At 72.1% G+C, this 55,537-nt stretch carries 56 protein-coding genes and 1 pseudogene (2 of these 57 running past the window's edge); 43 read left to right on the forward strand and 14 right to left on the reverse strand.

The features are described 5' to 3' along the window. From ACIOHG_RS24185 to ACIOHG_RS24325, 29 genes are all read left to right on the forward strand, one after another. Positions 1–800, forward strand: partial view of a hypothetical protein gene (locus tag ACIOHG_RS24185; RefSeq protein WP_400953671.1) — the end only. The gene continues 1,366 nt to the left of window position 1, outside the view; only the last 800 of its 2,166 coding nucleotides appear in the window; its start codon lies beyond the left edge, outside the window; its stop codon occupies positions 798–800. Between the two features lie 418 nt (positions 801–1,218). After that, complete coding sequence (locus ACIOHG_RS24190) at positions 1,219–2,013, forward strand: phage distal tail protein (RefSeq protein WP_400953672.1); 795 nt, start codon at positions 1,219–1,221, stop codon at positions 2,011–2,013. A gap of 11 nt (positions 2,014–2,024) precedes the next feature. Next, the gene (locus tag ACIOHG_RS24195; protein ID WP_400953673.1) at positions 2,025–3,188 is read left to right on the forward strand and encodes a hypothetical protein; all 1,164 of its coding nucleotides are present in this window, start codon (positions 2,025–2,027) and stop codon (positions 3,186–3,188) included. Further along, positions 3,188–4,363, forward strand: coding sequence for a hypothetical protein (locus ACIOHG_RS24200; RefSeq protein WP_400953674.1), 1,176 nt, complete (start codon positions 3,188–3,190; stop codon positions 4,361–4,363). The genes ACIOHG_RS24195 and ACIOHG_RS24200 overlap by 1 nt, the downstream gene beginning before the upstream one ends. Continuing rightward, the gene (locus tag ACIOHG_RS24205; protein ID WP_400953675.1) at positions 4,360–4,881 is read left to right on the forward strand and encodes a hypothetical protein; all 522 of its coding nucleotides are present in this window, start codon (positions 4,360–4,362) and stop codon (positions 4,879–4,881) included. The genes ACIOHG_RS24200 and ACIOHG_RS24205 overlap by 4 nt, the downstream gene beginning before the upstream one ends. A gap of 89 nt (positions 4,882–4,970) precedes the next feature. After that, positions 4,971–6,815: a LysM peptidoglycan-binding domain-containing protein gene (locus tag ACIOHG_RS24210; RefSeq protein WP_400953676.1), complete on the forward strand. Its 1,845-nt coding sequence runs from the start codon at positions 4,971–4,973 to the stop codon at positions 6,813–6,815. Continuing rightward, the gene (locus ACIOHG_RS24215; protein ID WP_380340841.1) at positions 6,815–7,057 is read left to right on the forward strand and encodes a hypothetical protein; all 243 of its coding nucleotides are present in this window, start codon (positions 6,815–6,817) and stop codon (positions 7,055–7,057) included. The genes ACIOHG_RS24210 and ACIOHG_RS24215 overlap by 1 nt, the downstream gene beginning before the upstream one ends. 41 nt (positions 7,058–7,098) lie before the next feature. Beyond that, a complete protein-coding gene (locus ACIOHG_RS24220; RefSeq protein WP_400953677.1) occupies positions 7,099–7,383 on the forward strand; it encodes a hypothetical protein in 285 nt (94 codons plus the stop codon). A 125-nt stretch (positions 7,384–7,508) separates the two neighbouring features. Further along, positions 7,509–8,195, forward strand: coding sequence for a hypothetical protein (locus tag ACIOHG_RS24225; RefSeq protein ID WP_400953678.1), 687 nt, complete (start codon positions 7,509–7,511; stop codon positions 8,193–8,195). Positions 8,196–8,314: 119 nt separating this feature from the next. Further along, positions 8,315–8,866 carry a hypothetical protein gene (locus tag ACIOHG_RS24230; protein ID WP_400953679.1) on the forward strand — a complete coding sequence of 184 codons (552 nt, stop codon included), beginning with the start codon at positions 8,315–8,317 and terminating at the stop codon, positions 8,864–8,866. Continuing rightward, positions 8,863–9,060, forward strand: a complete 198-nt coding sequence (locus tag ACIOHG_RS24235) for a hypothetical protein (RefSeq protein ID WP_400953680.1) — start codon at positions 8,863–8,865, stop codon at positions 9,058–9,060. The genes ACIOHG_RS24230 and ACIOHG_RS24235 overlap by 4 nt, the downstream gene beginning before the upstream one ends. 73 nt (positions 9,061–9,133) lie before the next feature. Further along, positions 9,134–9,931, forward strand: a complete 798-nt coding sequence (locus ACIOHG_RS24240; protein WP_400953681.1) for a hypothetical protein — start codon at positions 9,134–9,136, stop codon at positions 9,929–9,931. A 113-nt stretch (positions 9,932–10,044) separates the two neighbouring features. Continuing rightward, the gene (locus ACIOHG_RS24245) at positions 10,045–10,797 is read left to right on the forward strand and encodes a hypothetical protein (protein ID WP_158516529.1); all 753 of its coding nucleotides are present in this window, start codon (positions 10,045–10,047) and stop codon (positions 10,795–10,797) included. 88 nt (positions 10,798–10,885) lie between these two features. Continuing rightward, entirely contained in the window at positions 10,886–11,182 is a 297-nt protein-coding gene (locus tag ACIOHG_RS24250; RefSeq protein WP_400953682.1) for a hypothetical protein, read from the forward strand. A gap of 3 nt (positions 11,183–11,185) precedes the next feature. After that, positions 11,186–11,362: a hypothetical protein gene (locus tag ACIOHG_RS24255; protein WP_158516528.1), complete on the forward strand. Its 177-nt coding sequence runs from the start codon at positions 11,186–11,188 to the stop codon at positions 11,360–11,362. Continuing rightward, the gene (locus ACIOHG_RS24260) at positions 11,359–11,538 is read left to right on the forward strand and encodes a hypothetical protein (protein ID WP_043477119.1); all 180 of its coding nucleotides are present in this window, start codon (positions 11,359–11,361) and stop codon (positions 11,536–11,538) included. The genes ACIOHG_RS24255 and ACIOHG_RS24260 overlap by 4 nt, the downstream gene beginning before the upstream one ends. Continuing rightward, entirely contained in the window at positions 11,538–11,942 is a 405-nt protein-coding gene (locus tag ACIOHG_RS24265; protein WP_400953683.1) for a hypothetical protein, read from the forward strand. Before ACIOHG_RS24260 ends, ACIOHG_RS24265 begins: the two co-directional genes overlap by 1 nt. 21 nt (positions 11,943–11,963) lie before the next feature. Next, positions 11,964–12,698 (forward strand): hypothetical protein, encoded by a 735-nt coding sequence (locus tag ACIOHG_RS24270; RefSeq protein WP_400953684.1) that lies wholly within the window; start codon positions 11,964–11,966, stop codon positions 12,696–12,698. A 16-nt stretch (positions 12,699–12,714) separates the two neighbouring features. Next, complete coding sequence (locus tag ACIOHG_RS24275; protein ID WP_400953685.1) at positions 12,715–13,617, forward strand: toprim domain-containing protein; 903 nt, start codon at positions 12,715–12,717, stop codon at positions 13,615–13,617. Continuing rightward, positions 13,599–15,152, forward strand: a complete 1,554-nt coding sequence (locus ACIOHG_RS24280) for a phage/plasmid primase, P4 family (RefSeq protein ID WP_400953686.1) — start codon at positions 13,599–13,601, stop codon at positions 15,150–15,152. Before ACIOHG_RS24275 ends, ACIOHG_RS24280 begins: the two co-directional genes overlap by 19 nt. An 11-nt stretch (positions 15,153–15,163) precedes the next feature. Continuing rightward, positions 15,164–17,023, forward strand: coding sequence for a DNA polymerase (locus ACIOHG_RS24285; protein WP_400953687.1), 1,860 nt, complete (start codon positions 15,164–15,166; stop codon positions 17,021–17,023). Beyond that, positions 17,013–17,459, forward strand: a complete 447-nt coding sequence (locus ACIOHG_RS24290) for an endonuclease domain-containing protein (RefSeq protein WP_400953688.1) — start codon at positions 17,013–17,015, stop codon at positions 17,457–17,459. Before ACIOHG_RS24285 ends, ACIOHG_RS24290 begins: the two co-directional genes overlap by 11 nt. 205 nt (positions 17,460–17,664) lie before the next feature. Next, entirely contained in the window at positions 17,665–18,015 is a 351-nt protein-coding gene (locus tag ACIOHG_RS24295; RefSeq protein WP_043477113.1) for a hypothetical protein, read from the forward strand. Positions 18,016–18,231: 216 nt separating this feature from the next. Beyond that, on the forward strand, positions 18,232–19,287 hold the full coding sequence (locus ACIOHG_RS24300; protein ID WP_400953689.1) for a hypothetical protein: 1,056 nt from the start codon (positions 18,232–18,234) through the stop codon (positions 19,285–19,287). A gap of 58 nt (positions 19,288–19,345) precedes the next feature. Next, the gene (locus ACIOHG_RS24305) at positions 19,346–19,516 is read left to right on the forward strand and encodes a hypothetical protein (RefSeq protein WP_158516527.1); all 171 of its coding nucleotides are present in this window, start codon (positions 19,346–19,348) and stop codon (positions 19,514–19,516) included. A gap of 20 nt (positions 19,517–19,536) precedes the next feature. After that, positions 19,537–19,842, forward strand: coding sequence for a hypothetical protein (locus ACIOHG_RS24310; RefSeq protein WP_043477107.1), 306 nt, complete (start codon positions 19,537–19,539; stop codon positions 19,840–19,842). Then, a complete protein-coding gene (locus tag ACIOHG_RS24315) occupies positions 19,839–20,009 on the forward strand; it encodes a hypothetical protein (protein WP_158516526.1) in 171 nt (56 codons plus the stop codon). The genes ACIOHG_RS24310 and ACIOHG_RS24315 overlap by 4 nt, the downstream gene beginning before the upstream one ends. Further along, positions 19,993–20,580, forward strand: coding sequence for a hypothetical protein (locus ACIOHG_RS24320; RefSeq protein WP_043477105.1), 588 nt, complete (start codon positions 19,993–19,995; stop codon positions 20,578–20,580). The genes ACIOHG_RS24315 and ACIOHG_RS24320 overlap by 17 nt, the downstream gene beginning before the upstream one ends. After that, positions 20,577–20,771, forward strand: coding sequence for a hypothetical protein (locus ACIOHG_RS24325; protein ID WP_043477103.1), 195 nt, complete (start codon positions 20,577–20,579; stop codon positions 20,769–20,771). Before ACIOHG_RS24320 ends, ACIOHG_RS24325 begins: the two co-directional genes overlap by 4 nt. A gap of 74 nt (positions 20,772–20,845) precedes the next feature. On the opposite strand, the gene ACIOHG_RS24330 is transcribed toward ACIOHG_RS24325, so the two are convergent. Continuing rightward, positions 20,846–22,447: a recombinase family protein gene (locus tag ACIOHG_RS24330; RefSeq protein WP_400953690.1), complete on the reverse strand. Its 1,602-nt coding sequence runs from the start codon at positions 22,445–22,447 to the stop codon at positions 20,846–20,848. Between ACIOHG_RS24330 and ACIOHG_RS24335 the strand changes: the two genes are divergently transcribed. Beyond that, complete coding sequence (locus ACIOHG_RS24335; RefSeq protein WP_400953691.1) at positions 22,446–22,853, forward strand: hypothetical protein; 408 nt, start codon at positions 22,446–22,448, stop codon at positions 22,851–22,853. The genes ACIOHG_RS24330 and ACIOHG_RS24335 overlap by 2 nt on opposite strands. Positions 22,854–22,886: 33 nt before the next feature. Here the strand turns inward: ACIOHG_RS24335 and ACIOHG_RS24340 are convergent, their stop codons facing one another. Continuing rightward, a complete protein-coding gene (locus ACIOHG_RS24340) occupies positions 22,887–23,675 on the reverse strand; it encodes a CPBP family intramembrane glutamic endopeptidase (protein WP_400953692.1) in 789 nt (262 codons plus the stop codon). A gap of 101 nt (positions 23,676–23,776) precedes the next feature. Further along, positions 23,777–25,276: a glutamate--cysteine ligase gene (locus ACIOHG_RS24345; RefSeq protein WP_400953693.1), complete on the reverse strand. Its 1,500-nt coding sequence runs from the start codon at positions 25,274–25,276 to the stop codon at positions 23,777–23,779. A gap of 370 nt (positions 25,277–25,646) precedes the next feature. Between ACIOHG_RS24345 and ACIOHG_RS24350 the strand changes: the two genes are divergently transcribed. Next, the gene (locus ACIOHG_RS24350; RefSeq protein ID WP_400953694.1) at positions 25,647–26,333 is read left to right on the forward strand and encodes a hypothetical protein; all 687 of its coding nucleotides are present in this window, start codon (positions 25,647–25,649) and stop codon (positions 26,331–26,333) included. 334 nt (positions 26,334–26,667) lie between these two features. Beyond that, complete coding sequence (locus ACIOHG_RS24355; protein WP_400953695.1) at positions 26,668–26,859, forward strand: DUF5999 family protein; 192 nt, start codon at positions 26,668–26,670, stop codon at positions 26,857–26,859. A gap of 146 nt (positions 26,860–27,005) precedes the next feature. Here the strand turns inward: ACIOHG_RS24355 and ACIOHG_RS24360 are convergent, their stop codons facing one another. Continuing rightward, complete coding sequence (locus tag ACIOHG_RS24360) at positions 27,006–27,728, reverse strand: GNAT family N-acetyltransferase (protein ID WP_400953696.1); 723 nt, start codon at positions 27,726–27,728, stop codon at positions 27,006–27,008. Between the two features lie 532 nt (positions 27,729–28,260). Between ACIOHG_RS24360 and ACIOHG_RS24365 the strand changes: the two genes are divergently transcribed. The 3 genes from ACIOHG_RS24365 (at position 28,261) to ACIOHG_RS24375 (ending at position 32,663) form a co-directional block, all read left to right on the forward strand. Continuing rightward, positions 28,261–29,970: an amidohydrolase family protein gene (locus tag ACIOHG_RS24365; protein ID WP_400953697.1), complete on the forward strand. Its 1,710-nt coding sequence runs from the start codon at positions 28,261–28,263 to the stop codon at positions 29,968–29,970. Between the two features lie 288 nt (positions 29,971–30,258). Continuing rightward, positions 30,259–31,278 carry a hypothetical protein gene (locus ACIOHG_RS24370; protein ID WP_400953698.1) on the forward strand — a complete coding sequence of 340 codons (1,020 nt, stop codon included), beginning with the start codon at positions 30,259–30,261 and terminating at the stop codon, positions 31,276–31,278. A 29-nt stretch (positions 31,279–31,307) separates the two neighbouring features. After that, positions 31,308–32,663 carry an NAD(P)/FAD-dependent oxidoreductase gene (locus ACIOHG_RS24375; protein ID WP_400953699.1) on the forward strand — a complete coding sequence of 452 codons (1,356 nt, stop codon included), beginning with the start codon at positions 31,308–31,310 and terminating at the stop codon, positions 32,661–32,663. A gap of 290 nt (positions 32,664–32,953) precedes the next feature. Here the strand turns inward: ACIOHG_RS24375 and ACIOHG_RS24380 are convergent, their stop codons facing one another. After that, on the reverse strand, positions 32,954–33,883 hold the full coding sequence (locus ACIOHG_RS24380; RefSeq protein ID WP_400953700.1) for a LysR family transcriptional regulator: 930 nt from the start codon (positions 33,881–33,883) through the stop codon (positions 32,954–32,956). Between the two features lie 112 nt (positions 33,884–33,995). Between ACIOHG_RS24380 and ACIOHG_RS24385 the strand changes: the two genes are divergently transcribed. Continuing rightward, positions 33,996–35,273: an MFS transporter gene (locus tag ACIOHG_RS24385; protein ID WP_400953701.1), complete on the forward strand. Its 1,278-nt coding sequence runs from the start codon at positions 33,996–33,998 to the stop codon at positions 35,271–35,273. Here the strand turns inward: ACIOHG_RS24385 and ACIOHG_RS24390 are convergent. Both ACIOHG_RS24390 and ACIOHG_RS24395 read right to left on the reverse strand, forming a co-directional pair. After that, positions 35,221–35,643, reverse strand: a complete 423-nt coding sequence (locus ACIOHG_RS24390) for a cupin domain-containing protein (protein WP_400953702.1) — start codon at positions 35,641–35,643, stop codon at positions 35,221–35,223. The genes ACIOHG_RS24385 and ACIOHG_RS24390 overlap by 53 nt on opposite strands. 26 nt (positions 35,644–35,669) lie before the next feature. Then, positions 35,670–36,685 (reverse strand): annotated as a pseudogene (locus ACIOHG_RS24395) (zinc-dependent alcohol dehydrogenase family protein). 278 nt (positions 36,686–36,963) lie between these two features. On the opposite strand from ACIOHG_RS24395, the gene ACIOHG_RS24400 reads away from it, so the two are divergent. After that, on the forward strand, positions 36,964–37,998 hold the full coding sequence (locus tag ACIOHG_RS24400; RefSeq protein ID WP_400953722.1) for a helix-turn-helix domain-containing protein: 1,035 nt from the start codon (positions 36,964–36,966) through the stop codon (positions 37,996–37,998). On the opposite strand, the gene ACIOHG_RS24405 is transcribed toward ACIOHG_RS24400, so the two are convergent. Next, positions 37,988–38,722, reverse strand: a complete 735-nt coding sequence (locus ACIOHG_RS24405) for an SseB family protein (RefSeq protein ID WP_400953703.1) — start codon at positions 38,720–38,722, stop codon at positions 37,988–37,990. The two genes, ACIOHG_RS24400 and ACIOHG_RS24405, sit on opposite strands and share 11 nt — an antisense overlap. A 159-nt stretch (positions 38,723–38,881) precedes the next feature. Here ACIOHG_RS24405 and ACIOHG_RS24410 point away from each other — a divergent pair, with 159 nt between their 5' ends. Further along, the gene (locus ACIOHG_RS24410) at positions 38,882–40,102 is read left to right on the forward strand and encodes an alanine racemase (protein ID WP_400953704.1); all 1,221 of its coding nucleotides are present in this window, start codon (positions 38,882–38,884) and stop codon (positions 40,100–40,102) included. A gap of 7 nt (positions 40,103–40,109) precedes the next feature. Here the strand turns inward: ACIOHG_RS24410 and ACIOHG_RS24415 are convergent, their stop codons facing one another. Continuing rightward, entirely contained in the window at positions 40,110–40,886 is a 777-nt protein-coding gene (locus ACIOHG_RS24415; RefSeq protein ID WP_400953705.1) for a hypothetical protein, read from the reverse strand. A 235-nt stretch (positions 40,887–41,121) separates the two neighbouring features. Here ACIOHG_RS24415 and ACIOHG_RS24420 point away from each other — a divergent pair, with 235 nt between their 5' ends. Together ACIOHG_RS24420 and ACIOHG_RS24425 are read left to right on the forward strand one after the other, a co-directional pair. After that, the gene (locus ACIOHG_RS24420) at positions 41,122–41,529 is read left to right on the forward strand and encodes a YciI family protein (protein ID WP_400953706.1); all 408 of its coding nucleotides are present in this window, start codon (positions 41,122–41,124) and stop codon (positions 41,527–41,529) included. Positions 41,530–41,534: 5 nt separating this feature from the next. Further along, a complete protein-coding gene (locus ACIOHG_RS24425) occupies positions 41,535–42,704 on the forward strand; it encodes an RNA polymerase sigma factor (protein ID WP_400953723.1) in 1,170 nt (389 codons plus the stop codon). A gap of 66 nt (positions 42,705–42,770) precedes the next feature. Here the strand turns inward: ACIOHG_RS24425 and ACIOHG_RS24430 are convergent, their stop codons facing one another. Then, entirely contained in the window at positions 42,771–43,991 is a 1,221-nt protein-coding gene (locus ACIOHG_RS24430) for a DUF2510 domain-containing protein (RefSeq protein WP_400953707.1), read from the reverse strand. Positions 43,992–44,209: 218 nt separating this feature from the next. On the opposite strand from ACIOHG_RS24430, the gene ACIOHG_RS24435 reads away from it, so the two are divergent. Beyond that, on the forward strand, positions 44,210–44,974 hold the full coding sequence (locus tag ACIOHG_RS24435; protein WP_400953708.1) for a gamma-glutamyl-gamma-aminobutyrate hydrolase family protein: 765 nt from the start codon (positions 44,210–44,212) through the stop codon (positions 44,972–44,974). A 136-nt stretch (positions 44,975–45,110) separates the two neighbouring features. On the opposite strand, the gene ACIOHG_RS24440 is transcribed toward ACIOHG_RS24435, so the two are convergent. Next, positions 45,111–46,400 carry a chromate transporter gene (locus tag ACIOHG_RS24440; RefSeq protein ID WP_400953709.1) on the reverse strand — a complete coding sequence of 430 codons (1,290 nt, stop codon included), beginning with the start codon at positions 46,398–46,400 and terminating at the stop codon, positions 45,111–45,113. Positions 46,401–46,628: 228 nt separating this feature from the next. Here ACIOHG_RS24440 and ACIOHG_RS24445 point away from each other — a divergent pair, with 228 nt between their 5' ends. After that, complete coding sequence (locus ACIOHG_RS24445; RefSeq protein ID WP_400953710.1) at positions 46,629–47,720, forward strand: cation diffusion facilitator family transporter; 1,092 nt, start codon at positions 46,629–46,631, stop codon at positions 47,718–47,720. Positions 47,721–47,847: 127 nt separating this feature from the next. Further along, the gene (locus tag ACIOHG_RS24450; RefSeq protein ID WP_400953724.1) at positions 47,848–48,750 is read left to right on the forward strand and encodes a 5'-3' exonuclease H3TH domain-containing protein; all 903 of its coding nucleotides are present in this window, start codon (positions 47,848–47,850) and stop codon (positions 48,748–48,750) included. 153 nt (positions 48,751–48,903) lie between these two features. Here ACIOHG_RS24450 and ACIOHG_RS24455 read toward each other — a convergent pair whose 3' ends face one another. The 3 genes from ACIOHG_RS24455 to ACIOHG_RS24465 form a co-directional block, all read right to left on the reverse strand. Then, positions 48,904–51,585: a pPIWI_RE module domain-containing protein gene (locus tag ACIOHG_RS24455; RefSeq protein WP_400953711.1), complete on the reverse strand. Its 2,682-nt coding sequence runs from the start codon at positions 51,583–51,585 to the stop codon at positions 48,904–48,906. 63 nt (positions 51,586–51,648) lie between these two features. Continuing rightward, the gene (locus ACIOHG_RS24460; protein WP_400953712.1) at positions 51,649–55,167 is read right to left on the reverse strand and encodes a hypothetical protein; all 3,519 of its coding nucleotides are present in this window, start codon (positions 55,165–55,167) and stop codon (positions 51,649–51,651) included. Beyond that, positions 55,127–55,537, reverse strand: the 3' end of a protein-coding gene (locus ACIOHG_RS24465; RefSeq protein WP_400953713.1) for a hypothetical protein. It continues 696 nt past the right edge of the window; 411 of the gene's 1,107 nt are visible here — the last part of the coding sequence; the start codon falls outside the window, past its right edge; the stop codon is at positions 55,127–55,129. The genes ACIOHG_RS24460 and ACIOHG_RS24465 overlap by 41 nt, the downstream gene beginning before the upstream one ends.

Consider the following 55,537-nt stretch of genomic DNA (forward strand, 5'->3'; position numbering starts at 1 on the left):
CCTCCACCTGGGCGTCCGTGACGTCCTGGGTCTCCGGCGCGGCGTCGTCCGCCAGCTCTGCTGTCGCGTCCGCCTGGGGGTCCGTGACCTCATGGACCTCGTCCACCTGGGCGTCCGTGACCTCGTGGACCGCCTCGTCCTGGGCGTCGGTGACCTCCACCGTGTCGTCGTCGGCCTCGTCGGTCGGCTCGGCCGTCTCGGCAGCCTGGCGGAACGTGACCTCGTGGACCTCGTCCGCCTGGGAGTCCTGCGTCGGCTTCGTCTCGTCGGCCTGGTCCAAAATCGCCGACGGAGTCTCGTCCGGGATAGGCACGGTGGTCGGCTACGTCTCCAGCCTGCCGGGCAAGATCCTCGGTGCGATCGGCGATCTGGGCTCGCTGCTGTACGACAAGGGCAAGTCCGCGATCCAGGGCCTGGTCAACGGCATGAAGTCGATCAGCGTCGGCGGCATCGTCTCCGGCATCGTGGACAGCCTCAACCCGTTCCGCTCGGCCCCCGCCTCCGCCCCGGTGGCCGCGCCGCGCTCGCTGATAGCCGCGCCGATGGCGTTCGCCGCGATGCCGGCCGCCGCTTACGCGAGCCCGCTGGAGCAAGCCCTTCGCCCGGTTACCTCGGGGCTGCGCTCGCTCGACTCCTACGGCTACGGCCAGCGCGCCGCAGCCAGCCTGCGCCCGCCCGACCCCAAGGCCGCAGGCCGGGAGCGCTACGGCCCGAACATCACCGTCAACGCCACCACCAACGCCAACCCCCACGAGATCGGCAAGCAGATCGCGTGGGAGCTGAAGACCTCCGGGAGGTAGCAAGATCGGGGCTCTCTCCCCACCCTTCATCGGCGACGTCACCGCCCACACCGCCCGCGTCTTCTACACGAAGACGCCGGGCGCGTGGACGGACGTCGAGACCACCAACGCCAAGACCGGCAAGGCACATTACGACGCCGAGGACCCCACCTGGCCGGGCACCGCCCTGGTCGGCGACGGCGGCCCGCTGGGCGACGACCCGCAGCTGGAGCCGGACACCGAGTACCGGGTCCGCTACCACAGCACCGGCACCGGTCTGGACTCCTGGTCGGACCCGGTCACCTTCCGGACCCTGCCGGACCTGCCGCCACCCAAGCGCCCGGACATCGGCCGCCAGCCCAGCGCCCGCAACCCCTACACCGCAGCGCCGTGGACGGCGACGTGGGGTGGGCTGCTGCTCGGTGAGGACTCCTCCGTCGTGCTGGAGGAGGTGGGCGGCCTCCTGGACGCCCCCGAGGTGCGGACCTCGGACGCCGAGCTGCTTCAGCGCGACGGCCTGACCCCGGGCACCGACTACATGGGTGCGCGCACGGTCACCCTGACCATGCTGGCCCTGGACGACCACGAGGTCCCGGACCTGCTGGCCGCGTTCGCCCCGGGCGGGCCGGAGAAGCCGTTCGAGTTCGCGTTCCCCGGGGTGGCCGGCGGGCGGTCCAGGCTCATGGCCCGGGTCCGCAAGCGGGCCGTCACCGTGGACAAGGAGTTCCACGCGGGCCGCCGCCGAGTCACCGTCGAACTCCTCGCCACCGACCCTCGGTTGTACTCGGCCGACCAGGCGCGGGCGACCGTGGCGGTGGCCGTCCCCCGTGGCGGGCGGCCGATCTTCCCGCTGACGTTCCCCTTCGACATGGGCAACGGCCCCGCCACCCGCTCCGCCCCGGACATCGCCAACACCGGCTCGGTCGACACCTGGCCCGTCGTGCGGATCACCCCGGCCACCGGCGAGATCCGCGACCCGTCGCTGACCCTCGTCCACGACGGCGAGCGCAAGCGCTTCGCTACCCGGGGCCTGCGAGTCGGCCGGGGCGACGCTCTGGTCATCGACATGGGGCGTCGCCGCATCACCCTCAACGGCGCTTCCCGCTTCGGGCAGGTCGATCCGACCTCCCTCTGGTTCTCCGTCCCGCCCGGCGGCAGCACCCTCCAACTCGACGTACTGGAAGGCCCCGATGGGGTCACGGCGGACGTCTCATGGCGCTCCGCCTGGATGTAAGGACCCCTCTCTTGGCTGTTGAACTCCGCGCCCCGCTCTTCGTCCAGCAGGGCCGCTATGACGCGCTCGACCTGCGGACGATGATCGGCGGCACCCGGGGCGCACACGTCGGCGTCGCCGGACCCACCGCCCTGCTGGTCGAGAAGATCGACAACCCCACCCCCAGGGTCTCCGTCGCCGCCGGTTCCGTGTGGCTGCCCGACGACGTGGCCGTGTCCCACAAGGGCGCGGTGCACTTCGCCAACCTGGACGCCAGCATTCAGCTCCAGTGCTCCACCCCCAAGCCGGGCGAGGCCGCCCGCGCCGACCTGGTCGTGGCGTTCGCCGACCCCGACAGCGCCCCGGCCGGCCCGCTGCTGATGGACATGAAGACCACCGCGGACCGCTACATGCAGCCCGTCACCTACGCCGCCGACGGCACCCCCTACGCCGCCCCGGCCGCCGTCGCTGCGGCCTCCGGCACGCAGCTGACCAAGGAGGGCGCGAAGGGCTGGTCCGTCGCGGTGCTCGCCGAGTCCAGCCCCGGCGCGAAGGACTGGCCGGTGCCCTCCAACTGCATCCGCCTCGCGGTGGTGAACATCGCCCAGACCGGCATCACCGGGATCGAGGACCAGCGCTTCGTCGTCGCCGGGCAGCTCGACACCACTCCGCTGCGCCAGCTCCGTACCGCCGGGGCCCAGGGCATCGCCCAGGCCGCCGTCGGTGCTCCGGCCGGCAGTCTGGTCTACGACTCGGTCAGCACCGCCCTGCACAAGGTCACCGGGCCCGGCACCACTGCCCCGGTCCTGCCGGGCGCGGTCCGCCAGGACGCCTCCTACCAGGCTCCCGAGAACGCGTGGGGCGCCGAGGGCTGGCACACCTTCACGGCTCCGGCCGCTCCGTACCCGCGCCTGGTGACCATCAGGTTCGAGTGCACCTATCAGGGCGACTTCGGCGAAGGCTGGATCACTCCCGTGGTCTTCGGGCACGGGGAGAGCCGCCGCGCGGGACGGCCGCAGTACGTTCGAGTGGGCGATGCCCGGGACGCGCGCGGATCGGGCACCATCAAGGTCCCCGCCGGTACACCGATGAGCGTCAGCACCACGTGCCGCCCCGACAACACCGCGACCAACAACGTGAAGTTCAAAGCGGCGTGGACCTCGTACGCCGAGGCCGTCATCGTCCAGGCGGCCTGATGAGCGAGGACAACGGCTACCGCGTGATCCTGTCCGAGTTCAAGGGCGGCCGGCTGCTGGCCGAGCTGCCCGTCTCGGGCCTGTCCTTCCGCTCCATCCTCAACGCCCCCGGCTCCGCGAACTTCAGCGTGCCGCTGGCCGCCGAACCCCTCGCCGGCCTGGACTGGTCGCTCATCTCGCCCTGGCGGATCATCGCCCACGTCCAGCGCGGCAGCCGCGTCCTGTGGGGCGGCCCCCTGCTCACCTGGTCGGTCGACCTGGCCGCCGAGGGGATGACGCTCGACTGCGTGGGCCTGTGGGAGTACTACCGCCGCAACATGATCAACCTCGGGTACTCCACCGGCACCACGCCGCGCGAGCAGACCACCATCGCCCGCGAGCTGATCCAGACCTTCGCCGACAACCCCTCACCCGTCGCCCCCGGCCAGCCCGGCTACTGGGGCAGCAACGGCCCCGGCGCGCTCACCTTCGACCCCGACCTGGACACGATGAAGCGCGAGCGCACCTACCCCTGGTTCGAGTGGAAGTCGGTGGGCGAAGCCGTCGAACAGCTCGGCGCGGTGATCAAGGGCTTCGACTTCCGCATCGACCACGACTGGGACGTGGACGCCCGCGTGATCCGCAACCGCTTCCGCTTCCTCCACCCGGCTGGCGGCGTGGACACCGGCATCGTCCTGGAGCACGGCACCAACTGCACCGTCACCACCGTCACCTCCGACGGCGACAAGATGTGCACCGAGACCGGCGTCAACGGCGCTGGCGAAGGCTGGAGTCAGCTCAAATCCTGGTGGTACAACGGCCAGTTGGAGACCGAGGAAGGCCGCCGCATCCCGCGCCTGTCCGCCGTCGAGACCAACAACTCGGTCGTCCGCGTCGAGACACTGACCGCGCAGGCCGAGCGCATGACCGCCGTCGGCGCGTTCCCCCTCGTCGTCCCCGAGGTCACCCTGCACCCGGGCGGCGAGTACACCGCCGCCGAGCTGCGCGTCGGCCACAAGATCCGCGTCCGCGCCCGCACCGCTCGCTGGCCCGGCATCGACGCCGAGTACGTCATCCAGGAGATCGCCACCAAGGTCACCAGCAGCGGCGAGGAAACGAGCCTCAGCCTGGTCCCCGTCACGATCTTCGCGCGCGTGGACGACTGGGTCCAGGGGCAGCTGGGGGCCGCCGCATGACCGTCTACGGCCGCCCCACCCTCGCCGACGAGTTCCAGGGCATCGACACCCGTCTGTCCGCGATGGAGCGCACCGCGAGCGCGCTCGGCGCTGTCCTCCCGATGACCCCGTACCGGCCGGGCCTGGACGTCGCCACCGCCTGGCGCGCCGCCGCCACCATCCCCACCGCCGGCATCGCCCACCCCATCCTGCGGCTGGACTGCCGCGTCTCCGCCAAGCAGGGCGCCAATGTCTGGCTGCGCCTGTTCGACGTGGACAGGGCCCGCGCGGTCACCGCGGAGTGGCAGTACACCGGGGGCGCGCTCAACAACGGCTGGGTCCGCCTGGACTGGGTGCTGCCGATGGGTGGCGGCCAGCCGGGCGAGTGGCAGCGCCTCCTCCTCCAGACCAAGACCGACGTCACCGGGGGCGGCACCGTCGATCCCGGCGTGGCCATGGCCCTGCCCTTCAACCAGGCCCCCGCCGCGACCGAGGCCGGCACCTGGACCCCCGTGCCGATCCCGCCCGGCTACGCCTGACCTCCAGCTGTAACCCGCGCAGCGGCCCCGTCCGAACTCCCGGGCGGGGCTTCCCTGTTGAAAGGACCTGTTTCATCTCCCGCGAAGCAATGATCACCGAGGCCCTGAAGTGGGCTGACCAGAACTACCGAGGTGGCCTCTCCCCGAACGGCCGCTACTACGACACCCCGTTCGGGAAGTGGTACGCCCCCGGCTTCAACCACGAGCCGTACTGCGACATGTTCGTCTCCTGGTGCGCCGACAAGGGCGGCGAGGCCGCAGCGGTCGGCCGGTACGCGTACTGTCCCTCCCACGTCCAGGCGTTCCGCAACAAGGGCCAGTGGTTCGGCCGCGACGCCGCGTTCAAGCGCGGTGACGTCATCTTCTTCAGCTGGGACGGCGGCCCCACCGCCGACCACGTCGGCATCGTCCTGGAGGACTCCGCTCCTGGCCAGCAGGTCAAGACCGTCGAGGGCAACACCGCCCGTGGCGACGGCGCGGGCCAGGGCTCCGGCGGCTACGTCGCCCGCAAGACCCGCCCGCGCTCCGTCGTGCTCGGCGTCGGCCGCCCCGCCTACACCTCCGGCAGCAGCAGCAACAACGGCGGCACCACCACCCCGAGCGGCCAGGCCGTCACCATCAACGGCCTCGCGTACGGCCCGGGAGCACGCGGCGAGCACATCACCGCCATGGGCCGAGCCCTCGTCCGGGCAGGCTGCTCCCGCTACACCGAGGGCCCCGGCCCCGTTTGGGGCGGCGCGGACACCGAGTCGATGCGCGCCTACCAGATCAAGATCGGCGACACCGACAGCGCCGACGGCATCCCCGGCCCCAAGCAGCTCACCCGTCTGCTCGCCGAGTATGGCGACGCCCCCGCGCCGCAGCCGCCGGCCACCCGGACCTTCACCGTCCGCCGGGGCATGACCCTGGGCGGCATCGCCGTGGCACTCGGCACCACCGTGGCCGGTCTGCTCTCCCTGAACCCCCAGATCGACAACCCGGACCGGATCACCGAGGGCCAGCAGATCACCGTCCCCGCCGCGTCACCGGCCACCCCGGCATCCCCGGCCCCACAGCCGAGCGAGAGCCCGGCCCCGGCCGAGACCCCGGCGACGGAGGCACCGCGGCCTGCCCCAAATCCGGACCCGCTGCCCAGTCCGGCCCCGGGCGCGGCCACCCACACCGTCGCCGCAGGCGACACCCTGACGGCCATCGCCGCCCGCTACGGCGTCGGTCTGGACGCCGTGGTCAACGCCAACCCGCAGCTCGCCGACCCGGACCGGATCGAGGTCGGCCAGGTCATCAGCCTGCCGACCGCCACCGCCGGAGCCGCCGCGCCGCCGGTCCACGCCGTCGTGCCCAGCGACACCCTGTGGGACATCGCCGCCAGCCGCCGCGTCACGCTGGAGGCCCTGGTCGCCGCCAACACAGCCACCGTGGCGAACCCGGACCTGATCTACCCGGGCCAGGCGATCGTGATCCCGGACGGCTCCGCCCCTGTCCCGAAGCCCGCCAGCCCGAAGCCCGCGGAGCTGACGAGCGGTCAGGAAAACTCGAGCGAGCCGACCGCCCCGGCCCTGGCCCCGGAGGTCGAGGAGGTGCCGGCCGCCCCGAGCACCAGCTATTCGGCGGACCTCGCGGGGTGGATCGAGGAGGCCCGGGACATCCTGCGTGCGAACGGCGACCTGGTCCCCAGCGCGGCGGCGATCGAGCACCGCGCGATGGTCGAGTCCGGCGGCAACCCGCTCGCCGAGAACCACTGGGACAGCAACGAAGCGCTCTACGGCGGGACGTACGGCCTGCTCCAGACCATCCGGCCGACGTTCGACGCCTACGCGTTGCCCGGCCACCGCAACATCCTCAACCCGGTGGACTCGATCATCGCCGGAGTCCGCTATGCGAATGCGACCTACGGCAGCTTCGAAAGCATCGCCTGGAACGAAGGGGGCTACTGATGGCCCGAGACGAACAGCTTGGCGGCGTCGTGATCGGCCCGCGCGAGATCTACGACGAGCTGGTGGGCGTCCGAGAGGACGTCCGCTCGCTCGCCCAGAGCCGCGACACCGTGGACGCGGTCCTGGAAGACCACGAAGACCGCGTCCGCGCGCTGGAGCGCTGGCGCTACGGCGTCGTCGCCTCCGGACTCGCCGGAGGCACCGCACTGATCACTGATGTGGTCGCACGACTGAAGGGCTGACCGCCATCGACAACCTGAAGACCTGGCTCACCGACAACCCGGTGAAGGCGCGCGCGGCCGTCGTCGCGCTGCTGACCGTGCTCGGCACCGTCGTGCCCAAGCTCGCCGGGATCGAGACCAACGAAGCCGTCATCGGCCTGCTGCTCGCCCTCGCCGCGATGGCCGGCGGGCACTCCGCGGGTAAGCGGGTCGTCACGCACGCGACCGACACCGCGAACTCCGAGGCCGCCCGCGCCGCAGCACTCACCGAGTGCTGCGCGTGCCCGCACGAAGCGCCCGGCCCGGCTGTCGCGTACGGCAGTGACGGCATGAAGATCAAGCGATGAACCGGGCCCCGGCCTGCCTTCGGGCAGGTCGGGACTTTTCTCGTTGCAGTGCGGGGCGTGGTGGAATGAAGGTCGGGCGGGCATTGTTTGAACGGAATTCCGCCCGACAGACGTGAGAGGATTCCATGGCCGCGAGGAAGCCGACCAAGGCGAGCTGGCAGGTTGTCCCCGGAGCCCAAGAGGTGATGGACAGGGCGCTGCCGCTGGCCCGGTCCGCCCAGGCCCGAGGGTATGGACCCCTCGCTGCCGTGGTCTTCGAGACGGCGTTCCTGTTCGTGAATTCCGATGGTCTGCCGGACCTGCGGAGGGACAGCCATCAGGCCAAGAGATGGATGTCCGATCTTCTTGACTCTGCGGGTCTCAAGCCGGTGCCGGGAGACTCCACCGACCACCGCAAGGAACTGAAGAAGAACCGCGAGACGACTTTGCAGGGCATCCGCGCGGCGATGTCTCAGGTACGGGTCGACTACGTCCGCAGCCTGGACCAGGACCCCGTCCAGCGAGAGAAGCTGTTCCCGGGGCTGACGTCCTCGGACGAGATCTTCGCGTACTACCGGATCGTGCCGCAGGCCCAGAAGGAGATCGTTTCCGCGAACCGCCAGGCCCTCCAGGTCGCCAGCAGAATCGCCTTCGCTGAGGATGACGGCCTGGCGGTTCCTCCGGCCCGCAGCCCCCAGGTGGTCCGCAGCTTCCGGCTCGCACTAGCCACGCTGGACCCGCAAGCCTTGGACGCCGCGACCCGTTCCCAGCTCCGTCAGGAACTCAGCGAGACCCGTGCGGCGCTGCTCGCGCTGGAGGACGCGCTGAGCTGATCTCCGACCCCAGGCCCCGCCTTCCCCACCTCGGGGAGGGTGGGGCCTTTTCGCATTCCGGGCCTGTTCGGGAGCTTGTTAACCGGTGCGGCTTAACGAGTACGAAGGAGCGTGCCGACTTGAAGAACATCGCACTGATCGGCCGGGCGAGATCCGGCAAGGACACGACGGCCGGGGTCCTGGCCGAGTACGGGTACGTGCGGCTCGCGCTGGCGGACCCGCTCAAGCAGATGGCCTACGACATCGACCCGATGGTGGGCACCGAGCTGCTGGGGGTGAACGCCCCGGTCCCGGTGCGCCTGGCCGACGCGGTGGACCGCTACGGCTGGGAGACGGTGAAGGACAGGTTCCCGGAGGCCCGCAGGCTCTTGCAGCGGCTCGGCACCGAGGGCATCCGCCGCCACGTGGACCCGGACTTCTGGATCGACCAGTGCCTCCGGTCCGCCGCCGCCGCGCAGAGTCCGGTCGTGGTCACCGACGTGCGCTTCGACAACGAGGTTGCCGCCCTGCGGAAGGCGGGGTTCACGGTCTGGTTCATCGACCGGGGCGGGGCCGACGGCGACCACCCCAGCGAACAGCTCGGCCCCGAGCACGCCGACGTCACCGTGGCGAACACCGGCACCCTGGCCGCCTTCCACACCCGAATCCGCGAAGCCCTGGAGGCCCAATGACCCTGCGCGAGCGCTTCGATGCGATCGACCGCACCGCCACCGCGATCGAGAACATCGTCTTCATCTACACCCCCGTCCCGGACCCACTGACCCCGGACGAGCGGGAGGCCGACGAACAGGCGGCGAATGCCCGCGTCGAGGCGGAGGTGCCCGGCTTCGCGGACACGCTGCCCTCGCTCACCACCGCGGCCTGACCACCCGCCACTTCCAGGCCCGTCCCCTCCCGGGGCGGGCCTTTCCCATGCCCCGAAGCAGAGAAGAGAGCCCATGTCCGAAGGCGTCCGCACGATCCACCAGAAGGGCTCGCGCTACTACGTCCACCCCGAGAGCGGCGACCTCGCCCCCTCGGTGACGTCGGTGTTGAACATGGAGGCGAAGCCGTTCCTCCAGAACTGGTCGGCCGGCATGGCGGCCGAGGCCGCCGTCACCGACCTTGAGGTCGTCCAGCGCATCGCCTCCCGCGACCGCCAGGCCGCCGTCGACTTCCTGAAGTTCGCGGCGAAGAGGTACACCAAGCTGCGCGCCGACGTCGGCAGCCTGGTCCACGACTTCTTCGAGCTGCGCCTGCGCGGTGAAGAGGTCCCGTACCCGCACCACGACGTCGAGCCGTACGTGCCGCACATCGAAGCGTGGCTGGACCGCTACCAGCCCGAGCTGCTGCACGCGGAAGACGTCGCCTGGTCGCGCGAGCACGAGTACGCGGGCAGCTTCGACTTCCTCGTCAAGATCAACGGCAAGGTCGTCCTGGGCGACCTGAAGACCTCCAAGAGCGTGTACCTGTCGGTGGCCACTCAGCTCGCCGCGTACGCCCACGCGGACGACCTGATCACGGTGGACCGCAAGATCGTGCCATTTCCGAAGGTCGACGCAGGGGCGGTGCTGCACGTCACCCCGCAGCGGGCCGAGTTCCGGCCGGTGAAGATCGACCGCGAGATCTTCGACCGGTTCCTCACCCTGCGCAAGCGCTTCGCGGAGGACCGGGCCTCGGACGCCGGGATCATCGGCCGCGTCGCGTGGAAGAACGACGCTGGCCACCAGACCGGCACCGCCCGCCGTGCCTCCTGAGCTGCCTGTTAACCGCCCCGGCTCAATCCCCACGGGCCGGTGTTAACCGCCCCGGCTCAACCTCCACGGGGCCGACCGACCGGCGGCCCCGCCCCCGAATGAACGGACTGCACTTGAGCGACGCACTCGACAACATCTTCGCCTCCGACCCGGAGCTGGCCGAGCGCGCGGAGCGCGCCGAAGCCAACGCCCGGCCGGACCTGGCCGGCGTCTTCCGCAACTACGAGGCGGCCCCCGACGGCGGCTTCCCGATCGCCCAGCACGAGTGGATGGTGACCACCGCGCTGCCGTCCACCGCCGAGGCCGTGGCCGAGCTGCTGGGCGGCACCCCGTACGAGCGGGAGACCGAGGCCGAGGACGCCATGGCGGTCAAGACCGACGTCGACCGGGTCGAGGTCGTCATCGACGGCCCCGAGGCCGTGAGGCTGGACTTCAAGCAGTGGGTGAACGGCAAGCTCGCGCACCACTGCGACACCCGGTCCTTCCTCAGCCCGCCGGAGGACGTCGGCGTTCCGTGCCGCTGCCCCGGCACCATCGCCGAGCTGAAGGACCGCGCGAAGGCGGAACGGGGCCCCAAGCCCGCCATCGAGATCGACTTCACGCTGCCTCACGCCCTGGAGCTGGGCCGCTTCCGCTTCAAGACCTCGGGCTGGTCGCTGATCGCCGAACTGCCCGCACTGAAGGGCGCGCTGGCCCGCTCCGGCGGCCCCTCGCTCGCCCACCTCATCAACGAGCGGGTGCAGTACACGAGCAAGGCCGGCCGAGACGTCGACTACCAGAAGGCCGCAGTGAAGGTCATCAAGCCGTACGAGCAGGCCATCACCGACAGCCCGTCGGCCGCGATCGAGGAGGAGCCGCCGTTCTAACCGGCGCTCCACCCCAGCAGCACCACACCAGCGGGACCGGCTTCTTCGGAGGCCGGTCCCGCTCTCGTTTCCCTGGAGAGAGAGCCCCGTGCACACCCCGACCATCGCCGAGCCGATCCCGGCCCGGCTGCTCAACCCCCTGTCCCGCACCGACCGGGCGCAGGAGATCATGCGCTCCGCCTTCCGCGAATCGCCACGCCCGCCGTCGGCCGGCACCCGCAACTCGCAGGCCAAGCTGACCGAGCGCAAGGTCTACGCGATCCGCCGCTCCGCCGACCTGGGCGCCAGCCTGTCCGCTCTCGCGGAGGCGTTCAACATCTCCGAGCGCGCGTGCCGCCACATCGCCCGCCGGACCTCCTGGGCCCATCTGCCGGAGAGGGGCTGAGCGTTGACCGACCACTCCACCCCGCTGTGGAAGGTCCCGCCCGAGCAGCGCCGGACCTTCCTGCACGCCCGAGCACGGGCGCTCGCCGCCGAAGGTGTGCGGCCCTCGCGGCTGCTGCGGGCGTCCGACGCCGCCCACGTCGCGGACTTCCGCGAGCCCCGGCCGCCGGAGGAGACATGACCTTCCGCATCGGGGCGGGCATCGCCCCCGCGCTCGGCGACCTTCGTACCGCAGGCCCCGGGGACCTGGTCCTCTTCCTCCACGACGCCCGCGAGCGGGCCGACTTCGCCCGCTACTGGGAGGCCGCCGCGACGGCTGTCTTCCGGGGAGCCGGGCTCACGGTGGTGACCGCCTAGTGGCCAACCGCAACAAGGCGAAAGGCACCGGCTGGGAGACCTCGGTGGCCGACTACCTGAACGAACAGCTCGGCCAATACCGGGAGTTCTGGAAGGACAGCGACCGCGCAGTCCGCTGGAAGGACCCCACCGACGGGGACAACGTCCGCCGCAACGTCCAGGAGGGCGCGGCCGACATCGGCGATCTCGGAGTGCGCCCCTTCACCGGAGAGTGCAAGGCCGAGAAGTCGTACGACCTCGCCTCCTACGTCCGCCAGGCCGAGGCCGAGGCGAAGAACGCCGGCCAACTGTTCGGGGTCGCGTACGTGAAGCGGCCCCGAGCGAAGACCGAGGACGGGTACGCCGTCACGTCGATCCGCACGCACGCGGCGATCGTCAAGGCTCTTCGGGCCGCTGGTTACTGAGTTTCACAAGGAGAGAGAAACATGATCAACGAGATGGTTCTGACCGAGTCCCCTGCCGCCCGTGCCGGGCTTGTCGAGAAGACCGATGTCCTGGACAAGGTCGGAGCGCTGGCCACCCTGCCGGACGGCATCCACGTGGACCGGGCTGGCGTCGCCGCGTTCTACGGGGTGGACCCGAACACCGTGAACGCGATGGTGAAGCGGCACAGGGCGGAGTTTGAGGAGACCGGTCTGCGTACGCTTCAGGGGGCCGAGGAATTTCGGGCACATGGTGTACCCGTAATTGGCCGTGGCCGTCCGAACCTCCAGGTGTTCACCCGTCGCGCTGTCCTGCTGGTGGGCATGCTGCTGCGTGACTCGCCGGTGGCGCGGCAGGTTCGCGGCTACCTGCTGAACTTGGAGGAGCAGGCGGAGGCACCGGCCCGTGACGCGGCGGTGCTCGCGCTGGCCGAGCAGATGAAGGTGCTGGCCGACCGGGTGGAGGAGATCACTCCGGCGTTCAAGGCCCAGCGGGCTGCGAGCGAGAACGCGGGCGGCTACCTGCTGCACGACGTGGCGAAGGCTCTCGGAGTGACGCATCACCTGCTGCGTCCGGCCCTGGTGGCGGATGGCTACCTGGCGGTGGAGCACACGCCGGGCGGGCGGGCGATGTACCGGCCGACGCGGGAGGCCGAGGGCATGTTCGTCGCGGACGGCCACCGGACCGTCCATGCCACTCCGGCCGGGCAGGCGCTGTGCGAGCGGCTGTACGGCTGAGGAGCGGGCTGTGCGCATGTCAGAGATCCTGGACCGGCTGGAGGAGTGGCGGGACTACCAGCCCGGCGAGTGGGTCGCCCGCTGCCCTGCCCATGACGACGGGAAGCCGTCGCTGTGGATCAACCTGAAGAGCGGCGGCATGGTGGGCATGGCCTGCCGGGCCGGGTGCCGCTTCGAGGACATCGTCGCCGGGATGGACCTCCTGCCGAGGCACCTGTTCAACGTTGACCCGGAGGGCTTGGCGGTCGTCGCCGAGGCGCGCCCGGAGCCGGTCTCCCCGTTCCTGACGGCGGCGTTGCGGGTGTGGCTGGACTCTTTGCCGGCCGGTGACGACGCTGCCCCGGCCGCAGGCTACACGCAGAAACGTTTCGGCCTGCCCCGGGCCGAGCAGGACCGGCTGGGCCTGCGCTGGTGGCCCGGCCCGCAGCCGTGCCCCGCGTGGGTTCCGACCTCGTTCGTCCGGTATCCCCGCCTCGTCGTGCCGATGGCCGACTTCGCGGGAGTGGCCCGGGGCGCGCAGGGCCGGGACCTGTCGGGGCGCTGCCCGGTGCGGTGGATTTCGCTTGCCAACCCCGACGGGTTCGAGTGGCAGCGGTACGGGGTGTTCCCCGGCCCGGACCCCGGCGCGCCGTGGGTCGTCGCCGAGGGTCTGTCCGATCCGCTGGCGATCGTCGCCGACGGCTACAACGCGATCGGGGTGCGCGGTGCCGCGCTGCTGAACAACGACCCCGCCACGCTCGACGCGCTGGCCGCCGGCCTTTCGGGGCGCGACGTGCGGGTGTGCGGTGACAACGACCGCTCCGGCCGGGAGTTCACCCGGACCATTCTGGCCGCCCTCCACGAACGGGAGGTGCACGCCCGGCAGTTGATCCTGCCCGAGGGCTTCAAGGACTACGCAGTATGGAGAGAGAACCGATGACGGCGTACGCCATCGACAGTCTGACCACCCCCTTCGAACCAGACCGGCCGTCGTTGACGCTGCCCCCGGAGCAGGCGGTGGCCGCCTACCGAGAGGCGGCGTCCCGGTACGGGGCCTCGGACATCGTGAACGCCCACGCCCTGGTGCAGTTCATGAAGGGCGGCATCAAGTACGCCGACGGCGTGGGCTTCCACGTCTGGTCGGGGACGCACTGGGTTCGCAACGAGGTGCTGGTGCGCCAGGCCGCCCACGACCTCGGGGCCGCGATGGTGGAGACCCTGGCCCGCGAGAAGGCGATCATCCGCGAGGCCCTGGCGCTGAAGCTGGCCGGGGACGCGCTGGACGCCGAGTACGAGAAGCAGGTCGCCGCGCTGCCGCTCGCCAAGGCGTCGAAGGGCTTCACCATGGCCCGACGCATTGACGACCTCATGCGCGAGCTGGCGTCGGTGCGCGGTGTGCACTGCGAAGTGGACGCCTTCGACAACCGGCCGCACCTGCTGTCGTTCGCCGACTGCACGGTGGACCTTCGTACCGGCGCGGCCCAGCCGCACGATCCGGCGGACATGCTGACCAAGTCCCTGCCGTGGAGGTACAACCCCAAGGCGCAGGCCCCGCGTTGGCTGCGGTTCCTAGACGAGGTGTTCCCCGCCGAGCCGCTGATGCCCGCCTACATCCACCGCCTGTGCGGGTACGGCATCACCGGCTCGACGGCCGAGCAGGCGTTCGCGGTGTTGGTCGGGATCGGGGCGAACGGCAAGAGCGTGTTCCTGGACACCCTCAGCCACGTGTTCGGCGCGCTGTCCGAGACGACGCGCTTCGAGACGTTCGAGGACCGGGGCAGCTCGATCCCCGCCGACCTGGCCGCGCTGCGCGGGGCCCGGATGGTGATGGCCTCGGAGGGCGAGGCGGGGAAGCCGATGAGCGAGTCCGTGCTGAAGCGCGCGACCGGCAGCGACAAGCTGACCGCCCGCTTCATGCGCGAGAACTTCTTCACCTACCAGCCGACCTTCCTGCTGTGGCTGGCCTCCAACCACACCCCGGCCTTCCGATCGCAGGACGCCGGCCTGTGGCGTCGGGTGAAGCTGATCAAGTTCGACCGCTTCTTCAAGCCGGAGGAGCGGGACCACGGCATCTTCGCCGACCTGCGTGAGGAGGCCGAAGGGATCGCCGCCTGGGCGGTCGCCGGGGCCGTGGAGTGGTACGCCGAGGGCCTGAAGGAGCCCGACTCCATCAAGACCGCCACCTCCAACTTCAAGGAGAACAGCGACGCCCTGGCGGAGTTCCTGACGGACGTCCTGGTGAAGACCGGCGACGACAAGAGCCACGTCCCCGCCCAGGACGCCTACAACGCCTACCGCGACTGGTCCGAGGCCCAGGGCGAGAAGGCATGGACCCGCCGCGGATTCATCTCCGCGCTGGACGAGCGCGGCATCCGCCAGCACCGCATGACGAAGGGCCGTGTGCTGCTCGGTGTGCGCTTCGCCGCCGAGGCGTCGCCGTCCGGCCCGGGGATCTTCGACACCACCAACGACTAGGAAGAGAGCACATGCGGGTACACCCGTACCGACTGGCCCAAGAGCCGGTCGTCATCAAGGTCCCCGAACGAGCGGAGGATCTGCGGGAGTTCCGCACCTGGTGGACCACCCACGCGGCGGCCGGCACCCTGATCGGCTTCGACACCGAGACCACGGGCCTTGCCTGGACCGACCGAATACGCCTCGTCCAGTTCGGCGACACCCACACGGCGTGGGTGATCCCCGTCGAACTCGGCCGGCCGTTCCGCGAGGCCGCGATCGAGGCCCTGGCCGTGCTGCCCAACCTGGTGGCGCACAACCTGGCGTTCGACGCGCTGAAGGTCGACACCGAGTTCGGTATCCGGCTCGAAGAGCTCTACCCGCGCGCCCGGGACTCCCGGGTGGCCGCCCATCTCCTGGACAGCCGCCACGACTACGAGGGCGGGGTGGGCCTGTCCCTCAAACCGCTCTCCGCTTGGTACGTCGACCCCACCGCGCCCGACACCCAGGGCGACCTGACCCGCGTGTTCAACGGGCTGGGCTTCACCAAGGCGACCGGGTGGGCGGGCATCAGCCTCTCGCACCCCGTCTACGAGTTGTACGCCGGGCTCGACGCCCTACTCGTGGCCCGGCTGCTGCCCAAGCTGCTGGACCGCTACAAGGCCGAGGGGCTGCGTTCGGCGCTGCTGCCCTACGAACACCGGCTCGCGCTGGTGTGCGCGAAGCTCCAGCGCACCGGGATGCTGATCGACCCCGAGTACACCGAGGGTCTGATCGGGCGGCTCGGACGGCAGAAGGAGAAGTTCGCGGCCGTGGCCGCGCGCTTCGGTGTCGACTCGGTGAACTCGCCCGACCAGGTGGCTGGCGCGCTGGCCGGGATGGGCGAACGGCTCACCGAGAAGACGGACAGCGGGGCGCTGTCGGTCGCCAAGGCGGTGCTGCTGCCGATGGCCGACCTTGACCAGGACTGGCAGCGGCTCGGGATGCGCGAGCCCAACGTCCTCGCGGACGCCGTACTGCGGGCGAAGCGCGCGGGCAAGTGGTCCGTGTCCTACGCCGAGGCGATGCTGAACAACCGCGACGCCTTCGACCGCATCCACCCGAAGATCAACCCGCTGGGCGCCCAGACCGGCCGCGCCTCGCACTCCGATCCGGCGATGGCGCAGCTCCCCTCCCACGGGTGGGAGATCCGTCGCGCCGTGGTCGCGGAGCGGGGGCACGCCTACTTCTCGGTGGACCAGCAAGCGGTCGAGCTTCGGGTGCTGGCCGCGCTCTCCCAGGAGCCCAGGATGATCCGGGCCATCGCCTCCGGCGCGGACCTGCACGGGTTCGCGGCCACGATGATGTTCGGCGAGGACTACACCAAGGCCCAGCGCACCCTGGCCAAGATCGCCGGATTGGGGACCGCGTACCAGGGCGGGGCCGCGACGCTGGCCAAGCAGACCGGCCAGGGCATCGACGTTATGCGCGACACCCTCCAGCGCTACAGCCGGGCGTTCCCCGGCATCAAGAGGTGGGCCCGCAAGATGCAGCGCCTCGCGCTGGCGGAGCGGTGCACCATGACCACGGTCACCGGCCGCAGGCTTCACCTGGACCGGGACAAGCTCTACAAGTCCGTCGCCTACGCCTGCCAGTCCACCGCCCGCGACACCATGGGGCAGGCGTTGATCCGGATGGACGACCAGGGCCTGACCCCCTACCTCACCATGTGGGTGCACGACGAGGTCGTGGGCACCGCTCCGAAGGAGGAGGCCGCAGACGTCGCCCGCGCGTGCGCCGAGGCCATGAAGATGGACCTGCTGGGCGTGCCGCTGGACACGGACCCCGAGGTGTACGGGCCGAGCTGGGCGGACGGCTACAAGCTGCCGAAGGAGTGGGCCTATGCGGCGTGAGCCGGAGAGCGCGCACACCCAGTTCTGCGAGGTGTGCGACGACGAGAAGCCGCTCGGCCAGTTCGGCAAGCGCAAGCGTTCGCCGAACGGCCGGGCGAACGTCTGCCGGCCATGCGTGAAGGCCGCGAACAACAAGGCCAACCGCGACCCGCAGGTGGTCCGCAAGCGCCGGGACACCCGGCTGCGCAGGGTCTACGGCATCACGCTGAGTGACTACGAGGCCATGGGCCGCCGCCAGCGGTGGCGGTGCGCGATCTGCGGGCAGAAGGCTGTGGCCGGGGACCGCCTGGTCGTGGACCACGACCACGACAGACCCCACGGACAGGCCGTCAGAAGGCTGCTGTGCAGAGGGGAGAACGCCGCCCTCGGTCACTTCGGGGACTCCTCCGCCCGGCTCGACCAAGGGGCGACATACCTACGTGAACACGGCAAGTGAGGCACAAGTCACATTACCTGCACTTTACCTACAAAAGACCAGGTAGCGACCTTGATCGGGACGAAAGACCCTTTTTGGGGTAATCCTGTCGTTTGAGCACCTATAAGACTCTGTTTAGTCTCATTTCACACGCTGCACCAAGGGACGTGCGGCCGGTGACCAGGAGTAATAGATGCGGCGGGGAGGATGGTCCCGGGCTGCTGGCATGCAGTGGCACCTCCGCCGCATCGGCCGCATTCGACGGGAGGTCGCAGAGACCATCACCCCGGCCGAGGCGCTGGCCGTCCGCCGCGCCATGGGCGTCACCAACGGGAGCCGCCTCAGCCTGGAGGCACTGCCCCCGAGGAAGGCCAAACGCGCCCGCGCCAGGAAGGTGCGGGCGATCTTAGCGGGGCTCAACACCCGCCGGATCAGCCTTCCCCCGTCGCGCAGGACCCATTCCCTGCGCGCCATGATTGCGCGCCTGGCCCGCTGCATGGCGCTGTTCTCCCGACGCCTCACCCTCTCCGGGGTACCGGCAGCCTGCCGATACTGCTGGGGACCTTCCGCGGCCTGACCTGACGTCACACCGCTGCCCGCCCCTGCCGTTCGGCTGACCCGAACCGGCAGGGGCTTCTTCATGCCCCGACGCGGCCGCCGAGCCCGCCGGGGCTTCTTCATGCCCTGACGCGGCCGACTCGCCGGCCGCTGGCTTCGCCATGCCCTTTTGCGGCCCGCCGCGCGCCGATGCCGCACGCCCATCCATATGACCTGTACATGCCAAGGAACTTTCATGCCTTCCCCCTGCATCACGCCCGCCCTGATCACCCTCGCCCAGACCCCCAAGCCCCTGAGCGCCCTGACCGGTGTGGGCAAGCTCGACCGGGGCCGCGTCGCCACCGAGGAGATCCTGAACGGGCTCGAAGGCATCGCCCTGTCCGTCTCGCGCAAGCGCGCCCAGCAGATGGAGGGCGACAGTCACCAGGCCGCCCAGGACATCGCCCAGGAGATGCGGCTGAGCTTCTGGCGCGCGATCCACGCATGGGACGTCGACGCCGACAACCGCGCCGAGTTCACCTCTTACGCGTTCCAGCGGGCCAAGCTGGACGGCCTCGCAGCCGCCACCCGCGAGATCGCCCCCGACGCGTCCCGCGACGCCGCAGGCGCGTTCATGGGTGCTCTCATGCGCTCCAAGGGCGACTTCGAGGCGGCGAAGGAGGAACTGGTCAGCCACCCGGTCACCAAGCGCCGGTTCTCCGCCGAGCAGGCCGACCTCGCCGCCGCGTCCTTCACCCGGCCCCTGCCGCTGGACAGCGTCCCGGAGAACACGCTCGACGCCTCCACCGCGCAGGACCCTGACCGCCTGGTCGAGTACACCCCGCTCGGCACCGCCCCCCGCACCCGCCGCGTCCACACCGAGGTCCGAGGCGGCCGGGAAGAGGTGGCCTGGACCACCACCGCGGGCTGGTGCACCGACCTCCAGCCCTCCCTGGCCCTCAACCCGATCGCCATCAGCCGAGACGCCGTGCGCTGCAAGGGCGTCCGGGTCACCGGCACCAAGCGCGGCAAGCACGCCACCGGGGCGATCATCGACCGCGACGCCGAGGCCGAGACGTCCGCCCGCTTCGCCACAGCCGCCCAGGTCAAGGCGGGCGAGCTGCTGGCCACCATGTCCCCGACCGAGGCCGCCATCGCCAGAGCCGCGTTCGGCTTCGACGGCGAGCCCCCGATGCTCACCGACGACGGCCGACTCGACGCCACCGCGATAGCCGAAGCACTCGGCAAGACTCCCGGCACCGTCAAGGCCACCTGGTCCAGGGCCGTGAAGAAGCTGCGGGACGCCTCGTGAGGACCGCTGTTAACCGCCCCGGCTCAACCCTTCCAAACCCCCACGGAAGGAACCTGCGATGAACAACCCGGTCGGCATCTTCCCCCTGCGCGGCGGCGCGACCCTGCACGTCACCCCCGACGGCGGCGATGGCTACCGGCTGGAGATCACTGGCGACGGCGAAACCGTCCGCTACGACGGCGGGCACTCCGCCCGCGAAGTCCAGGCGTTCCTGAACCTGGCCACCTGACCGAGGAAAGAGAGAGCACCGTGATCGAGACCACCGAGCACAAGGCCACCCTGACCGTCCGCCACGGCTCCGTTGTCGGCGTGCGCAACGAACGGATGAGCGGCGTACTCGCCCTGTCCGTCGGCGCGCAGACCGGCCGCCCCGCCCGACTCGACGCCGACCAGTGCCGCGAACTGTCCGCCTACCTCGCCCGCCAGGCCAGCGTCCTGGAACGCGAGGCCAAGGTCGAACGCGTCTCCGCCCCCAAGCAGGCGGCCGGCGGGCTCTATGACCGCCCCGCGCCGCCGCCCCTGTTCGGGATCGACTCCCACTGGGAGAAGCCATGACCCGCACCGAGGCCCTGGCCCTCGCCCAGCAGACCGTCACCCAGATGGCCACCAACCAGCGCGGCTACCAAGACCAGCCGCTCGACGCCCGGGTGAGCGCCGTCCTGCGCATCGCCAACTACCTGACCCCGCCCACCGGAGAGAACACCGATGACGACCACCCCTGAGCAGCACACCGTCCACCTGGACGAGCAGCGGTTCCCCTGCAAGTACGACGGGCCCCGCGACTACGCCCGCACCCACGTGGACGGCGAAGGCGACATCGGTCTCCTGGTCAACTCCGGCCAGACCATGGTGTCCATCTACCTGAACCCCGAAGTCGCTGACTCCCTGAGCGACACCCTGGCCCAAGCCGCAGCCCAGTCCCGCGCTACCGCGCTGGAGATCGAGCGCGTACGCCAGGAGGAGGCCGAAGCCGCCCGACGCCTCGGAGAGATGGAGGCCGCCCGCCAGGCCGAGCAGGCCCGCCAGGACGGACACCCCTACCTGGTGGCCGGCGGCTCGACCTCGCCCGTCGCCTTCCCGCAGCCGGTCCTGGCCGACCAGCTCACCGCCCCCCAGCCCGTCTTCGCCGAGCCCCAGCAGCCGGTCACCTTCGCGAACGCGATGCTCCCGCAGAACGACACCACCGCGCAGCGCGAGCGCGCGTTCCTGCGCGCCTCCGAACTCCTCGGTCCGGACTCCGGCGTCGCCTCCAAGATCGCCATGGCGAACTACCTGCTGAAGGGGACGGCATGAGCCTCACCGTGACCCACGCCGTCGTCCACCAGGCCGCCCGCGCCTACGAAGCCCGCACCCCCGGAGGCGAGCGTGTGATCGTCATCGAGACCGAGCACCGCACCCCCGGCCAGATCACCCGAACGGTCGTCCCCCTCCCGGAGCACATCGCACTCGACCTCGCCACCAGCATCGAATCCGTCGGCTGGTGACACCCGTCCCACCCACGCCAAGGCCCCCGGCCGGCACTGTTCGCACAGTGCTGACCGGGGGCCCATTTTGCGTTTCAGGACTCGCCCGCTCTGGGCTTCTCCTCCCACTCCTCCTTCGGCGGCTTCCACCCGCGCGGCTTCTTCCACACGATGCCCAGCCGGTCCGCCTTCAAGCGCGCCCCCGAGTACGGGGCCTTCTTCAAGTACACCCGCTCGATCGCCAGCCGAAGCAACTGCCCACGGAAGTGCTCGTCCGACGTCTCCCACAGCTTCAGACAGCGCTCCGGGTCGATCAGCACCGAGATGTCACCCATCGGCTTGGCGACCGCCTCCCAGTCCTTCCGGGCGCTCTCCACGTCCTCCACCGCCGCCTGGCGCAGCGCGATGAACGTGGCTTCGCCGTCGCGGCCCGGGTAGGCCCCGGCGGCGTTGAGCCGGTCGAGTCGGGCCACGGCCTCCTCCGCCAGCTTGATCTGCCCCCGTGCGTCGCTCTCCTTCTCGCTCTCCTCCGGCTGGGACAGCGCCACCCATCCCTCCGCGACAGCCAGCATGACCGGGTCCGAGGGGCTGGTGGTGGTCACCTTCTTGCGCCACTCTTCGGCAAGGACACGCTCCACCGAGGTCCGCATCCCCGACACCGGATCGGGGCAGGTCTTCAGGCCGAGGTTGAGCGGGCCGCACCGGAACGACTGACCGTGGATCGTGGCCGTGTGTCCCTTCTTCGGGTCACGGCCGCCGCCGTCGCACCACATCAGGCCCGACGCGGGCGAGCGCTCGGGGGTCTTCTGCTGCTCTTCCACGGTCGGCAGGTTCTTGCGTCGCTCGAAGCCGGCCGCGATCCGACGGTGCTTGTCGAAGGTCTCCTGCGGGATGGTCTCCGCCCCCTTGGCGAACACCCGCACCGGCTTCCCCTTGCCGTTCAGGTAGAGGTGGTGGTGCCCCTTCACCGTGAAGACCTGCCATCCGAGGTACACCGGGTTGCGAAGGATCTTGCCGACCGTGTTCGACCGGAACGGCCCGCCCTTCGAGGACCGGTACCCGTCGGCGGTCAGCCCCAGCGCGATCTTCCGGTTCGAGGAGCCTTCGGCAGCCTCGTTGTGGATGCGCACGATCACCTCCCAGAACTTGCCGGGCTTGAGCTTGCGCTTCTTCGTGACCTTCGTCCCGTACGGCGCGCCCGCCAGCCACTTGCCCTCCTCGCGCTGCTGGGCCTTCGTGTCGCGGACCTTCTCCGACAGCACCCGGGAGTACTCGCGGGCGTCCTCCGCCTTACCGACGATGCGGGAGCGGTCGGCGGGGATGTCGGTGTCCAGCCGGTCCAGGTCGAACACGAGGCGCTTGCCCGGCACGTCCAGGATCTTGAGGACGTCGCCCGCACCCTGCCGGGAGTACCGCGAGGAGTCGTACACCCACAGGCAGTCCGAATCACCGTCGAGCAGCGCGTGCACCGCCGCGTCGAACTCCGGACGCGCCACACCCTTCTTGTACGCGGACAGGTTCTCGCGGAAGATACGGCGGATCTCGTACCGGTTGTCCTTCGCCCACGCCCGGCCCTTCACCTCCTGTGCCTTCAGCGACAGGATGTCTCGGGTAGCCGTACCCCGCACCACCTGAGACTTGCGAAGCAGCAGGTCAACGTACCGGGTCGGCTCCGCAACCGATACCTTGCGTGCCATGGTTCCACTCTCCAGTCAGCAGCGCGTGCCCGCACCCCGGAGGTGCAAGGGCGACCCCGCGCTCTGGGAGGACCAGGCCAACGCGCACATCGCGCCGCTGCTCGGCCTGCCGGAGCTGCCCGTGGTGGTGTTCAGCGGGTACGTCCCGCAGCCCGGCGACCCCAAGGTGCCGCTGATGGAGCTGTTCTCGGCGCACAAGTGGGCGCCGATCCTGCGGCACGCCCAGGGCCGCCCGTTCGCCTGGATCGACGACTGCATCCCGCCCCGCCTGGTGCGCCGCAGCGTGCTGCGCGCGGACCGGCTGCTGCTGCCGGTCGACCCCGCCCAGGGCCTGCAGCGCGAGCACGTGGACCGGCTGCTGCGCCGCCCGCCGTCCCGGGCCTGGCCGAACCCGTGGGCCTGCTGACGGGTCGGCCGGGCGGCGGCGCGTGACGGTGCGTCAGGAGGGCAGCCAGCTCACGTGGCCCGCCAGCAGGGCGTAGCCGACGAAGGCGGTGGTGTCGATCAGGGCGTGCGCGGCGACCAGCGGGCCGACCCGCTGCCAGCGGCGGTAGAGCAGGCAGAAGACCACGCCCATCACCATGTTGCCGACCAGGCCGCCGACGCCCTGGTAGAGGTGGTAGGAGCCGCGCAGCACCGAGCCGGCGGCCACCGCGGCGGGCCAGCCCCAGCCGAGTTGGCGCAGGCGGCGCAGCAGGTAGCCGACCACGACCACCTCCTCCAGGATCGCGTTCTGCCAGGCGGAGGCGACCAGCACGGGGATCCGCCACCACACGTCGGGCAGGCCGGAGGGGGCGACGGTGAGGTTGAAGCCGACGGCCTGCGCGCCCAGGTAGAGGGCGAGGCCGGAGCCGCCGATGCAGGCCGCGACCAGGGCGCCGCGGCCGAGGTCGGAGAGCTTGTGCCGCAGGTCGAACCCGAGGGTGCGCAGTGCGGCGCCCTCGCGGACCAGCAGGTAGCCGACCAGGGCGACGGGCATCAGGCCGCGGGCGACGTAGTAGAGCTGCCAGGCGAGGTCGAGCCAGGGGCGGCCGGGCGCCCGGGAGGCGTTCAGGGTGGCGACCTGCTTGCCGAGCGCGACGGGTTCGGTGAGCGAGCCGGCGAAGCTGATCAGCGCGCCGACGCCGCTGGCGCCGAGCGAGAGCCCGAGGACGATCAGCAGTTCGACGGCGAGCAGCCGGCGGGAGAGCGGCTTGACGTCGGTGGGCTCGGCCGAGGCGGTGGTCACTGGTCTCCCCGAGGGCGGTGGTTCGGCCCGGGGCCGGTTGCCGCCCCGGGCCGATCATCCTTCCACAGCGGGACGCGGCGTTCCCGGACCACCGGCGGGGCTCAGTCCACCGGCCAGGTGTGCACCGGCTCGCCGGAGCGCATGTGCTCGATGTAGCGGCGCGTCATGGCGGCGATCGCGGCGTTCGGGTCGAGGTTGTGGTGCTCGCGCAGCCGGTGCACGGTGGCGGCCTGCCAGGCGGCGCCGTTGGTGCGGCGCAGGCAGCGCTGCTCGATGATGCCGAGGTAGCGGTCCCGGTCGCGGGCCTCGATGCCCCACGCGTCCAGGCCCTGGTGGGCCAGCGGCAGGAGTTCGTTCAGCACCAGGTCGGTGGCCGGGAGTTCGGCCGGGCCGCGGTTGCCGCGGCCGCCGCGCGGCCACCACTGGACGGCGTCGATGCCGTGCCGGGCGCCCTGCTGGAAGTTCCGGTCGGCCAGGTCGAAGGGCAGCCTGCTCCAGACCGGGCGGGGCTGTTCGGCCAGCGTCCGGACCAGGCCGTAGTAGAAGGCGGCGTTGGCGAGGGTGTCGGCGACCGTGGGGCCGGCCGGCAGGCAGCGGTTCTCCACCCGCAGGTGGGCGACGCCGTCGGCGACGTCGTAGACCGGGCGGTTCCAGCGGTAGACGGTGCCGTTGTGCAGCCGCATCTCGCCGAGCCGCGGGACGCCGCCGGAGGACAGCACCTTGACCGGGTCCTCGTCGTCGCAGATCGGCAGCAGGGCCGGGAAGTAGCGCAGGTTCTCGGCGAACAGGTCGAACGCGGAGTCGATCCAGCGCTCGCCGAACCAGGTGATCGGGCGCACGCCCTGGGCCTTGAGCTCGGCCGAGCGGGTGTCGCAGGCCTGCTGGAACAGCACCGGGCGGGTCTCGCGCCACAGCTCGCGGCCGAACAGGAAGGGCGAGTTGGCGCCGAGCGCGAGCTGGACGCCGCAGATCGCCTGGGCGGCGTTCCACACCGAGGCGAACCGGGCCGGGGTGACCTGGAGGTGCAGTTGCAGCGAGGTGGCGGCGGCCTCGGCGACCATCGACACCGAGTCGATGGCGAGCCGTTCGACGCCGTCGATGTCGAGCGCGATGTCCTCGCCGCGGGCGGCCCGGATCTGGTCGCTGAGCAGGGTGTAGCGGTCGTTGCGGCTCATCGCCTCCAGCCCGGCGTGCTCCAGGTCGAGGGTCGGCAGGATGCCGACCATCACCAGCCGGGCGCCCGCGGCGGCGGCCCGCCGGTCCGCGTAGCGCAGGCAGGTGTCGAGTTCCTCGCGCAGGTCCTCGAAGACGTGTCCGCCGAGCCGGCGGGCGGCGACGTTGACCTCGATGTTGAACCGGCCCAGCTCGGTCTGGAAGTCGGCGGAGGAGATGGCGTCCAGCACCTGCTCGTTGCCGAGCATCGGCAGGCCCTGCTCGTCGGCCAGGTTGAGCTCGATCTCCAGCCCCATCATCGCCCGGGGCCGGTCGAACCTCCCCTCCGCGAGCATCCGCTCCAGCACGTCCAGACAGGACTGCAGCTTGCGGCGGTACAGCTGCCGGTCGGACAGCTCCGCCCGGGTCGCCACGACCTTCTCGCCCACGGTGCCTTCCCTCCCCTCGGTCGACAGTGCCTGTGCATCATGCCCAGACCGAAGATCGGTAGTCCGCGATACGAACACCCGGACGAGACAGGGTTTCTGACGGAACATCAGTTCTCCCGCGACTTGCGCCGCAGCACGGAACGTGATATGAAGGTCACCCTGTGCACCTGTTCGAGTAAATTCGCACGCCGCTCAGGCCCGGACAAGGCCGTCCGAGACACCCCTTCCTCATTCCCCGGGTGGGCTCGTCGACGACCCGCCCACCCCCTCGGCGCCCCTGCCCAACCGGACCCGGCCAGGCCCCTCGTGTCGACGCCGTGCCGGTATGTCGCAGTAGTCCGCCGATCACGCACGGAGAGGCGACTCAGCCATGACCTTGCACCTGCCCCAGCCCCCGGCCGGCGCACAGCACGCCGTGCTCGCCGCGCTCGTCCCCGAGGGCGGACTGCCGCCGTCCGCGGCCGCCGTGCTGCGCCTCGGCGCCGGGCGGCCCCGGCCGCTGCTCGCGCTGCCCGTCCACGTCCTGCGCGGCCCCGGGGCCCGGCCGACCGCCGCCGAGCGGACCGGCTGGCGGTTCCTGCTGCGCCGCGACGAACCGGCGGTGCCCCCGGCGGCTGCGGAGGCGTCGGAGGCGGACACTCCGGCGGGCCGGACGGGCGCGGTGGACGTGGTCGAACTCGCCGACGGGGCGGGCGGGTTCGACCCGGCGGGGCTGGACGAGGTGGTGGCCGCCGCCGAGGTGGTCGAGGGCCCCGGCGGCCCCGCCTTCTCGCACGTCACCGCCGGGCCGTACCTGGACTCCACCGTGCGGGCGCTGCGCCAGGCCTGGCAGTTGTCGCACGGCGCGGCGGGGCGGTTCGAGCCGCGGCTGCTCTCGCTGCCCGAGCACTACGCCTCGGCGCTCTGGCTGCACAGCGCGCGCCCCGGGGAGGACCTGATGATCCCGCTGGCGCCCGCGCCGCTCGGGGTGGCGGGCCACCAGGTGCTGCCCGCCGCCGAGTTGCTGGCCCGGCTGGAGCGTTCGCCGGCCGCGCGCCCCACCGCGCTGATCGGCTGACCGCCGCTCGGGCCGGTCGTACCCCACCTGAACGGGCCATGCCGGGCTGATCCGATCGGATCAGCCCGGCATGGCCCGTTCGTGCGCGGAATCGATCGCCGACCGCCCGGTCGGGTGATCTCGGCCACCGATCTGTGGCGCATGTCACCAAATGGCTGCGCGAGCGCCCGCGGAGTCGGACACTGGTGTCGGTCGAGTCGAGGACCAATCGTCCTACCCGGCTGACGCCGTTTCACACCAGATCCGGTGCACTATTTTTCTGCCCGTCGGCAGGACGGCGCCCACCGGGGCGGCCGTACGGCGGTCGGGAACCCGAGCGAAGCGAGGTACAAGGATGTGCCAGCACCGAACCGAGTGCCCGAGCGCGGAGTCGGCGGACCGTGAGGCGGCCGTGCCGGTCGCCCGCCACCCGGAGCAGGGCTGGAGCCTGCTCTGCAACGGGGTGCTGATGTTCGACGACACCGGCGAACTGCTGCCCGACGGCCGGGTCATCGCCCCGCGCCGCTCCCTGCTGATCGCCGCCTGAGCCTTCGCCGGCCTTCGCGGTTCCCCCCGTTTTCCCCGTTTTCCCCGAGCCCGCCGGGAGTTGCGCCCCCCGGCGGGCTCCGGCGTTCCTGGCGTTCGCGGCATTCCCGGACTCCCCGGCGTTCCCGGGCTTCTTCCGGCGGTGCGTCAGGAGCCTTGCCCGGGGCGGTCGGTGGGGGTCGCGGGGTCGTACCAGAGGCTGGCCATCGGGGCGCGGAGGGTCCAGCCGAGGTGGCGGTAGAGGGCGTGGCCCTCGGTGGTGCCGACCAGCAGGGCGGCGCGGGCGCCCGCGGCGTGCGCCTCGTGCTGGAGGGTGCGCATCAGCAGGGAGCCGAGGCCGCGGCGGCGGTGCGCGGGGGCGGTCTCGATCTGGTCGGCGACGGCGAGGGGCGCGGTGCCGGTGCGGCCCGCGAGCGGCGTCGCGGGGCCGAGCCCGATCTGGCCGCGGGCGGCGAACTCCCCGTCCGCGGTGCGGACCAGGGCGCGGACCACGCCGCCGCGGCTCCAGGTGGTGATCCGGTAGCCGGCCGGGACGGCGGGGTGCTCGGGGCGCAGCGCGAGCGTCATCAGGTGGCCGGGGACGTCCTGGTGCCAGCCGGGGCCGGTGATCCAGGGCAGGACGCGGTCCTCGGCGTCGAAGAGCTTGAGCCACGTCCAGGGGACGGTGGTGCTCCCGGTGACCTCCCGGACGTCCCGCTCGGTGGGGGCGGGCAGGACGTGCCGCCAGGGGTGGCGGGGCTGGCCGACGTCGATCGTCCAGCCCCAGGGCCGGAGTCGGGGGTCGGCGGCGCCGCGGGAGACCGTCCAGCCGCTGATCCAGGCCCGGACGAGTTCGGGGACGGTGGCGTCGTCTGGCGCGTCGTCGCGCATGGGGCACTCTCCGGAGTCCGTTTCAGGTAATAGTCTCTTATTGCAAATGAGTATTACATAATAACGGTGCGACCGTCCCCGGGTTTTCCGGCGGCCGGGGCGGCGACCGGGTCCGCCGTCAGGGTGCGGACGTCGACCGGTCCGCCGGTGTCGACCCGGTGGACGGTGCCGGTTCCGGCCCCGCGTGCTGCGGGGGACTCCGCAGGTGAGCCGCTCCTCGGCGATCTCCGGTCGAGGCGGCCCGAGCGAGCGAGACATCGGGCAATTGCGTGACATGCCGGGCCGGCGGGTGTCTTGTCCGGTGCGGTCCCGGACCGTCTTACTTGGTTCGTCAGCACGTCGTCGTGCCGCACACGGCGCCGCTTCCCCACGGCCGAGCCCCGCCCCGCACCGGTGCGGGGGCCGGCAGCGCCGACGGCCGGTACGGGCCCGCATCGAGGCCGGGAGCGGCGCGCAGAACCCCGACGGGCGGTTCGGCGTCCCCGGGGATTTCAGGTCACCTCCCCACGCATCCACGGGACAGGAGTGGTCCATGAAGACGTTCGACAGGATCATCAGCGGCGGCATCGTCGTGGACGGGCTGCGCAACCCCCGCTACCGGGCGGACATCGGCATCCGCGACGGTCGGATCACCGCCATCGGCCGGCTGGACGCCGCCGACGCGGACGAGGTGCTGGACGCCGCCGGCCACATCGTCGCGCCCGGCTTCGTCGACCTGCACACCCACTACGACGCCCAGTTGTTCTGGGACCCGTACTGCACGATCTCCAGCATGCACGGGGTCACCACGGTGGTGATCGGCAACTGCGGGTTCGGCTTCGCCCCGGTGGACGCGGGGATGCGGGACTGGGCGATGCGGGCGCTGTGCCGCAACGAGCAGATCCCGTTCGAGGCGATGCAGCTCGCCCTGCCGTGGAGCTGGGAGACCTTCCCCGAGTTCCTCGACGTGGTGGAGACCATTCCCAAGGGCGTCAACGTCCTGCCCTACCTGCCGGCCTCCCCGCTGCTGATCTACGCGATGGGCATGGAGGCGGCCTACAACCGGCACGCCACCCCGGCCGAGAACGCGGCGATCGCCCGCATCCTGGACGAGGCGCTGACCGCCGGGGCCTGTGGGTGGTCGGCCCAGCGGCTGCCGCCGGAGACGCACTACAGCGCCCAACGGGACCACGAGACCCGGGCGTTCCCCTCCGACATCATGAGCGACGCCACCGCGGCGGCCCTGGTGGAGGTGATGGCCCGGCGCAACGAGGGCTTCGTCCAGATGGCCCTGATCACCGCCGACCCGTTGGCCGACCGCCGGCACCTGGAGGAGCTGGCCCGTTCCGGCGGACGCCCGATCCTGTGGAACGCGCTGATGGCCGACGGCACCAACCCGGACGGCATCCGCGACCAGCTGGCCTGGTTCGACCGCTGCCGCGAGCAGGGCCTGCCGCTGTACGCGCAGGGTTTCACCACCGACCCCAGCATGGTCTTCTCCCTGGACATCTGGAACATGTGGGACGCCCACGCGCCCTGGCGCGCGTGCCTGGTCGGCACCGTCCCCGAGCGGATGGCCAAACTGGCCGACCCGGCGATGCGGGAGGCGCTGCGGCAGGACAAGCCGGTGCTGTACCCGCTCGACGACGTGGTGCTCAGGCGCACCGCGCTGACGGAGTACCAGAAGTACGAGGGCCGCCCGCTGCCGGAGATCGCCGATGCCCTCGGGCTGGACACCGTCGACGCGATGGTCGACCTCTCCCTCGCCGAGCGGTTGGGCACGGTCTGGCAGGTGCCGCTGACCCGGATCGACGAGGACCTGCAGCGCGAACTGGTCGCCCACCCCTACGTGCTGCCCGGAGTCTCCGACGGCGGCGCGCACACCAAGATGATCACCTCGGGCAGCTACCCCACCGAGCACCTGGCGACCTACGTCCGCGACCGCGGGTGGGTGTCGCTGGAGGAGATGCACTGGAAGCTCTCGGCGCTGCCCGCCTTCGTGGCCGGGGTCAAGGACCGTGGCACCGTCCAACTCGGTGCCCCCGCCGACCTGGTGGTCTACGACCTGGAGGGCCTGCGGCTGCTGCCCGACGAGATCGTGCGGGACCTGCCCGGCGGTGAGTGGCGCCGCATCCGCCGCGCCGAGGGCTACCGCTACATCCTGGTCAACGGCGAGGTCACCCTCCAGGACGGGGCCTTCCGCGACGCCACCCCCGGCCGCCTGCTGCGGCACGGCCGCGCCGACGGGCCGGCCGACCGGTGAGCCGCCACCCGCCGACCTGTCCGGGCACACCTTCGACGACCCTGCCGAGCCGACCTGCCTACTGATCCCGGCAACGCCGGGAGTGCCCCGCACCCGCACGACCAGTACCTCCCTCGACCCGAGGAGCACGCTGCCCCGGACCCGCCACCGGCGGTGCCCCGTGCTCCGTCAACGCCCGAGCACCCCGAAGGACAGGCGGTGGTTCTCCCGATCCCACCGACGGCAGCTGCCCCCGCCGACCGCACCTCGCCCCGTGCCCGGACCGTCCACCGATCCCAAGGAGTTCCTGTGCCCCAGACCCTCGCCCTGGACATGCCCTTCACCCCGCGTCTGAGCCCCGACGTCGACCGTTGCCGCGACCGCCACCGCCGGTGGCTGCTCGGCCACGGCCTGCTGCGCAGCCCGCAGGCGGTGGCCGAGTACATGTCCTGGGACATCGCCCGCTCGATGGGCCGCAGCTACCCGCTCGCCGTCGGGACGGAACTGGACCTGGTGACCGACACGATCGGCATGTTCTTCCTCTTCGACGACCAGTTCTACGCCCCCGACGACCGGCCGGGGGAGCGTGCCCCCTCGGTCGTCGACGAACTGATCGCGATCTGCGACCGCCCGCTGTTCGCGCCCCCCGAGCTGGTCAACCCGCTCACCCGGGGCTGGAGCGAACTGTGGGGGCGGATCTGCGTCGGCATGTCCGGCGCGTGGCGGGCCCGCAACAAGCGGCACTGGGCCGCCCACTTCCGCGCCTGCCAGGCCGAGGAGGCCAACCGCCGCCGGGGGACCGTGCTGAGCGTCGAGGAGTACATCGCGTTCCGCCGCGACGCGGTCGGCATGCGCCCTTCGATCGACCTGATCGAACGCGTCGGTCACTACGAACTCCCTTCTCGTATACAGGAGTTGCCCGAGATACTGGATCTCCGGGACGCCTGCACCGACTCCACCTCGCTGGCCAACGACCTGCACTCGGTGGAACGGGAGGAGTCCCGGGGCGACACGCACAACCTGGTGCTGGTCATCGAGCACGAACGCGGCTGCGGACGCCAGGAGTCCCTGGAGGTCGGCCGCGACATCGTCAACCGCCGGGTCCGCGACTTCGTCCGCCTGCGCGAGTCGCTGCCCGCCCTGGCCGTCGGCGAGGGACTGGGTTCCCAGGACACCCTGAACCTGCTGCGCTTCGCCGAGGGCATGGCCGACTGGATCCGCGGCAACTACGACTGGGGCAACGAGACCGCCCGCTACTCCCAGGACGTCCCCGTCCCCGCCCCCGGGGAGGCCGGTTACCTGGAAGACCTCATCGGCACCACCTGCTGACCCCGCCCCCGACGGCAGAGAGTCCCGCCATGTCCCTGGAACCACGTCACCGACCGTCCCGGGAACGGGCGATCGTGATCGGCGGCAGCTACGCCGGCCTGCTCGCCGCCCGCGTCCTGGCCGACCACTTCCCCGAGGTCGTCATCCTCGAACGGGACGTCCTCGACCCCGCCTCCGGCCGACACCCCGGTGCTCCGCAGGCCGAACACCCGCACCTGCTCCTCGCCCGGGGCGGACAGGTCCTGGAAGCCCTCTTCCCCGGCCTGCGGGACGAACTCGCGGCCCGGGGCGCACCCGTCTTCGACTTCGGCACCGGCTTCCGGGTGCTCTATCTCACCGGCTGGTCCCCCGCCCACCCGATGGACCTGATGATCCAGTCCTTCACCAGGGACATGCTGGAGGCCCACGTCCGGGAACGGGTGCTCGACCTGCCCGGGGTCTCCCTCCGGGACGGCTTCGCGGTCGACGAACTCCTCCTCGGTCCGGACCGCCGCAGGATCACCGGCGTCGCCGGTCCGGACCGCTCCACCGGCCACCGCACCGCACTCACCGCCGACTTCGTCGTCGAGGCCGGGGGACGCTCCTCCCGGCTCCCGCTGCTGCTCGCCGAGGCGGGCCTCCCGCAGCCCCCCGTCCGCGAGGTCCTCGCCAAGGTCGACTACGTCTCCCAGCTCTACCGCATCCCACCCGGCACCCGCACCGACTGGAAGCTCGTCTTCGAGACGGTCTACGCCCCCCACGCCCGCCGGGGCGGCGCCGTGGTCACCGTGGACGACGCGCACTGGCAGGTCTGTCTACTCAGCACCGACGGAGAACCGGTGCCCCGCACCGACACCGAGGTCAAGGAGTTCGCCGCCTCCCTGCGCTCCACCCGCCTCACCGACGCCATCGCCCACGCCGAACCCGTCGGCGACACCCACCACTACCGCTGCCGGGGCAACCGCTGGCACCGCTACGACCGGGTCCAGCACCTCCCCACCCGCCTCGCCGTCCTCGGCGACGCCTTCTGCACCTTCAACCCCATCTACGGCCAGGGCCTCACCGCCGCCGCCGTCCAGGCCGAACAGCTCGCCCTGGCCCTCACCCGCACCCACGACCTCGACACCACCGCCCGCGTCTTCCAGCGCCACGCCGCCCGCCGACTCCACACCCCCTGGCTCCTGGCCACCAGCGCCGACCTCGGCTGGCACCCCGAGAGCGCCTCCTACCCCCACCGGCTCGCCCACCGCTACCTCGTCGAAACCCTCCACGAGCTCCCCGACAATCCCGCCCTCTACCGGCGCTTCGCCCGCGTCCAACACATGCTCACCTCCCCCCTCGCCGTCCTGCGCCCCCGCGCCCTGCTGCGCACCCTCCTCAACACCCGCCTCCACGGCCCCCGCTGACGGCACGTCCGCCGCCCGCACCTTGCAGGACACTCTCCTCGGAGCCGGCGAGGGTGCTGGTGGCGGTTTCGAGGGCCGCTGCCGTCAAGGCTTGCACCCGTCGGCGCGCGGACCGCCGTCCTGAAGTTCCGCAGGCACGACGCAGCAACAACTGGCACTGGGCCATCGATCACGTCCGCCTCGACACCCGTCCCATCCAGACCTCCTGACGCACCGTCGACTACCCGTCGCCCCTGCCGGGAGCGGGGGCGCTTCGCTGTCGGTGGCGGTTCGTCTCCGGCGGCGGGGGCTCAGTGGGAGCGGGTCCAGGGTGGGGTCCAGGTGTTCGGGGCGTCGAGGGCGGGGGGTGTCAGGTGGGCGCGGAGGGTGGGGAGGGCGGGGTGGGGGTTGGCGCGGTGCCAGAGGAGGGAGTGGGGGTAGACCGGGGTGGGGTCGGTGATCGGGATGCGGCGCAGGCCGTGGGCGGCGGGCCAGACCAGGCGGGTGTGTTCGCTCATGAAGGTGGCGAGGGCGGGGGTGTCGGCGATGGTGTCGAGCAGGGCGTCGGAGCCGAAGTTGGGGCCGGTGGCCTCGATGGTGAGGCCGAATTCGGCGACCAGGTCGTCGTAGTAGCGGGCCCATTCGGTGCCGGGCACGATGCCGGGCATCCAGATCCGGTGGCCGGCCAGGTCGGCGAGCGGGACGGAGCGGGCGGCGGCCAGCGCGTGGGCCGGGCCGGTGAGCAGGTGCAGGGGTTCGTCGAGGACGCGGCGGGCGGCGACGTCCTCGGGGAGCGGGTGCCCGGGCGCGGGGACGGCGCGGAAGGAGGCGTCGACGGTGCCGGAGCGGATCGCGGCCACCGCGGTGTCGACGTCGAACAGCATCACCACGTCGAGTTCGACGTCGGGGTGGGCGCGGTGGAAGTCCCGCAGCAGTCCGGAGGCCGCGCCGCGCGAGTTGATCACGTCGACCCGGAGCGGGCGGCGGTCGGCGCGCACCGAGGCGAGGGCCCGTTCGGCGGCCCGGAGCAGTTCGCGGGCGTGCGGCAGGAACGCCTGTCCGTCGATGGTCGGTTCGACGCCGCGCGGGGTGCGGGTGAACAGGCGGACGCCGAGTTGACGTTCCAGCGCGGCGATCCGCTTGGAGACGGCCTGCTGGGTGATCGACAGTTCGGCGGCGGCCTTCTGGAACTGCCCGGTCGCGGCGACGGCGGCGTAGGTGCGTACGGCTTCGAGGTCCACGCCGCCCGAGCATAGTGAACAACCGTTGGTTGTGGAGCTGGGGCTCGCCGGTTGTTTGACCTGGGGTTGTGCCGCGCGCTTGGCTCGGCCGGGACAACCGGGGAGGGTACGGGTGCGGCGCAGGGCGTTGGGACGGTCGTTCGACCGGCTGTGGGCGGCGTACGCGGTGAGCGCGTACGGCTCGGGGTTCGGGTTCGGGGCGCTGCCACTGCTGGCGGTACTGGTGGTGCACGCCGGGGCGGCGCAGGTGGCGGCGCTGTCGGCGGTCGGCCCGGCGGTCGGGGCGCTGCTGGCGCTGCCGCTCGGGCCGTGGGTGGAGTTCCGGCGCAAGCGGCGGGTGATGGTCGGCGCGGACCTGGTGCGCGGCGCGGCGCTGGCGGGCGTCGCGGCGGCGTACGCCTGCGGGGTGCTCGGTTTCGCCCACCTGCTGGTGGTGTCGGCCGTGCTGGCGGCCGCCCGGATCGCCTCCGGGGCGGCGAGTGGCGCGCTGCTCAAGGCGGTGGTCCGCCCCGAGGACCTGCTGGTCGCCAACTCCCGGCTGGAGTCGACGAACTGGAGCTCCATCGCGGTCGGCCCGCCGCTCGGCGGGGCGGCGATCGGCCTGTTCGGCCCCGTCACCACGGTGGTCGCCGACGCGGCGAGCTACCTGCTGTCGGCGCTCGGGGTCGCCTCGGTCCGGCACCGGGAGAGCGTCCCGGAACGCCCCGCCGCGGAGGGTGAACGGCGTTGGGCGGGCGGCCTGTTGGACGGCTGGCGGCACCTGTTCGGCGATCCGGTGCTGCGGGCGCTGTACCTCAACAACCTGGCCGTCTCCGGCCTGATCATGGCCACCGAGCCGCTGCTCGCCGTCCTGCTGCTGCGCCAACTCGGCTTCCCCGCCTGGCAGTACGGGCTGGCGTTCGCGGTCCCCTGCCTGGGCGGCCTGCTCGGCTCCCGGCTGGCCGGCCGGGTGGTGGCCCGGCGCGGCCGGTGGTGGGTGTTCCGGGTGGTCGGGACGCTGCGCGCGCTCTGGCTGGTCGGGCTGGCGTTCGTCCGGCCGGGCGCGGCCGGGCTGTGGACGGTGATCGCGGTGGAGCTGGCGATCGTCGTCCACATGAGCCTGTACACGCCCGTCCTGGCCACCCACCGGCTGGAGCGCACCCCGTCGCACCTGGTGGCCCGGACGCTGGCGGCCTGGTCGATCGGCCAGCAGGCCGCGATCGCGCTCTGCACGGCGCTGGCCGGTCTGCTCGCCGACGCCGCCGGGCCGCGCACCGCGCTGCTGGCCGCCGGGCTGCTCGCGCTGGCGTCGCCGCTGCTGCTGCCGCGCGAACCCCTTTCCGGGGGGAAGGAGTCGGCTACTCCTGCAGCCGACGGGTGCGGGCCGGTTCCGTGTACTGGGCGTCGGTGACGGGTTCGGCCCAGGTCGTCTCGGGGGTGCCGTCGCCGGTGGCCTCCCAGAGCGCGTAGTGCGCCATGAAGCGGTCGGCGGTGGCGCCGTGCCAGTGCTCCTCGCCGGGCAGGCAGGAGACGGTGTCGCCCGGGTAGGCCTCGAATACGGTGCCGTCCCGGGTGCCGACCAGCGCGGTGCCGGACACCACGTGCAGGGTCTGGCCGACCGCGTGGGCGTGCCAGTGGGTGCGGGCGCCCGGGGCGAACCGGACCAGGTTGAAGCGCAGCCGGGACGGGGCGGTGCCGGCCGCGAGGACGTCCCACCAAACGTCGCCGGTGAACCACTCGGCCGGGGCCTTCGCGGTGGGCTGCGGGACGATGAACTCCATGATGGTTTCCTTGGGTTGACGGTGTGTCAGGGAGTGAGCAGGGCCTTGATCGCGCGCCGTTCGTCCATCGCCCGGTAGCCCTCGGCGACCTCGGCGAGCGGCAGGGCCAGGTCGAAGACCCGGCCGGGGTCGATCCGGTCGGTCAGTACCAGGTCGATCAGCTCGGGCAGGTAGCGGCGCACCGGGGCGGGGCCGCCGCCAGGCCGACGTGGGAGAAGAACAGTTCCTGGCCGTCGACGGCGACGCCGTGCGGGACGCCGACGAAGCCGACGCTGCCGCCGGGGCGGGCGCCGCGCAGGGCCTGGGCCATCGCCGCGTCGGTGCCGACGCACTCCAGGACGCTGTCCGCGCCGAGGCCGCCGGTCAGGTCCATGATCCGGGCCACGCCCTCCGCGCCGCGCTCGGCGACGACGTCGGTGGCGCCGAACTCGCGGGCGAGCCGCTGCCGGGGCTCGTGCCGGGACATCACGACGATCCGTTCGGCGCCGAAGTGCTTCGCGGCGATCACCGCACACAGGCCGACGGCGCCGTCGCCGACCACCACGGCCGTCGACCCGGGCCGGACCTGCGCGGCCTCGGCCGCCCACCAGCCGGTGCCGAGCACGTCGGAGGCGGTGAGCAGGCCGGGCCAATGCCGGGCGTCGGGGACGGCGTCGGTGGCGACCAGGGTGCCGGCGGCCTGCGGGACGCGAATGTACTCGGCCTGGCAGCTGCTCATGAACTCGCGCCGCTCGCAGTGCGAGGTGTACCCGTGGCGGCAGTGCGCGCAGGTGTTGTCGGAGGTGGCGAAGGACCCGACCACGAACTGGCCGGGGCGCAGGCCGGTCACCTCGGAGCCGACCTCCTCGACGAAGCCGACGTACTCGTGGCCGATCGGGTGGGCGTGCTCGGTGGCGTCCTGGCCGCGCCAGGGCCACAGGTCGGAGCCGCAGACGCAGGTGGCGGCGGTCCGGACGATCGCGTCGGTGGGGTGCAGGATCTTCGGGTCGTCCAGGGTCTCGAACCGGACGTCGCCCGGGCCGTGGATGACTGCTCCGCGCATGGTGCTGCTCCTGGGGAAGGGAGGTGGTGTCGTCCGTTCCAGCAAACGCCCGCGCGGGGCGGGGAGCGAGACACCCTCGAAGGGTGTACCGCTGGTACATCCCTCCGGGCGGGCGGGGCGCGTACGGTCGGGAGGGTGGACAACAGTCAGGAGGTCCGCGAGTTCCTCACCTCGCGGCGCGCCAGGATCACCCCCGACCGGGCCTCTCTTTCGGGTCTTGTCGGATCAGCGCGCGTCGTCGGGCGCCCGGCTGGGAGTGCCGGCGGAACGCCCTCGTACTGGGTGTACTTGGGTGTTTCGCCGGTGCTTCCAGGCGGGATGATCCGGCGGCGCGCGCCCGGCAAGACCCGGAAGAGAGGGCCGAGGCCGGGCTGCCCGCCGGGCCGCGGCGGCGGGTGCCGGGGCTGCGGCGCAGCGAGGTCGCGGCGCTCGCCGACGTGAGTGTGGAGTACTACGCCAAGCTGGAGCGCGGGCACCTGGCCGGGGTCTCCCCCGCCGTGCTGGAGTCGGTGGCCCGGGCGCTGCAGTTGGACGACGCGGAGCGGGCGCACCTGCTGCACCTGGCGCAGGCCGCGGACGGCTCCGACGCGCTGACCCGGCCGCGCCGCCGGCCCGGCCGGGGGTGGACGCCGCCGCCGGGCCTGCAGTGGACGCTGGACGCGATCACCGGCGGGCCGGCCTTCGTCCGCAACGGGCGGGCCGACCTGGTGGCGACGAACGCGCTGGCCCGGTCCTTCTACTGCGACCTGTTCCGGGAGCCGGGCGTTCCGGGCGGGGCAGTGGCCGGGGAGCAGCCCGACGGCGGCGCCGGGGGCGGGGCCCGGCCCAGTGCCGGGGACGGGGGCGGGGTGCGGCCCGGGGGCGGCGGGGGCGGGGGCGGGGGCGCGGCGCGGCCCGGGGGCGGGCAGCCGCCGAACCTGGCGCGCTACCAGTTCCTCGATCCGGCCTCGCGCGCCTTCTACCCCGACTGGAGCGTGGCCGCCGACATCACGGTGGCGATCCTGCGCACCGAGGCCGGGCGCGATCCGCACGACCGCGGCCTGCACGACCTGATCGGTGAACTCTCCACCCGCAGCGACGAGTTCCGGGTCCGCTGGGGCGCGCACGACGTCCGGCACCACGGCAGCGGCACCAAGCACTTCCACCACCCGCGGGTGGGCGACCTGACCCTCTCCTACCAGGGCCTGCAGCTGGCCGCCGAACCGGACCTGTTCTTCACCGTGTACACCGCCGAGCCCGGCTCCGCCAGCGAGCGGTCACTACGGCTGCTGGCCGCACCGGCGACCACCGGGCTGTCGGCCGTCAGCCCCTGACGTAGAACGGCTGCTGCTCCAACGGCTTTGCCAGGAAGGCGAGTTGGATTCCCTGGTCGAGGCGGAGCCGGAGCGCGTCGTCGGCCGCGAGGGCGGGCCCGAGCCGGGCGGCCAGCGTCCGGGGGTCGGTGGCCGGGTCGGCCAGGACGAGCGCCAGGGTGGCGTCCGCGTCCGGAGCCGGGACGAGGTGCGCGGCGGTGATCTCCGGTACGGCGCCCAGGAGTTCGCGCAGCGCCCGGTGCACCTCCGGGTCGAGGTGCGGCCGCAGGTAGGGCCGGTTCTCGGCGACGGCCCGCAGCCGGGCGCCGGACAGCTGGTAGCTGACCGGGCCCGCCGGGTCGATCAGCAGGACGTCGGCGCGCTCCGCGTACGCCACCATCGCGGCCTGCGGCGCCACCACCGGCGCGGGACGGGCGTCCGCCCGCCAGCGGGTCATGCTCTCCATCGAGGTGAACGCGGGCAGCGCGCGCCGCCCGTCGGCCGCCTCCAGCACCGGCACCGCCATGTCGCTGGTCTTCTCGTGCTGGTGCCCGTGCGCGTCCACCTCGACCTCACCGAGCAGCGCCACGATCGGCACCATCAACCGGCTCGGCGTCAACGCGGCCAGCAACTCCGGCTCGGCGGACGGGTCCTGCTGCCAGGCGGCGAGGGCCGCGGCCAGAACGGGATCGGCCGTGCCGTCGTCCGCCGCGAACCCGGGATCGGGGATGTTCTTGCGCTCCACCCCGCGAGCCTATGCCACCTCGGGACGTCACCCCGCACATCCACGCCACGCCCGCACCCCGCCCCGCCCGGCTCGCCGCGCCGCGCGCACCCAGCGGCGCCGCGGATTCGGGGACCTCGGGATCTACCGCCCGGTAGGGGGATGTGGCAGTCTGCGGCCATGGCACTCGCTGAAACCGCCGCGACCAGCGGCACTGTCTCGGACCGGGCCCGTTACGACCGGGCGACGGCGCACCTGGACGCGCCGGTGGCGATCGTGGACCTGGCGGCGTTCGACGCCAACGCGGCGGATCTGGTGCGGCGGGCGGCGGGGAAGCCAATCCGGGTGGCGTCGAAGTCGGTGCGGTGCCGGGCGCTGCTGGAGCGGGTGCTGGCCCGGGAGGGCTTCGCGGGGGTCATGAGCTTCACGCTGGCGGAGTCGATCTGGCTGGTGCGCTCGGGGTTCACGGACGTGCTGCTGGCGTACCCGTCGGCGGACCGGGCCGCGTTCGGGCGGCTGACGGCGGACCCCGAACTGGCCCGGCAGATCAGCGTGGTGGTGGACGACGTCGCACAGCTGGACCTGATCGACGCGGCCCGGGAGGGCTCGGCGACGGTGCGGGTCTGCCTGGAGCTGGACACCGCGCTGCACCTGCTGGGCGGCCGGGTCCGGGTGGGGGCGCGGCGCTCGCCGCTGCGCACGCCCGAGCAGCTCGGCCGGTTCGCCGAACTGGTAAACGCCCGCCGGGGGTTCGAGGTGGTCGGGCTGATGGCGTACGAGGGCCACGTGGCGGGGGTCGGGGACGCGGTGCCGGGGCATCCGCTGCGTTCGGCGGCGGTGCGGCTGATGCAGGGGAAGGCCCGCACGGAGCTGGCGGTGCGCCGGGCCGAGGTGGTCCGGCGGGTGCGGCAGGTCGCGGACCTGGAGTTCGTGAACGGCGGCGGCACCGGCAGCGTGGAGTCGACGGTCGCGGAGCGCGCGGTGACCGAGGTGGCGGCCGGTTCGGGCCTGTTCGTGCCCCGGCTGTTCGACAACTACCGTGCGTTCCAAGGGCGTCCGGCGGCCCTGTTCGCGCAGCCGGTGGTCCGGCGGCCGGGCGTGGGCGTGGTGACGGTGCTGGGCGGCGGCTACCCGGCGTCCGGCCCGGCGGGCGCGGACCGCTCCCCCGTCCCGTACCTGCCGGCGGGGCTGCGCTACGACCCGCAGGAGGGCGCGGGCGAGGTGCAGACGCCGCTGCTGGGCTCGGCGGCGGACGACCTGCTGATCGGCGACCGGGTCTGGTTCCGGCACGCCAAGGCCGGTGAACTCTGCGAACGCTTCCCGGAGTTGCACCTGATCGAGGGCGACGCCGTGAGCGCCGCCGTCCCGACCTACCGCGGCGAGGGCCACACCTTCCTCTGACGCGCCGTCAGCAGTGGCAGGACAGGTCCAGCAGCACGAGTTCCGGGTCGAGGGCGTCCAGGTACGCGTTGGCGTCCCGCAGGTAGTCGTCGTCGCGCTTGTCGGTCCAGGTGCCGTCGAGCCGCAGCAGTGCGTACCCGGGCACCGCGTCGGCGCGGGCGCGTGCGACGTTCCCGGCCCGGTCCTCGGTGAACCGGAACGGCCAGTCCAGCGGCGCTTCACCGCCGGCCGCCCACACGTCGTGCCGTTCCCCGGCCAGCCGCTCGTGCGCGGTACGCAGCGCCTCGAAGTCCAGCAGCCCGCGCGGGCCGCCGTCGCAGCGGTTGGCCAGGCCGGCGAGCAGGTCCCGCTCCGGGTCCACCTCCCGGTAGTCGTACGCGGCCAGGAGCGGATCTCCGGCGGCGGACGGGCGGTGCATCAGGCGCGGCCCCCCGTGGCGCAGACCGAGACCGTCCCATTCGCCCCGGGGGTTGCGAGTGCTGAGGTAGTACCCGCGTCCGGCGTCGTCGACGTGGAGGTGGCCGTCGTCCTCGGGGGACCATCCGGTGCGGGCGTTCATCAGATCGGCGACCTCGCGCCAGCCGAGGCCCTCCCGGTTCGGCAGGAGGCCGCGCTCCTGGTTGGCCCGCACCCAGTCCACGGTGTTCGGGTCCGCCGGCTCGTAATCCCGGTACTCGGGCACTTCGCGCTCGCTGAAGAACGGCATCATCGCGGCGGTCGCCGCCTTGCGGTACTGCTCGGGCGGCATCGGCGGCAGTACGACGAGCACGTCGAACGTGGACATCGGACGTTCCCTCTCTTCCTTCGGCTCACCGCATGCTGCCGAACGGAAGGGCGGCGGCGCATCCGGGTTTCGGGCGTGGCCGAGTTTCGGGCCCGGCCGTCCCGGGCCGCCACCGGGGTGCGGGAAAAAATCTTCGGGGAAATGTCGCGGGTCGTGTCGAGAACCCGTGGGCGGCTCCGTCCCAGGGGTGCGAGCGGCCACAATGGGACCGCCGGAACAGCTGGGAGTGAGAACGATGGCGAAGTACCTGCTGCTGAAGCACTACAAGGGGTCGCCGGAGCCGGAGGGCTTCGTGCCGATGGACCGGTGGACGCCGGAGGAGGTCGGCGCGCACATCCAGTACATGCGGGACTTCGCGGCGAAGCTGGAGGGGACCGGCGAGTTCGTGGACGCCCAGGCCCTGGCGCCGACCGGGACGTGGGTGCGGTACGACGGCGAGGGGCGGCCGCCGGTGACCGACGGGCCGTTCGCGGAGACCAAGGACCTGATCGCCGGCTGGATGATCATCGACGTGGACAGCTACGAGCGGGCCCTGGAGCTGGCCGGCGAGCTGTCGGCGGCGCCGGGCGCGGGCGGCGTGCCGATCCGCGAGTGGCTGGAGCTGCGCCCGGTGATGTCCGAGCCGCCGACCGTCACGGAGTGACCAGGATGGGGACGGGCGGGGCGGTGGACGAGGCGCTGCTGCGCGTGCTCACCCCGGAGGTGCTGGCCGTCCTGGTCCGCCGCGGAGCCGACTTCGCGGCGGCCGAGGACGCCGTCCAGGAGGCGCTGCTGGAGGCGTTCCGGTCCTGGCCGCAGGACGCCCCGCGCGACCCGAAGGGCTGGCTGGTCACCGTCGCCTGGCGGCGCTTCCTGGACGCGGCGCGGGCCGAGGCCGCGCGCCGCCGCCGGGAGGACCTGGTGGAGGAGCAGCCCGCGCCGGGCCCGGTGCCGGGCGAGGACGACTCGCTGCAGCTCTACTTCCTGTGCGCGCACCCGTCGTTGTCGCCGGCCTCGGCGGTGGCGCTGACGCTGCGCGCGGTCGGCGGCCTGACCACCCGTCAGATCGCCCGGGCGTACCTGGTGCCGGAGGCGACGATGGCGCAGCGGATCAGCCGGGCCAAGCGGACGGTGGCCGGGGTGCGGCTGGACCGGGCGGGCGACGTGTCGACGGTGCTGCGGGTGCTGTACCTGGTGTTCAACGAGGGCTACTCGGGGGACGTCGACCTGGCGGCGGAGGCGATCCGGCTGACCCGGCAGCTGGCCGCCCGGATCGACCATCCGGAGGTGTCGGGCCTGCTGGCGCTGATGCTGCTGCACCACGCCCGGCGGGCCGGCCGGATCGGCCCGGACGGCGGCCTGGTGCCGCTGGCCGAGCAGGACCGCTCGCGCTGGGACACCGCGGCGATCGCCGAGGGCGTGGCGGTGCTGCAGGCGGCGCTGGCCCGGGACCGGCTGGGCGAGTTCCAGGCGCAGGCGGCGATCGCGGCGCTGCACGCGGACGCGCCCGTGGCGGCGGAGACCGACTGGGTGCAGATCGTCGAGTGGTACGACGAGTTGGCGGCGCTGACGGACAGTCCGGTGGTGCGGCTGAACCGGGCGGTGGCGGTCGGCGAGGCGGACGGCGCCCGGGCCGGACTGGCCGCGCTCGCCGAGCTGGACCCCGCGCTCCCCCGGTACACGGCCGCGTCCGCGTACCTGCACGAGCGGGCGGGCGAGCTGTCGGTGGCGGCCGGGCTGTACGCGAAGGCGGCCCGGCAGGCCGGCGCGGCGGCCGAGCGGGACCACCTGGTCCGACAGGCGGCTCGGCTCAACACCCTTCTGCACGAAGGGCGTTGAGCCGGGAGCGAGCCCGCGGGGTCCGGCAGCGAGCCAGCGGGGTCCGGGGGCTGTTCAGCCGGGGCCTCAGGTGGTGGTGCCGCCGGTGGCGCCGCCCGGAGCCCCGGCCGCGCCGCCGGTGAAGTCGGCGATGCCCTGGACCAGGGCGTCCATCTGGTCGGTGCCGGGGGCCTTGTCGGCGATGTCGAAGCCCATGTGCACGGCGATCAGCGACTTGCCCTTCGCGGCCGGGAACACCACCGTCTCCACGTAGCCGCCGTTGCCCTTCGACACGTCGACCTGCCAGCGCACCAGGTAGCCGGAGCGGCCGGCCACCGTGACGGCCTCGCTCTTGACCTCCTTGTGCCCGGTGATCCCCTGGTAGGCGTCCTTGGCGGCCGCCTCGATGTCGCTCTGCGCGGCGGCCTTGGGGTCGGTGCCGTCGACCCGGCTGGTGTTCGCGCCGGCCAGCGAGCACTTGTCCGTGCCGTCCGGGCAGGTGTACTTGCCGGTCAGGACGGTGGCGTAGCCCTCGGTGGTGGTGCCGCCGTCCCAGCCGTTCAGGATCGGCAGCGCGATGCCGTTGACCAGGTCGACGGCCTGCTTGGCGCCGAGGCCCTTGCCGGAACCGCCACTGTTGCCGTTGCCGCCGGAGCCGCCGCTGCTGCCCGAGCCGCCGTTGCCGAAGCCGTTGCCGGAGCCGCCGTTCTTGCCCTGGCCGTTGCCGCCGCCCGTCCCGCCGCCGTTGCCGAAGCCGGGGATGCCGTCGCCCTGGCCGCCGTTCCCGTTGCCGCCGTTCCCGTTGCCGCCGCCGCGGTGGCGCTCGCCGGGGGCGGGGGTGGCGCTGGCGGAGCGGTCGTGGCGGCCGTCCATCGCCAGGTAGGTGACGCCGGAGCCGACCGCGAGGCCGATCAGCGCGGCCACCGAGGCAGCGATCAGCACCGGCTTGGACGGCCGGGGGCGGGGCGCCCGGCCCTGGGCCTGGTCGGTGTACGGGGGCAGCGGCGGGTAGTGGACGGCCTGGCCGGAGGCCTCCAGCACGGTGCCCTCGATGACGGTCGGCTGCCCGGCGGCCGCGGCCGCCGCGGTGTCCGCAGCGTCCACGACGGGGGGCGCGTCGGTCGGCGGGGTCGCGTCCGGGGCCGGGACCGCGTCCGGGGCCGCGTCCGGGGCCGGTGGCGTCGGCGACGGGGCCGGGCGGGTGCTGGCCGTCCAGCCCTTGCCGTCCCACCAGCGTTCGGGGCGGGGGTCGCGGTCGGTGTCGACGGGGTCCGGGTACCACCCGGCGGGAATCTGCTGCTCGCTCACGCATCCGACCCTAGGGGGCTGCGGATAAGCGGGAAATCAGCGCGGGGCCGGAAATCGGTTCCGAGCGATGAGATTCCGGTGAGAATCGCACGGCCGTGCCCGGCCGGGGCCGTTTCCCGTCCCCCGGGGGCGTGAAATCCGCTCCGCGCGCCGGACGGGGCGTGCGGGAGTGGTGGGTCGCGCGGCACCGGGTGGGACGGCACGGCAGAATGCCCGCCATGACCTCTCGCCCCGTGATCGGCATCAGCACCTGTCTCACCGACGCCGCCTGGGGGAGGTGGGACAGCATGCGCTCCGTACTGCTGTCCGAGCGCTACCCGGCGCTGATCCGGGCCGCCGGGGCGATCGCCGTCATGCTGCCGCCGGACGCCCCGGAGCACGCGGCCGCCGCCGTCGCCCGGCTGGACGGCCTGGTGATCTCCGGCGGCGAGGACGTCACCCCCGCGCTGTACGGCGAGTCCGCCCACGAGAAGACGGTGGCCAACGCCCCCGAGCGCGACCTGTGGGAGGCCGCGCTGATCCGCGCCGCACTCGCCGCCGGCACCCCGCTGCTGGGCATCTGCCGCGGCATGCAGCTGCTGAACGTGGTCTGCGGCGGCTCGCTGGTCCAGCACCTGCCGGACGTACTCGGCACGAACCCCGACGCGGTGAGCCACATCGGGGAGGTCGGCGAGTACGGGCGGCACGCCGTCCGCCCGGTGGCCGGCACCCTGCTCGCCGACCTGCTGCCGGAGCCCGAGGTGGTCGTCCCGACCTTCCACCACCAGGCGGTGGCCCGCCTCGGCGAGGGCCTGACGGCCTGCGCGCACGCGGCCGACGGCACCGTCGAGGCGGTCGAGGGCGCCGGGTTCACCCTCGGCGTCCAGTGGCACCCCGAGCAGGGCGAGGACCTGCGGATCGCCCGCGCCCTGGTCAACGCCACCCGCCTCGCCCCGCTCGGCACCACCCCGACCGCCCCGCCCGCCGCTCTCCCGACAGCCTGAGAACCGCGGCCCTCCCGGCGGCCCGAGAGGCGTCACCCTCCCGGCGGCCCGAGCGCCGCGGCCCTCCTGACGGTCCGAGGGCGTCCCGGGCCCCGGATCCGATCGACGCGCGCCGCCGACCGGGCCGGACGGGGCGCTACGGGAGCGGCAGGCCGGCCGCCGTGGTGAGGAGGACGCCGAGGCCGGCCGCGCCGAGCAGGCAGGGCACCACGCCGCGGCGCAGTCCGAGCAGCCAGCCGGCGGCCAGGGCCAGCACCGCGTACTGCCACGGGCGGTGCAGGGCGAGCGCCAGCGGGAGGGCCGAGCCGGCGATCGCGCCGATCACGGCCGGGCCCGCGCCGGTCAGGAAGTCCTGGACGGCCGGGTCGGCGCGCAGCCGGTCGAAGTGCGCCGCGCCGAACAGCACGAACAGGAAGGACGGGGCGAAGGCGACGGCCGCGGCGAGCAGGCCGCCGAGGACGCCCGCCGCCGCGTAGCCCACCACGGCGACGGTCTGCACCACCGGCCCGGGGGTGATCTGGCCGAGCGCGACGGCGTTCAGGAACTGACCGTCCGTCATCCAGTGGTAGCGGTGCACCGCGTCCTGCTGCATCAGCGGGATGATCACGAAGCCGCCGCCGTACGACAGCGCGCCGACCTTGAACGCCACCCAGGCCAGCGCGCCGAGTCCGCCCGTGGCGGTCGAGGCGGCGAGCAGCGACGGCAGCCCGAACCGCGGACGGCCCTGGCCCGAGTCACTGCCGCCCTCCGGCCCCCCGTCGTGGCCCTCATCCTCCGCTCCCCCGTCGTGGCCCTCATCCTCCGGTCCCTCGTCCGGACGGCCCAGCGCGCTGTCGCCCGTTGGGCTGGTTCCGCGGGTCCGGCGGCGGAAGGCGATCTCGGCGGTCCCGGCGGCGATCAGCACCAGCACCAGCCAGGGGCCGGTGAGGATCGCGGCGGCCGCGCCGCACAGCAGGTAGGCGTACCAGCGCAGCCGGGCCCGGCCCGGGCCGGTGCGCTGCAGGCTGGCCGGGACCAGGGTGCTCGCGGCCTGGAGCGCGACGGCGGCGACCGCCGCGCCCGCCCCGGCGGCGGCGCCGAGCACCCAGCGCGGCGGGTCGGCGGCCAGGAACAGCGTGGACAGCAGCAGGATCAGCAGCAGGCCCGGGAGGATGAACGCCGCACCGCCGACCAGGGCGCCGGCCGTGCCGCGCAGCCGCCAGGCGGTGAAGATCGCCAGCTGGGTCGAGGCCGGGCCGGGCAGCAGGTTGGTGGCGGCGATGCCGTCCTCGAACTCGCTCGCGGCGATCCAGCCGCGCCGCTCCACGCAGAGCCGGCGCAGCAGCAGGATGTGCGCGGGCGGCCCGCCGAAGCCCAGCACGCCGATCCGGCCCCACTCCTTGGCGATCACCGTCAGCGGCACCCGCTCCGCCACCTGCTCCGCCATCCGCTCCCCCTCTGTCCCTCTGAGCCTCTGGCCCTCTGGCCCTCTGGCCCTCTGGCCCTCTGGCCCTCTGGCCCTCGAAATCCTGCGCGACCTGCGCGAATGCGGGGCGCACCCTACCGGACCCGGATGGCCCACAGGGGAACGACAACGGTCACCAGTGCAGCCTTTGGATCTTCCTCCGAATTGGGGTTCACTTCCGGTGCGGACACCAGAAGCGGAGGGACACCGATGGCCGGGCACGCGCACGACCACGAGCACGAGCACGGGGGCCACGACCACGAGGGCGCCGGCCACGGGGGCACCGGCCACGCCGGGCACAGCCACGCGGTGTCCGCGGACGCGGACCGCAAGTGGCTGTGGAGCGCGCTGGTCCTGCTGGTGGTCTTCATGGCGGGCGAGGTGGTGGTCGGTTTCGCCGCCCGGTCGCTGGCCCTGATCTCGGACGCGGCGCACATGCTGACCGACGCCGCCTCGATCGCGCTGGCCCTGGTGGCGATGCGGCTGGCGGCCCGGCCGGCCCGGGGCGGCTACACGTACGGGCTGAAGCGGGCGGAGATCCTGTCGGCGCAGGCGAACGGCGTGACGCTGCTGGTGCTGTCGGCCTGGCTGGGCTACGAGGCGGTGACCAGGCTGATCTCGCCGCCGGCCGTCGAGGGCAAGCTGGTGCTGGTGACGGCGCTGGTGGGCGTGGTGGTGAACGTCGCGGCGGCCTGGTGCATGTCGAAGGCGAACCGGTCCTCGCTGAACGTGGAAGGCGCTTTCCAACACGTCCTGACCGACCTGTACGCGTTCATCGCCACGGCGGTCGCGGGCGCGGTGGTGCTGTTCACCGGTTTCGTCCGGGCGGACGCGATCGCCTCGCTGGTGGTGGTGGCGCTGATGCTGCGGGCCGGGGTCGGGCTGGTGCGGGACTCTGCGCGGATCTTCCTGGAGGCCGCGCCGGCCGGGATCGACCCGGACCGGGTGGCGGACCGGCTGGTGGCAGTGGAGCAGGTGGAGGAGATCCACGACCTGCACATCTGGGAGATCACCTCGAACCAGCCCGCGCTGTCGGCGCACATCCTGGTGACGCCGGGCGGGGACTGCCACGCGGTGCAGCGCGAGCTGCAGCGGCGGCTGCGCGAGGAGTACCGGATCACCCACGCCACCCTGCAGGTCGACCACGTCGGCGAGAGCGACGCGGACGGGCTGCTGCAGATCGCCCCGAGCAGCGCGGCCGCCGCCGCTGCCGCCGCTGCGGTCTCGGCCGGGGACGAGGCGCGCGAGCACTGCGCGGACGCGCACGGCCCGGTGCACCGCGCGGGCCCGCACGAGCACTGAGCCCGCCAGCCCCTCCCCTTCCCCCTTCGCGTCCCGCCCGGTGACGGTGCATCAGCACCGGACTGTCGGCGGGATGCGGCATGATCGGGGGGTGACCGCACCGACCGCGCCCGCCGCGCCTCGCCTGATGCTGCTGGACACCGCCAGCCTCTACTACCGCGCCTACTTCGGCGTCCCGGATTCGCTGCGCTCGCCGCAGGGCGAGCCGGTGAACGCGGTGCGCGGCCTGCTGGACTTCATCTCCCGCCTGGTCCAGGACCACGGTCCGGACGAACTGGTCGCCTGTACGGACGCCGACTGGCGGCCGCAGTGGCGGGTCGACCTGATCCCCACCTACAAGACCCACCGGGTCGCGGAGGCAGCGGTGGCCGGCGAGGAGGAGGTGCCGGACACCCTCGCCCCGCAGATCCCGGTGATCGAGCAGGTGCTGGACGCCCTGGGTATCGCCCGGGTCGGCGTCCCCGACTACGAGGCCGACGACGTGATCGGCACCCTCGCCACCCGCGCCACCGGCCCGGTCCAGATCGTCACCGGCGACCGGGACCTCTTCCAACTGGTCGACGACGCCCGCGCGGTGACGGTGCTGTACCCGGCCAAGGGCATCGGCGCGGCGCAGACCGTGAACGACGCGGCCCTGCTGGAGAAGTACGGCGTCCGCGGTTCCTCCTACGCGGACCTCGCGGCCCTGCGCGGCGACGCCAGCGACGGCCTGCCGGGCGTCAAGGGCATCGGTGAGAAGACCGCCACCCAGCTGATCCAGGAGTACGGCGACCTCGCGGGCGTCCGCGCCGCCGCCGCCGACCCGGCCTCCAAGCTCACCCCGGCCCGCCGCCGCAACCTCCTCGAGGCCGCCCCGTACCTGGACGTCGCCCCCACCGTCGTCCAGGTCGCCAAGGACGTCCCCCTCCCCGCCTTCGACCCCGCCCTCCCCCGCGAGGCCCGCGACCCGATGGCCCTGGAGTCCCTCGCCACCCGCTGGAACCTCGGCACCTCCCTCACCCGCGTACTGGAGGTGCTCACCACCCGCTGAGGTACTGGTCGTCTTGACGACAGCAACGGCCCGGGGATGCTCCAGGCACCCGCAACGGCAAGGCCATGACGCTCCTGTGGTCGATCTCAGTCTGGGGACAACCCTCCCCGGAACGGCATGATCCCGGGCCGGATGAATGCGTGTGACGGATGTTCACAGCCGAGGCGGCCTGGTCTGTGCCGTCTCGTCCTCGTCCGTGGCGAGTGGCAGAACGTACTCGCCGGCCAGGCGCGCGAGATGGAGCGGGAGCGGGCGAGCAAGTGGCGGGTAGTCGTCGTGGTAGCGGAGTTGATGGGCCAGGGTGGCCCACTCCGCCGGGCGGTCCGCTGTGGCACCGGACCGCCCGGAATCAGCGAGGGCCTGCTCCGAGAGGCAACCGAGCACTGTCATCTCCAGGAGTGCCGGGTTCCAGGCGGTCCTTCCGGGTGCGGTTCGGCATTCGGTGGTCGGCACGAGCTTCATCAGCTCCTTCGACACGCCCGCCGCCGTATGCGGCCTACTGGTGATGCTGGCGAAGACCCGGTTGTCCGGAACATCGGATGCCCAGACGCCTTCCGCGAAGCCGACTTTCCCCGACGAGTCGCATGCGTACCAGTCGGCGACCTCGCCCCGCCCGTTAGCGTCCCGGACGAGCACAATTCGCAGGTCGGGCCCGTAGACCGCGACCCGCTGGTCCGGTCCCGTTCCGAAACCCAGCTCATCACGGATCAGCGCGCCGTTGCGCAACCGCGGCCAGCACTGACGGAAGTTGGCGGCACTGGCCAGCAGCAACGTCGGCCGCTCGCGCAGTTGGAAGAGGATGGCGCGGATCTGGCGCTCCGCCTCGGCCTGCCACTGCTGCTCGATGCCTTGGTCGCCGTATCCGCTGTTGTTCGCCTCGGTCGAGGCATCAGCGAGTGCCAGCAGCAGTTGCGGGTACGGCACCCACTCGGCCCGCTCGGCGTCCCAGCCCTCGATGGCTCCGGCATCGTTGTCGGGCCTCATCCGCACGGCTACGATCCGGCGGACCGGGCACCGTGTCGGTCCTTTCCTGGTGTAGCGGACCAGCCAGAGCGCGGCGTACTGGAGATCCCCCGGGATACCAGTACCGACGCGGTGTGCGGGCGGGCTGATCGCTCCGAGTTGGCGGAAAGCGTCCAGCCAGGTCCACTTCGCCCGGTGCTCCAGGGCCGCCGTGTCGTCGTCCGCCTGAGTGATGAACTGGGCCAGACGCCCTTGGCGGGCCCAGGCGAGCCTCAGCGCGTGTTTGGGGTCCGAGTCCGCTGCGACGGCGAACCGGCCCTTCCCTGCGATCTCGGCGATCACGACGCCGACATGCGCCGACAACGGACCGACCGAATCGGCGAGCAAGGCACAACGGCCTGTGATCGCCTCCGCCAGTCGGACAGCCCGGCGTCGCTTCCGGTCCCTGGAGATCGGCAAGGGCTGGGCCAGTTCCCCGGCAGGCCGGGTACGGACCCTGAGCCGGATGCCGTCGGCCTGCCACTGTCGGCTGTCGTCCGTGGCGACCCCGCTGCCGGGCGGCAGGCCGAGGACGGCAGGCAGTGCGTCGAGCAGGGCATCCCGGGTCTGCGGCGTCTGCCAGACGATCTCGACATCCAGTGAGCGGCCGTCCAATGCACGGGCAAGCGCCGTCCGGCGCAACATGGCCTTCTGTGCCTCCCGGGTGTCCGGTTCGGTTGCCTTGACCGAACGCGGTAGCAGAGAGGGGGTGTTGTGCCTGGTGACTCGACCGAGGTCGCCCACTCTTCGCAGCATCGGCCGCAGTCGTTCCTCCACCCAGGCATCCAGCTGGGACCGCTCCCGCGGCATCAGTCCGGAGCCGACCTCGTGCGGCCCGAGCGCAGGGTGGTAGAGGATTCCGGCTGCCAGCCCGCGCTGTCCGAGGAGCCACTTCTCGGGTGCCTCGAACAACTCGTCCGGTTCCGGGTACTTCCGGATGATGTCCAGCTCGGGCAGTAGTAGCGCGGGACTGCGGCGGCGCCAGACGAGTTGCTTGGCCCGCCGGTCGAACCCCAGGACGTTCTCGGCAATCCGGTGGCCACGCTCCTGCTCCTCGGACCAGGGCAGCGGGGCATCGAGCAGGACCGTGGCCCCGCTGAGCTCACGGGGGGTCACCTCCAGGTGAGTGGCCCACCTGCGCACACCGATGGCAATGTGGACACGGAACCGCGGGGTGAAGGGCACAGTCTGCACCGTGATGGTCAGACACGCCGAGTAGTACCAGGTCCGCCCCCGGCGCTCGTACTGCTGCGGCGGCCAGGAAACCAGTTCGACGCCCTTTGCGGAACTCACGACGCGGAAGTGCAGCACTGCGCCACGAGTCCGGTACGGACTGTCGGCGAGCCGGAAAGCGATGGCCTCCGGGAGCAAGTTGTAGAGCCGCCGCAATGGCTCTGCGGTGCCTCCCGCCGAGACCACTGTCTCAGTGAAGTCGACGCACTCGGTCTCCCAACTCGGAAGCGACACTGCGGCGGCTCCGGGGGCAGCCAGCAACTCGTCCTCCAGTTCCTCGTCGTCACCCTCGTCGAGGCCGGCCAGCTCTGCCGCCCAAGTCCCGAGTACCGGCGCCAGAACCTCCTGCGGCACTGCCTCCGATGCGTACAGCCAAGGCAGTTGACCATCAGCTCCGGCGTTACGCCCGGTGGCGAGCACTCCGGGAGCGGTTGCCCGGAGCAGGGAGTTGAGGCGGTACACGGGGAGCCGAACCGGGTTCTCCGCGCCACGGGCCAGCTGTTGACGGCGGACGAGTTCGGCGTGGAGGTCGTCACCAAGCCGGAGTACCTGCAGGGTTTCCTGCCACGCACCGTGCGCGGGATCAGGTTCGTACGCCACGGTACGGATCGTTCGATACATCGTTTTCCTTTCCTCGTACTGATCGGGAGCGCGACCCACCGGTCACGCCGTGGGCAAGGGCCGTGTCAGGCAGCGGCCCAACATGCTTCGTAGCGGGGCGTAGAGGGCGCGTGCGATGAACTGCTCGTCCTCGGGTCGTGCGCCGCTCTCGAAGTAGGGGTCGAGCACGTCGAGGATGCTGTACAGCAGGCTGGTCTGCGGGCTGTCCGGGGTCGGGGGGCTGGCCGCACGGCCGGGTGCGAAGGCCGCATCGACGAAGACCACCCGGGCCGGTACCCCACCACGCACCAAGCGGCCGATCACCTGCCACATCAGCACCAGGATGTCCCAGGTGATCTGTTCCCGGTCATCACCCAGCCGGCTCCAGGCCGTGGAACGCCTCAGCAGTCGGTACCAGTGCGACCGCGCTCGGCGCCGCACCTCCTCGGCGCCCGCCTCGATCGTCGCGCCCGCGGCCACCCACCGTGCGAAGTCCCCGTCCTGCTGCGCCCGCACGATCCAATCGTTGACTGCGTGGACCGCGAGGGACAGGTCATCGGGGTGCGGGTTGGGCCTGGCGAGGAAGTAGACGGTCCCGATCGCCGCCACGGCATCGTCGTTGAGGATGTTGTGACCGCGCTCGACGGCCAGCAGCGGTGCGACCAGAACGTCCGCATTCAGATCCTTGAGGTGTTCCACGTCGCTTCGCCGCAGGACTCGCGCGCGGTGCGCGAACGGGGCCTCGTCGTCCTCGTCGATCTCCTGGTCGTCCGACACCAGGCACAGCGCCCGGTTCCGCCACCGGGGGTTGAGGTTGTGCAACGCGTCGGCGACCACCCGGGCTTCCTCATAGCTGCCGACCAGGAGCAGGATCTGATCGCGTCCGGGCGGCAGCGACAGGAGTTCCTTCTCCAGCGGACCGCCGTTCTCCACCTCGTCGACCCCGGCACCGAGCCAGTCGACCAGACGCCGCAGTTTGGCCGGCCGCTCCTCGGGATCGGTCCCGGAGATCCGCATCTTCTGGTCGCCGTCCTCGAAGAACTCGATGCGCATCTCGCTCTCGTCGGCGATCCGTTCCATCACCATCGGATCCGGCTCGATGATCACACCGACCGGTACCGCAACGTGGTACCGGCTGGAGCGGCCCGCCCAGCTGCTTCCGGACATCAGGAGCACGTGGGAACCCGACCGACCGTCGACCGAAGGCAACAGTGGCATCGCCCGCAGCAGTTCCCGTCCGACGCCGCTGCAGCGGAAGAAAACCAGGTCACCGCTGCGCACGCCCTCGCCGTCCTCACCGGGGACCCGGAACTGGAAACCGAGCACGTTGCCCATCGGCGCTTCCGGGACCATCGGCCCGTAATCGAACGGCCTGCGGTACATGTCGTTGAAGCTCAGGCTGAGGGCCGCCTCGACCCGGGGCCACATGGTGTTGATGACCGCGAGCCGCCGTTCGAGGGCGCTCAGGAGCAGCGTGAACTCGAAGCGGTCGGCCAGTTCCTCGAACCACTGCTCGGGAGTCTGGGGCGGCGGTGGCTCTTCGCCGCCCCGCTTGCGGTCGCGGTTCCTGCGCTTGTACTCCGCCACCTCCTCCTGCCACTTCGTCACGCGCTCCTCGTACTGCTTCCGCTGCTCGTCCTGGAATCGCTCGTCGAGCTGGAAGCGGGCTTCCATCACCTCCATGAGCGATTCCCTGGTCTTCTCCGGGTTTCCGGTGTGCAGCAGCTCGTTGAGCAGGGCCGTGAGATCAGTGAAGTCCTCCTCGGTGTGTCGGGTGCGGTCGCCGAAAGGGTTGTCACGGAACGCGTCGAAGAGGTTTCCCAGTGCCTCTCGTGGACCTCGGCCGAGCTGCTCGGTGTCGCCCTCGTCGAGCGGGTAGCGCTGGTCGAGCAGGCCGAGTTGCAGGGTCCAGGCACTGAAGAAGCCGAACCGTATCCACTGGCGCAGCCGGTACTGGGCGACGAGCATGGCGTGGAGCTTGTCCGTGGCCGCCACGACGGTGTTCAGGGCACCGCAGAAGACCGCCACATCCCGGTCGGAGAGCTGGGTCCTGCCACTGGCCGCGAGCTCGCGGATCTTGTGACTGTTGAGCCAGTCGATGAACCCGCGCTGTTCGTCCGCCGCGAGCAGGACGGCCGGGGCGAAAATCTGGTCCAGGTGCATCTGCACCCGGTCGGCCTCGTCGACGATCACCAAATCGCTTCGGCGACAGGCGAGTTCGAGGTAGCGTATGCGCTCCCCGTTCTGCGGACGCGGCGGAGAGGAGTCGACCAGGCTTGGCAGCGTCGCCACCCAGATGAGTGCGTCGACCAGCAATCGGGACGCGTGGTGCCTGGGGCAGAGCGACCAGTAGGGGCAGGCGAGCGACTGCTTCTGCCATTCCGATCCCAGCGCACGCTTGGGCCCGCGCTTGGACGAGGTCGGGGGCCTCAATCGGGAGCACGGTGCCTCACCGAAGGCCAGGGGCTCTCCTGAGGCTGCACCGACTCTGGTGTTCAACAGGCACGACGTCCCCAGATAGGCGAAGGCCGGGTCGTCGTGGGCCAGCAGTCGCTGCTCGCCCCGGCCCGCCCATCTGCGGTGCAGTCCTTGGGCATGGCGTTCGCGTCCGTTGGCGCCGAGCACAGGGGCTGCCGCGCCGTCGGTGTACAGGTTGTACAACTCGACGAGCTTGAGGACTTCGGCGACATCGGGCACCGCAACAGTGGTTCGCTTACCGAGGTGGGCGAGATGGACCGCGATCACGTCACGCAGGGTGCTCTTGCCTGCTCCGACAATGCCGAGCAGGTGCTGGAGGCCGTCCACTGTGAACTCGTCGGCCGCCTGGAATGTGCCGACTTCTGCGGTGGACAGCTCGAAACTCCGGAGCCGCCGCTCCCATTCGGGAGACTTACCGGACTTGGCCCGCGCGTGGATGGCGTCCATCTCCGCAGCAGTACGCCTGAGGTCCGCCATCCGGAAGGTCAACCGCTCACCACCGCCGGCCGGCCCGAGGTCCAGGTCGTGGGCGACCAACGGCGTCCTGGGTACCTCGGGCAGTTCGACCACCGCCATCGCCCGACTGACCGGAAAACCGAAACGGCCGGGCTCCGCGACCTTCTGCTGGGAGCCCGCCAAGGGCGGGGCCTTCTGCAGGAGGCCGTCATAGACCTGCCAGCGCTGCTGCCCGATCTCGACCTCGCAGCGAGTCGCCGGGCTCTGGGGGTCCGTCACCTCGTAACCGCGAAGCGCGGGGTCAGTGCGCTGATAATGCTCCAGGGCTTCCTGCCAGGTCCGCTTGCGGCCCAGTATCCACAGCGAATATCGGGCCACCCGGAGGACCCGTTCGGCGTCCTGGGGCAGATCGGCCAGATAGGCTTTCGCGAAGCCGTACCCGCTGAAAAGCACCCAGGCGTGGGCTGCCGGGGCCGCCGGCATCAGGCGCTGCTGCAGGTACAGGCCGAGTTCAACCTGGCAGAAGTACTCCACGGCCGGTGCACGCATGCGCGTTCCGGGGAACTGCCGGAATTCACGGGCCAGTTCATGCAGAGGTGAAGTCAGGCTACGCATGGGTATCCCCCCGGTCGTCAGTACGGTGGCCATTGATCCGTCGGGCCAGGTCCTGCGGGTCACTGAGCAGCACATGCTCCCTCAGCTCTTCGGGGAGCGACGCTGTGAACGCCGTACGGAAGTCGACGGACCTTGCGGACCGTTCGGGGACGACCACTGCGGCCGGCCCTTGCAGGCGGTCTGCCAGTTCGACGAACCGGCAGGCCAGGAGCACCGGTTGGACCCGGTCGTAGAAGTGGACCGAGTGCACCCTCGTTCCCGGGGTGCGTACCCGGTACGAACCGAGCTCTCCGGGCACCGCCTCATAATGGATTCCGACGGCCTCCAGGTTCTTCAGCCCCACTCGCTCGACAGCGGACGACAGTGCGAGGAAGACCCGCAGCGAACGCCGTAGCAGCAACGA

Source organism: Kitasatospora sp. NPDC088134 (assembly GCF_044741705.1).
In the GTDB taxonomy this organism is placed as follows: Bacteria; Actinomycetota; Actinomycetes; order Streptomycetales; family Streptomycetaceae; genus Kitasatospora.

What these genes read in the sequence shown, in the direction of transcription:
- ACIOHG_RS24225 (WP_400953678.1), top strand. Translation starts at nt 7,509, where the DNA reads ATGGCCGCGAGGAAGCCGACCAAGGCGAGCTGGCAGGTTGTCCCCGGA.
- ACIOHG_RS24460 (WP_400953712.1), bottom strand. Translation starts at nt 55,167, where the DNA reads ATGGCCACCGTACTGACGACCGGGGGGATACCCATGCGTAGCCTGACT.
- ACIOHG_RS24200 (WP_400953674.1), top strand. Translation starts at nt 3,188, where the DNA reads ATGAGCGAGGACAACGGCTACCGCGTGATCCTGTCCGAGTTCAAGGGC.
- ACIOHG_RS24350 (WP_400953694.1), top strand. Translation starts at nt 25,647, where the DNA reads ATGACCTTGCACCTGCCCCAGCCCCCGGCCGGCGCACAGCACGCCGTG.
- ACIOHG_RS24285 (WP_400953687.1), top strand. Translation starts at nt 15,164, where the DNA reads ATGCGGGTACACCCGTACCGACTGGCCCAAGAGCCGGTCGTCATCAAG.
- ACIOHG_RS24415 (WP_400953705.1), bottom strand. Translation starts at nt 40,886, where the DNA reads ATGTCCACGTTCGACGTGCTCGTCGTACTGCCGCCGATGCCGCCCGAG.
- ACIOHG_RS24425 (WP_400953723.1), top strand. Translation starts at nt 41,535, where the DNA reads ATGGGGACGGGCGGGGCGGTGGACGAGGCGCTGCTGCGCGTGCTCACC.
- ACIOHG_RS24440 (WP_400953709.1), bottom strand. Translation starts at nt 46,400, where the DNA reads ATGGCGGAGCAGGTGGCGGAGCGGGTGCCGCTGACGGTGATCGCCAAG.
- ACIOHG_RS24450 (WP_400953724.1), top strand. Translation starts at nt 47,848, where the DNA reads ATGCTGCTGGACACCGCCAGCCTCTACTACCGCGCCTACTTCGGCGTC.
- ACIOHG_RS24435 (WP_400953708.1), top strand. Translation starts at nt 44,210, where the DNA reads ATGACCTCTCGCCCCGTGATCGGCATCAGCACCTGTCTCACCGACGCC.
- ACIOHG_RS24355 (WP_400953695.1), top strand. Translation starts at nt 26,668, where the DNA reads ATGTGCCAGCACCGAACCGAGTGCCCGAGCGCGGAGTCGGCGGACCGT.
- ACIOHG_RS24445 (WP_400953710.1), top strand. Translation starts at nt 46,629, where the DNA reads ATGGCCGGGCACGCGCACGACCACGAGCACGAGCACGGGGGCCACGAC.
- ACIOHG_RS24330 (WP_400953690.1), bottom strand. Translation starts at nt 22,447, where the DNA reads ATGGCACGCAAGGTATCGGTTGCGGAGCCGACCCGGTACGTTGACCTG.
- ACIOHG_RS24240 (WP_400953681.1), top strand. Translation starts at nt 9,134, where the DNA reads ATGTCCGAAGGCGTCCGCACGATCCACCAGAAGGGCTCGCGCTACTAC.
- ACIOHG_RS24410 (WP_400953704.1), top strand. Translation starts at nt 38,882, where the DNA reads ATGGCACTCGCTGAAACCGCCGCGACCAGCGGCACTGTCTCGGACCGG.
- ACIOHG_RS24235 (WP_400953680.1), top strand. Translation starts at nt 8,863, where the DNA reads ATGACCCTGCGCGAGCGCTTCGATGCGATCGACCGCACCGCCACCGCG.
- ACIOHG_RS24205 (WP_400953675.1), top strand. Translation starts at nt 4,360, where the DNA reads ATGACCGTCTACGGCCGCCCCACCCTCGCCGACGAGTTCCAGGGCATC.
- ACIOHG_RS24305 (WP_158516527.1), top strand. Translation starts at nt 19,346, where the DNA reads ATGAACAACCCGGTCGGCATCTTCCCCCTGCGCGGCGGCGCGACCCTG.
- ACIOHG_RS24420 (WP_400953706.1), top strand. Translation starts at nt 41,122, where the DNA reads ATGGCGAAGTACCTGCTGCTGAAGCACTACAAGGGGTCGCCGGAGCCG.
- ACIOHG_RS24390 (WP_400953702.1), bottom strand. Translation starts at nt 35,643, where the DNA reads ATGGAGTTCATCGTCCCGCAGCCCACCGCGAAGGCCCCGGCCGAGTGG.
- ACIOHG_RS24320 (WP_043477105.1), top strand. Translation starts at nt 19,993, where the DNA reads ATGACGACCACCCCTGAGCAGCACACCGTCCACCTGGACGAGCAGCGG.
- ACIOHG_RS24215 (WP_380340841.1), top strand. Translation starts at nt 6,815, where the DNA reads ATGGCCCGAGACGAACAGCTTGGCGGCGTCGTGATCGGCCCGCGCGAG.
- ACIOHG_RS24260 (WP_043477119.1), top strand. Translation starts at nt 11,359, where the DNA reads ATGACCTTCCGCATCGGGGCGGGCATCGCCCCCGCGCTCGGCGACCTT.
- ACIOHG_RS24275 (WP_400953685.1), top strand. Translation starts at nt 12,715, where the DNA reads ATGTCAGAGATCCTGGACCGGCTGGAGGAGTGGCGGGACTACCAGCCC.
- ACIOHG_RS24280 (WP_400953686.1), top strand. Translation starts at nt 13,599, where the DNA reads ATGGAGAGAGAACCGATGACGGCGTACGCCATCGACAGTCTGACCACC.
- ACIOHG_RS24335 (WP_400953691.1), top strand. Translation starts at nt 22,446, where the DNA reads ATGGTTCCACTCTCCAGTCAGCAGCGCGTGCCCGCACCCCGGAGGTGC.
- ACIOHG_RS24375 (WP_400953699.1), top strand. Translation starts at nt 31,308, where the DNA reads ATGTCCCTGGAACCACGTCACCGACCGTCCCGGGAACGGGCGATCGTG.
- ACIOHG_RS24270 (WP_400953684.1), top strand. Translation starts at nt 11,964, where the DNA reads ATGATCAACGAGATGGTTCTGACCGAGTCCCCTGCCGCCCGTGCCGGG.
- ACIOHG_RS24315 (WP_158516526.1), top strand. Translation starts at nt 19,839, where the DNA reads ATGACCCGCACCGAGGCCCTGGCCCTCGCCCAGCAGACCGTCACCCAG.
- ACIOHG_RS24325 (WP_043477103.1), top strand. Translation starts at nt 20,577, where the DNA reads ATGAGCCTCACCGTGACCCACGCCGTCGTCCACCAGGCCGCCCGCGCC.
- ACIOHG_RS24295 (WP_043477113.1), top strand. Translation starts at nt 17,665, where the DNA reads ATGCAGTGGCACCTCCGCCGCATCGGCCGCATTCGACGGGAGGTCGCA.
- ACIOHG_RS24210 (WP_400953676.1), top strand. Translation starts at nt 4,971, where the DNA reads ATGATCACCGAGGCCCTGAAGTGGGCTGACCAGAACTACCGAGGTGGC.
- ACIOHG_RS24360 (WP_400953696.1), bottom strand. Translation starts at nt 27,728, where the DNA reads ATGCGCGACGACGCGCCAGACGACGCCACCGTCCCCGAACTCGTCCGG.
- ACIOHG_RS24290 (WP_400953688.1), top strand. Translation starts at nt 17,013, where the DNA reads ATGCGGCGTGAGCCGGAGAGCGCGCACACCCAGTTCTGCGAGGTGTGC.
- ACIOHG_RS24365 (WP_400953697.1), top strand. Translation starts at nt 28,261, where the DNA reads ATGAAGACGTTCGACAGGATCATCAGCGGCGGCATCGTCGTGGACGGG.
- ACIOHG_RS24300 (WP_400953689.1), top strand. Translation starts at nt 18,232, where the DNA reads ATGCCTTCCCCCTGCATCACGCCCGCCCTGATCACCCTCGCCCAGACC.